The 55,916-nt window shown below is 53.7% G+C and carries 38 protein-coding genes (1 of these 38 only partly in view); 22 read left to right on the top strand and 16 right to left on the bottom strand.

Annotation, left to right across the window (positions count from 1 at the left end):
• From aceF to tdh, 4 genes are all read left to right on the top strand, one after another.
• A protein-coding gene (gene aceF / locus ACFFJP_RS03990) for a pyruvate dehydrogenase complex dihydrolipoyllysine-residue acetyltransferase (protein ID WP_377240751.1) crosses the window boundary here: on the top strand, positions 1-884 show its 3' portion. It extends 748 nt beyond the left edge of the window; only the last 884 of its 1,632 coding nucleotides appear in the window; the start codon falls outside the window, past its left edge; the stop codon is at positions 882-884.
• A gap of 219 nt (positions 885-1,103) precedes the next feature.
• On the top strand, positions 1,104-2,516 hold the full coding sequence (lpdA, locus tag ACFFJP_RS03995; protein ID WP_377240753.1) for a dihydrolipoyl dehydrogenase: 1,413 nt from the start codon (positions 1,104-1,106) through the stop codon (positions 2,514-2,516).
• A 389-nt stretch (positions 2,517-2,905) separates the two neighbouring features.
• Positions 2,906-4,102: a glycine C-acetyltransferase gene (locus tag ACFFJP_RS04000; protein WP_377240755.1), complete on the top strand. Its 1,197-nt coding sequence runs from the start codon at positions 2,906-2,908 to the stop codon at positions 4,100-4,102.
• 9 nt (positions 4,103-4,111) lie between these two features.
• Positions 4,112-5,137, top strand: coding sequence for an L-threonine 3-dehydrogenase (tdh, locus tag ACFFJP_RS04005; protein WP_377240757.1), 1,026 nt, complete (start codon positions 4,112-4,114; stop codon positions 5,135-5,137).
• A 60-nt stretch (positions 5,138-5,197) separates the two neighbouring features.
• On the opposite strand, the gene ACFFJP_RS04010 is transcribed toward tdh, so the two are convergent.
• Together ACFFJP_RS04010 and ACFFJP_RS04015 are read right to left on the bottom strand one after the other, a co-directional pair.
• Positions 5,198-5,920: an outer membrane protein OmpK gene (locus ACFFJP_RS04010; RefSeq protein ID WP_377240759.1), complete on the bottom strand. Its 723-nt coding sequence runs from the start codon at positions 5,918-5,920 to the stop codon at positions 5,198-5,200.
• 67 nt (positions 5,921-5,987) lie between these two features.
• Positions 5,988-8,030: a diguanylate cyclase gene (locus tag ACFFJP_RS04015; RefSeq protein WP_377240761.1), complete on the bottom strand. Its 2,043-nt coding sequence runs from the start codon at positions 8,028-8,030 to the stop codon at positions 5,988-5,990.
• A gap of 222 nt (positions 8,031-8,252) precedes the next feature.
• On the opposite strand from ACFFJP_RS04015, the gene ACFFJP_RS04020 reads away from it, so the two are divergent.
• Positions 8,253-9,572 (top strand): YfiM family lipoprotein, encoded by a 1,320-nt coding sequence (locus ACFFJP_RS04020; RefSeq protein WP_377240763.1) that lies wholly within the window; start codon positions 8,253-8,255, stop codon positions 9,570-9,572.
• Positions 9,573-9,580: 8 nt separating this feature from the next.
• Here ACFFJP_RS04020 and ACFFJP_RS04025 read toward each other — a convergent pair whose 3' ends face one another.
• The 5 genes from ACFFJP_RS04025 to ACFFJP_RS04045 all read right to left on the bottom strand — a co-directional run bounded on the left by ACFFJP_RS04025 (position 9,581) and on the right by ACFFJP_RS04045 (position 18,702).
• Entirely contained in the window at positions 9,581-9,808 is a 228-nt protein-coding gene (locus tag ACFFJP_RS04025) for a DUF2789 family protein (protein WP_377240765.1), read from the bottom strand.
• A gap of 75 nt (positions 9,809-9,883) precedes the next feature.
• Positions 9,884-10,615 (bottom strand): PepSY-associated transmembrane domain-containing protein, encoded by a 732-nt coding sequence (locus ACFFJP_RS04030; protein ID WP_377240767.1) that lies wholly within the window; start codon positions 10,613-10,615, stop codon positions 9,884-9,886.
• Positions 10,616-10,750: 135 nt separating this feature from the next.
• Positions 10,751-12,250: a leucyl aminopeptidase gene (locus ACFFJP_RS04035; protein ID WP_377240769.1), complete on the bottom strand. Its 1,500-nt coding sequence runs from the start codon at positions 12,248-12,250 to the stop codon at positions 10,751-10,753.
• 156 nt (positions 12,251-12,406) lie between these two features.
• Positions 12,407-15,769, bottom strand: a complete 3,363-nt coding sequence (locus ACFFJP_RS04040; RefSeq protein WP_377240771.1) for an NPCBM/NEW2 domain-containing protein — start codon at positions 15,767-15,769, stop codon at positions 12,407-12,409.
• Positions 15,770-15,885: 116 nt separating this feature from the next.
• Positions 15,886-18,702, bottom strand: a complete 2,817-nt coding sequence (locus tag ACFFJP_RS04045) for a TonB-dependent receptor (RefSeq protein ID WP_377240773.1) — start codon at positions 18,700-18,702, stop codon at positions 15,886-15,888.
• Between the two features lie 455 nt (positions 18,703-19,157).
• On the opposite strand from ACFFJP_RS04045, the gene agaR reads away from it, so the two are divergent.
• From agaR to ACFFJP_RS04065, 4 genes are read left to right on the top strand one after another with little or no spacing between them, the layout of a single operon-like run.
• Positions 19,158-19,934, top strand: a complete 777-nt coding sequence (gene agaR, locus ACFFJP_RS04050; RefSeq protein ID WP_377240775.1) for a transcriptional repressor AgaR — start codon at positions 19,158-19,160, stop codon at positions 19,932-19,934.
• Between the two features lie 8 nt (positions 19,935-19,942).
• On the top strand, positions 19,943-21,295 hold the full coding sequence (locus ACFFJP_RS04055) for a class II D-tagatose-bisphosphate aldolase non-catalytic subunit (protein ID WP_377240777.1): 1,353 nt from the start codon (positions 19,943-19,945) through the stop codon (positions 21,293-21,295).
• A gap of 22 nt (positions 21,296-21,317) precedes the next feature.
• Positions 21,318-22,490 carry an SIS domain-containing protein gene (locus ACFFJP_RS04060; RefSeq protein WP_377240779.1) on the top strand — a complete coding sequence of 391 codons (1,173 nt, stop codon included), beginning with the start codon at positions 21,318-21,320 and terminating at the stop codon, positions 22,488-22,490.
• Between the two features lie 5 nt (positions 22,491-22,495).
• Entirely contained in the window at positions 22,496-23,404 is a 909-nt protein-coding gene (locus ACFFJP_RS04065) for an ROK family protein (RefSeq protein WP_377240781.1), read from the top strand.
• 22 nt (positions 23,405-23,426) lie between these two features.
• Here the strand turns inward: ACFFJP_RS04065 and ACFFJP_RS04070 are convergent, their stop codons facing one another.
• Both ACFFJP_RS04070 and ACFFJP_RS04075 read right to left on the bottom strand, forming a co-directional pair.
• Positions 23,427-24,473 (bottom strand): alpha/beta fold hydrolase, encoded by a 1,047-nt coding sequence (locus tag ACFFJP_RS04070; RefSeq protein WP_377240783.1) that lies wholly within the window; start codon positions 24,471-24,473, stop codon positions 23,427-23,429.
• Positions 24,474-24,573: 100 nt separating this feature from the next.
• Positions 24,574-25,332 carry a hypothetical protein gene (locus ACFFJP_RS04075; protein WP_377240785.1) on the bottom strand — a complete coding sequence of 253 codons (759 nt, stop codon included), beginning with the start codon at positions 25,330-25,332 and terminating at the stop codon, positions 24,574-24,576.
• 336 nt (positions 25,333-25,668) lie between these two features.
• Here ACFFJP_RS04075 and ACFFJP_RS04080 point away from each other — a divergent pair, with 336 nt between their 5' ends.
• From ACFFJP_RS04080 to ACFFJP_RS04095, 4 genes are all read left to right on the top strand, one after another.
• On the top strand, positions 25,669-25,977 hold the full coding sequence (locus ACFFJP_RS04080) for a DUF6694 family lipoprotein (RefSeq protein ID WP_377240787.1): 309 nt from the start codon (positions 25,669-25,671) through the stop codon (positions 25,975-25,977).
• Between the two features lie 227 nt (positions 25,978-26,204).
• The gene (locus ACFFJP_RS04085; RefSeq protein WP_377240789.1) at positions 26,205-27,278 is read left to right on the top strand and encodes an HDOD domain-containing protein; all 1,074 of its coding nucleotides are present in this window, start codon (positions 26,205-26,207) and stop codon (positions 27,276-27,278) included.
• Entirely contained in the window at positions 27,268-27,975 is a 708-nt protein-coding gene (locus tag ACFFJP_RS04090) for a Crp/Fnr family transcriptional regulator (RefSeq protein WP_377240791.1), read from the top strand. The genes ACFFJP_RS04085 and ACFFJP_RS04090 overlap by 11 nt, the downstream gene beginning before the upstream one ends.
• A 367-nt stretch (positions 27,976-28,342) precedes the next feature.
• Positions 28,343-28,843 carry an Mpo1 family 2-hydroxy fatty acid dioxygenase gene (locus ACFFJP_RS04095; RefSeq protein WP_377240793.1) on the top strand — a complete coding sequence of 167 codons (501 nt, stop codon included), beginning with the start codon at positions 28,343-28,345 and terminating at the stop codon, positions 28,841-28,843.
• A 56-nt stretch (positions 28,844-28,899) separates the two neighbouring features.
• On the opposite strand, the gene ACFFJP_RS04100 is transcribed toward ACFFJP_RS04095, so the two are convergent.
• The gene (locus ACFFJP_RS04100; protein WP_377240796.1) at positions 28,900-30,378 is read right to left on the bottom strand and encodes a M20 family peptidase; all 1,479 of its coding nucleotides are present in this window, start codon (positions 30,376-30,378) and stop codon (positions 28,900-28,902) included.
• Positions 30,379-30,608: 230 nt separating this feature from the next.
• Between ACFFJP_RS04100 and ACFFJP_RS04105 the strand changes: the two genes are divergently transcribed.
• From ACFFJP_RS04105 to ACFFJP_RS04120, 4 genes are all read left to right on the top strand, one after another.
• Positions 30,609-35,462 (top strand): PAS domain S-box protein, encoded by a 4,854-nt coding sequence (locus tag ACFFJP_RS04105; protein ID WP_377240798.1) that lies wholly within the window; start codon positions 30,609-30,611, stop codon positions 35,460-35,462.
• Positions 35,462-36,403: a diguanylate cyclase domain-containing protein gene (locus ACFFJP_RS04110; RefSeq protein ID WP_377240800.1), complete on the top strand. Its 942-nt coding sequence runs from the start codon at positions 35,462-35,464 to the stop codon at positions 36,401-36,403. Before ACFFJP_RS04105 ends, ACFFJP_RS04110 begins: the two co-directional genes overlap by 1 nt.
• A gap of 68 nt (positions 36,404-36,471) precedes the next feature.
• Positions 36,472-38,919, top strand: a complete 2,448-nt coding sequence (locus tag ACFFJP_RS04115) for a bifunctional diguanylate cyclase/phosphodiesterase (RefSeq protein WP_377240802.1) — start codon at positions 36,472-36,474, stop codon at positions 38,917-38,919.
• Positions 38,920-39,288: 369 nt separating this feature from the next.
• On the top strand, positions 39,289-40,986 hold the full coding sequence (locus ACFFJP_RS04120) for an alkaline phosphatase D family protein (protein WP_377240804.1): 1,698 nt from the start codon (positions 39,289-39,291) through the stop codon (positions 40,984-40,986).
• 34 nt (positions 40,987-41,020) lie between these two features.
• Here the strand turns inward: ACFFJP_RS04120 and ACFFJP_RS04125 are convergent, their stop codons facing one another.
• Both ACFFJP_RS04125 and ACFFJP_RS04130 read right to left on the bottom strand, forming a co-directional pair.
• Positions 41,021-41,404, bottom strand: coding sequence for a potassium channel family protein (locus tag ACFFJP_RS04125; protein WP_377240807.1), 384 nt, complete (start codon positions 41,402-41,404; stop codon positions 41,021-41,023).
• Between the two features lie 72 nt (positions 41,405-41,476).
• Positions 41,477-42,415: a PfkB family carbohydrate kinase gene (locus ACFFJP_RS04130; protein ID WP_377240809.1), complete on the bottom strand. Its 939-nt coding sequence runs from the start codon at positions 42,413-42,415 to the stop codon at positions 41,477-41,479.
• A gap of 232 nt (positions 42,416-42,647) precedes the next feature.
• Here ACFFJP_RS04130 and ACFFJP_RS04135 point away from each other — a divergent pair, with 232 nt between their 5' ends.
• Together ACFFJP_RS04135 and ACFFJP_RS04140 are read left to right on the top strand one after the other, a co-directional pair.
• A complete protein-coding gene (locus tag ACFFJP_RS04135; RefSeq protein ID WP_377240811.1) occupies positions 42,648-42,989 on the top strand; it encodes a hypothetical protein in 342 nt (113 codons plus the stop codon).
• A 58-nt stretch (positions 42,990-43,047) separates the two neighbouring features.
• Positions 43,048-43,809, top strand: a complete 762-nt coding sequence (locus ACFFJP_RS04140; RefSeq protein ID WP_377240813.1) for a substrate-binding periplasmic protein — start codon at positions 43,048-43,050, stop codon at positions 43,807-43,809.
• Here ACFFJP_RS04140 and ACFFJP_RS04145 read toward each other — a convergent pair.
• Genes ACFFJP_RS04145 through ACFFJP_RS04155 form a run of 3 tightly spaced genes read right to left on the bottom strand, consistent with a single transcriptional unit; the run spans position 43,804 to position 49,621 of the window.
• A complete protein-coding gene (locus ACFFJP_RS04145; RefSeq protein ID WP_377240815.1) occupies positions 43,804-45,162 on the bottom strand; it encodes a TolC family protein in 1,359 nt (452 codons plus the stop codon). The genes ACFFJP_RS04140 and ACFFJP_RS04145 overlap by 6 nt on opposite strands.
• Positions 45,155-48,334, bottom strand: a complete 3,180-nt coding sequence (locus ACFFJP_RS04150; RefSeq protein WP_377240817.1) for an efflux RND transporter permease subunit — start codon at positions 48,332-48,334, stop codon at positions 45,155-45,157. Before ACFFJP_RS04150 ends, ACFFJP_RS04145 begins: the two co-directional genes overlap by 8 nt.
• Before the next feature lie 21 nt (positions 48,335-48,355).
• Complete coding sequence (locus ACFFJP_RS04155; RefSeq protein ID WP_377240820.1) at positions 48,356-49,621, bottom strand: efflux RND transporter periplasmic adaptor subunit; 1,266 nt, start codon at positions 49,619-49,621, stop codon at positions 48,356-48,358.
• Positions 49,622-50,003: 382 nt separating this feature from the next.
• On the opposite strand from ACFFJP_RS04155, the gene ACFFJP_RS04160 reads away from it, so the two are divergent.
• Both ACFFJP_RS04160 and ACFFJP_RS04165 read left to right on the top strand, forming a co-directional pair.
• Positions 50,004-50,642, top strand: coding sequence for a TetR/AcrR family transcriptional regulator (locus ACFFJP_RS04160; protein WP_377240822.1), 639 nt, complete (start codon positions 50,004-50,006; stop codon positions 50,640-50,642).
• Positions 50,643-51,023: 381 nt separating this feature from the next.
• Positions 51,024-52,826, top strand: a complete 1,803-nt coding sequence (locus tag ACFFJP_RS04165; protein WP_377240824.1) for a 7TM diverse intracellular signaling domain-containing protein — start codon at positions 51,024-51,026, stop codon at positions 52,824-52,826.
• A gap of 75 nt (positions 52,827-52,901) precedes the next feature.
• Here the strand turns inward: ACFFJP_RS04165 and ACFFJP_RS04170 are convergent, their stop codons facing one another.
• A complete protein-coding gene (locus ACFFJP_RS04170; RefSeq protein ID WP_377240826.1) occupies positions 52,902-53,612 on the bottom strand; it encodes a SapC family protein in 711 nt (236 codons plus the stop codon).
• Between the two features lie 256 nt (positions 53,613-53,868).
• On the opposite strand from ACFFJP_RS04170, the gene ACFFJP_RS04175 reads away from it, so the two are divergent.
• Entirely contained in the window at positions 53,869-55,635 is a 1,767-nt protein-coding gene (locus ACFFJP_RS04175; protein ID WP_377240828.1) for a phosphoethanolamine transferase, read from the top strand.
• The last annotated feature ends 281 nt before the right edge of the window (positions 55,636-55,916 follow it).

Consider the following 55,916-nt stretch of genomic DNA (forward strand, 5'->3'; position numbering starts at 1 on the left):
GTGTCGACTTGTCCAAAGTCACCGGCACTGCGCGTAAAGGTCGGGTGCAGCGTGAAGACGTGCAGAATTATGTGAAAAACATTATTGCGCAGGTCGCAGCAGGCAAGGGCAGTGTGGCCAGCAGTGGCAACAGTGTTGGTTTTGATTTAATTGCCTGGCCAAAAGTGGATTTCAGCAAGTTCGGCGCCGTGGAAGAAAAACCGCTGTCGCGTATTCAGAAGCTGTCCGGTGCCAATTTACACCGCAACTGGGTGCGCATTCCGCATGTGACCCAGTTTGACGAAGCTGATATCACTGATCTGGAAGAATTCCGTAAAGATCAGAACAGCCTGGCAGAGAAGAAAAAACTCGGCGTCAAATACACTCCGCTGGTGTTTGTGATGAAGGCTGTGGCTAAAGCGCTGGAAGAATTCCCAACCTTTAACAGCTCTTTATCGGAAGATGGCGCCAGCCTGATTCTGAAGAAATACGTACACTTGGGCATTGCGGTCGATACACCAAATGGCTTAGTGGTACCGGTGGTTCGTGATGTAAACAAAAAAGGCATTATCGAACTGTCACGCGAGCTGCAGGAAATTTCTGTCAAAGCCCGTGAAGGCAAACTGACGGCAGCGGATATGCAGGGTGGTTGTTTCACCATCTCCAGCCTCGGCGGTATCGGTGGCACGGCGTTTACGCCTATCGTCAATGCACCGGAAGTGGCGATCCTCGGCGTGTCGAAATCGGATATCAAGCCGAAATGGGATGGTAAAGCCTTCCAGCCACGCCTGATGGTGCCGTTGTCGGTGTCTTATGATCACCGGGTGATCGATGGTGCTTTAGCGGCGCGTTTCACCGCAACGCTGGCATCTTATCTGGCTGATATTCGTCAGATTATTATGTAATGCAGTAAGCGGCAGCCTTGGCTGCCGCTGTTGTTGCGGTGGCAACAGCCCCCGTCTGATGTTGATGTAGCTGATGTTGATGTGGCTGAAAAGTTACGGGACATCTTTCAGGCAGGGTGCTAAAATCCGCCAACTTTTACGCTGTGCCACCGGCGCTGCCGTGGCAACCTACGAGCCCGAAGCAAGTAAAATTGCAAGCTAAAATAGCAAGGTAAAACAATGAGCAACGAAATCAAAACTCAGGTAGTAGTGCTGGGCGCTGGCCCTGGTGGTTATTCAGCTGCATTCCGTGCAGCCGATTTAGGTCTGGAAGTGACCTTAGTTGAAGCCCGCAGCACCCTTGGCGGTGTCTGCTTAAACGTTGGCTGTATCCCGTCGAAAGCCTTATTACACGTTGCCAAAGTCATCGATGACGCAAAAGAGATGGCATCTCACGGTGTAACCTTCGGTGCACCACAAATCGATTTAGATAAAATCCGTGCCTGGAAAGACAAAGTGGTTGGCCAGCTGACCAACGGTCTGAACGGTATGGCTAAAATGCGTAAAGTCAAAGTCGTGAACGGCTACGGCAAATTCACTGGCCCGAATACGCTGGTGGTTGGTGATACCACTATCACTTTTGACAGCGCCATCATTGCTGCTGGCTCTGAGCCAGTTGCACTGCCATTTATTCCAAAAGATGACCCACGCGTCATCGATTCTACCGGCGCGCTGGAATTAAAAGACATTCCGGGCGAAATGCTGGTATTAGGCGGCGGTATCATCGGTCTGGAAATGGGCACTGTATACCGTGCTTTAGGTTCTAAAGTATCTGTGGTTGAATTCGCTGACCAGCTGGTGCCAGCGGCAGATGCTGATCTGGTCAAAGCCTACACCAAGTACAACAAAGACAATTACACGCTGATGCTGTCCACCAAAGTGACTGCAGTTGAAGCGAAAGCCGACGGTCTGTATGTGACCTTCGAAGGCAAAAACGCACCGGCTTCACCGGTTCGTTACGACAAAATCCTGGTTGCAGTTGGCCGTCGTCCAAACGGCAGCCTGCTGGATGCAGCGAAGGCAGGCGTGAACGTTGATGAGCGTGGTTTCATCAACGTCGACAAACAACTGCGCACCAACGTGCCACACATTTTCGCCATCGGCGACGTGATTGGTCAGCCAATGCTGGCGCACAAAGCCGTACACGAAGGCCACGTTGCCGCTGAAGTGATTTCTGGTATGAAGCACTTCTTCGACCCGCGTTGCATTCCATCTGTGGCATACACAGATCCAGAAATGGCTTGGGTCGGTATCACCGAGAAAGAAGCCAAAGAGAAAGGCGTTGCCATCGAAACCGCGACTTTCCCATGGGCAGCTTCAGGTCGTGCTATCGCTTCAGCCCGCACTGAAGGCTTCACTAAGCTGATTTTCGACAAAGAAACGCACCGTATTCTGGGTGGCGCTATTGTCGGTATCAATGCCGGTGAAATGCTCGGTGAGATTTGTTTAGCGGTCGAAATGGGCGCAGATGCTGAAGATATCGCACTGACTATCCACGCACACCCAACGCTGAACGAATCAATCGGTCTGGCGGCTGAGATGTACGAAGGTTCTATCACCGACTTGCCAAATCCAAAAGCGAAAAAGAAATAAGTTTGTTTTGACCTGATAAAGGCCGCTGCTGCGGCCTTTATTATTTCTGCCAGCGACAAATCCCCCCTGCAGTGACACTGATCCCGGCTGTGCACCGACCAGCCGCAATTTCACTGCGATCGGTCAATCTTTGCGGTACAATCGGCGCCAAATTCCAGAGAAGCAGCGATCCATGGTTTATCGAAAATAAATGATGATTTCGAATGCTTTCGATAATAATATATACCCAAGATCATTGAAGAACTGGCCTGACGGCAACTAAACGAATCTGCGGCGATTTTCAAACATCAGCATAGCCCCCTATGTGAACGCAGTGAGCGCAGGCAGCCAACAACGCCAGATCTGCAACGAAGAAGGGTATAAATACCAATGTCCCAACAGGAGGCTCCATGCGCAATTCCGCGTTCCTCGGCCATATCCAGCAACAAATCGACGATGTGAAAGCCGAAGGCCTGTATAAAGGCGAACGGATCATCACGTCTCAGCAATTTTCCGATGTCACCGTCAACGGCGAGCAGGTTTTAAACTTCTGCGCCAATAACTATCTGGGCCTCGCCAATTCGCCTGAATTGATTGCAGCGGCGCAGCAAGGCCTCGATAGCCATGGTTTTGGTGTGGCCTCTGTGCGTTTTATCTGTGGTACTCAGGATATTCACAAAACTTTAGAAGCGCGCATCAGCGCGTTTTTAGGTACTGAAGATACTATTTTGTATTCCAGCTGCTTTGACGCCAACGGCGGTTTGTTTGAAACCATTTTAGGCGCTGAAGATGCGGTCATTTCTGATGCACTGAACCATGCCTCGATCATCGATGGCGTGCGGCTGTGTAAAGCCAAACGTTACCGTTATGCCAACAATGATATGGCGGAATTGGAAGCACAGTTAAAGCAAGCCGATGCTGATGGCGCACGCTTTAAACTGATCGCCACCGACGGTGTGTTCTCGATGGACGGCGTCATTGCCGACCTGAAATCGATTTGTGATTTAGCGGATAAATACAATGCCCTGGTGATGGTCGATGACAGCCATGCTGTGGGTTTTGTAGGCAAAAATGGCCGCGGTACCCATGAATACTGCGACGTGTTAGAGCGCGTCGATATCATCACCGGTACGCTTGGCAAAGCTTTAGGCGGTGCCTCTGGTGGTTACACCTCAGGTAAAAAAGAAGTAATCGAATGGCTCAGACAGCGTTCACGGCCGTATTTATTCTCCAACAGTCTGGCGCCTTCCATTGTGACTGCGTCGATCAAAGTGCTCGATTTGCTGGCGCAAGGCGACGCGCTCAGAGCTAAACTCTGGGAGAACGCCGCCTATTTCCGTGAGCAGATGACTGCCGCCGGTTTCACGCTAGCCGGTAAAGACCACGCCATCATCCCGGTGATGCTGGGCGATGCGAAAGTCGCCGGTGAATTTGCCCGGCGGATGTTGGAACAAGGCGTTTATGTGGTTGGATTCTCCTTCCCGGTGGTGCCAAAAGGGCAGGCGCGGATCCGCACGCAGATTTCGGCCGCTCACAGCAAAGCGCAGCTGGATAAAGCCATTGCCGCTTTTATCCGTACCGGTAAAGACATGGGCGTGATCGCTTAAGGTAACAACATGAAAGCATTAGCGAAATTAAAAGCAGAACCGGGTATTTGGCAAACCGAAGTGCCGATGCCGGAAGTCGGGCCAAACGACGTTTTAATCAAAATTAAAAAGACCGCGATTTGTGGCACTGACGTCCATATCTACAAGTGGGACGACTGGGCGCAAAAAACCATTCCGCATGGCATGGTGGTTGGTCATGAATATGTTGGTGTTGTGGTGGGCATGGGCTCGGAAGTGCGCGGTTTTTCCGTGGGTGACCGCGTGTCCGGCGAAGGCCATTTAGTTTGTGGCCATTGCCGCAACTGCCGCGCCGGTCGCGTGCATTTGTGCCGGAACACTATTGGCGTGGGTGTGAACCGTCAGGGCTCTTTTGCTGAATATCTGGTGATCCCGGCCTTTAACGCTTTTAAAATTCCAGACAATATCCCAGATAACATCGCGGCGATTTTTGACCCGTTCGGCAATGCTGTGCACACCACTCTGTCATTTGATCTGGTCGGTGAAGATGTGCTGATCACCGGCGCCGGCCCGATTGGTATTATGGCGGTAGCTGTTGCACGCCATGTCGGCGCTCGTCATATCGTGATCACCGACGTCAATCCATTCCGGCTCGAACTGGCACTGAAAATGGGCGCGACCCGTGCAGTGGACGTCAGCAAACAAAATCTGACCGATGTAATGGCCGAATTGGGCATGACCGAAGGTTTTGATGTCGGTTTAGAAATGTCCGGTGTGCCATCGGCATTCCGCTCTATGCTCGACACCATCAACCATGGCGGCAAAATTGCGATGTTAGGCATTCCGCCGTCTGATATGGCGGTGGACTGGAACAAAGTGATTTTTAAAGGCCTGGTGATTAAAGGCATTTATGGCCGCGAAATGTTCGAGACCTGGTACAAGATGGCGAGCCTGATCCAATCCGGTCTGGATCTGACGCCGATTGTGACCCATGAAATGCCGGTTGCTGAGTTCCAGCAAGGCTTTGACATTATGTGTTCCGGTCAGAGCGGCAAAGTAGTGCTGAACTGGGAATAGTCGTTCTGACTACTGTCTTCACAACGCCGGCCTTGTGCCGGCGTTGTTATTAAACGCCCGCTAAAAATGCCATTTCAGCAGCAGATTCACATTATTCTCGTGGCTGCGCAGCAAGGGCTTGTCCAGCACCCCAAACTTATGTCGCCACCAGACGTACTCCACGCCGAGCCAGACCTGGCTCTTGCCTTGCCACAGATTGCTGGCCAGCCATTTCAGTTGTGACGTCCAGTTCAGGTTGGCATGCTGATCCACGCTGCCGCTGGCCCAGTCGACAAAACCGTCATACAAAAACGACTGACCGCCGAATTGAAAAGGCGCGCCCCAGACCAGCGTGGCCTGCCAGTTATCGGCGATTTGTTCGTTATTGCGCCGGTAAAAATTCAGTTGGGTAAACTTCAGACCAGGCATGGCTAAATCAAGCCCCACGCCATACAGCAGGTTGGTGCGCTGCGATGACATCTCGATATGGCTCGCCAGCAACACATCTTTGATCAGGCCGCCAGGTGCCTGCTGCCAGCCATTTTTACCCAGACTAAAGCGGGGCTGTAGCTCAGCATAATTGCTGTGCTGGCCATTAGCGGATTTCATATGGTCGAGGAAAAAAAAGCTGTCGCCCCAGGCTGTGGCGGCGGCATGTTCAATTGTCAGAACCTGACGTTGTGGGTCGCCCAGCCGGTAATGACTGCCGTTTAAATAGGTTAGGCGAAAGTCCTGCCAGAGAACTTCTGCATAGCCAGAGCAGGAGCAGCACAGCAGTGTCATTACTAGATAGCGAAAAGGCATAAAAAAGACCTGTGAGAACAAGTCTTTGCAGTATAGAACGCGGCGCCTGTAGGCGAATCTGGTCGGATCAGGCTTGTGGCGGACCTAGCACCAGCGTGATTTCCAGATGGCCTTGTTCGATGGGCATACTGAGATCAGTTTCCAGCTGCGCCCGCAGCTCTTCGTAAGGCCTGTGTAAGGCGACCAGGCCATAACCACGGTTGCGGCCATGCACTTTGCCCATATACAACGCCATATCGGCCAGTTTTAGTGCTTTTTCCCAGTTCAGCTGGTGTTCGTCGACGCCGGCGAATGGCAGCGTCAGGAAGCCAGCCGAGGCCGTCACCTGAATACTGACGTTCTGATAGATCACGGGTTCGCTGCCAATTACCTGCAGGGCGCGATTGGTGAAGTTAGTCAAGGCTGTCTGATTCAGATTACGCAGTACAATCAGAAACTCTTCGCCGCCCCAACGCAGCACCATATCACCCTGACGTGTCAGCTGCTTCAGTCTGCGGCCGACCTCAATCAGCACGACATCGCCGGCAGCATGACCGTGATGGTCATTAATATGTTTAAAATAATCGATATCAAGCAGGATAAAACCATCGGTGGTGGCAGTTGGTAACTGCCGGCGTTCGCCTTGTTCCGTGCGTTTTTGCATAAATTCGTGCAAAGAACGGCGATTCAGCAACCCCGTCAGCGGGTCGTGCAACGAGTTATATGCCAGCTGGTCATTGGCATGGCGTAACTGCTGATTGGCATTGCGAACCTTGCGATACAGTAGATACAACAAGGTGGTCGCCAGCAGAACGACCAGACCAAACAAAAACATGACCCGTTGCTGCAATTGCGTTTGGGCGATTTCTGCCGATTTCAGTTGGTTTTGTTGCTGCAGACTTTCAATCTGTTTGGCTTTTTCTTTGGCAGAAAAAGCTTCCTGTAACGCACTGATTTCCTGATCCCGGTCGGTTTTAAAAATGTTCTGACTGAGCGCATTGTACTCGCGCAATAAACGGGCTTCGTCAGCGTAGGCCTTCGCGGTGCCGTAGGCATCTGCCAACTCACCGACATAGCTCAGTAATTCTGTATCCGCCATTTGCAGTTCGCGAGCCTTGGCAACCATGGCGGCCATTTGTGTCAGGCCTTCGGCATAGTTGCCTTGCAACACTTTGATATAACCGAGATTAAATTCAGCGGTCAGCGTCATGGCTGTATATTTTTGTTGTTCGGCCAGCTGTTTCGCTTCAACAAACAACGGCACAGCCTCAGCATATTGCCCCTGTTTAAGGCGCAGGTCGCCGAGATTATTCAGCAGAGTTGCGACCGAATAGGGATTGTTCAGCTTTCGTGCCCACTTTAAGCCTTGTTGATTCGCTTGTTCGGCCTCTGCGTTCTTTGGCTGTGATGCGAAGTTCACCCCAAGCTGCAGGTACAGGTCAGGCAGCAGAAAGTTTAGCGCCGCTTGTTCCTCTGCCTGTGTAATTGCGGCTTGCAGCAATTCATCGGCTTTTTGGTACTGAGCCAGTACGGTGTTCAGGCCGGCAATAGCGCCCTGCAGGTAGATTTTACGCACGGCTGTACGTGGATCTTTAGAGTTTTCAACGGCATGAAATGCCTGATAATAAGCTTGCAGCGCTTGTTCGTATTGGTCTTCTGCCTGCAAAAAATTACCCAGCGTGTTGGCGGCGTAATAGCGGATCCGCTCCAGATTGGCGCTTGCCAGCGTTTCCTGCAGTTGGCTGACCAGCGCGCGGGCTTTGCCCGGTTGATCTTGCGCGCGATACAGCGACAGTTGATCGGTCAGCGCCTCGGCTCGGATATCTTCGCTTTGCACTTGTTCGGCCAGCTCCAGGCTGAGGTCGACATAATGCTGGGCTTTGGCAAAATCTTGTCTGTCACGATAGTCGCCACCCAGATAGGACCAGAGCCGGGCGCGGGTCAGCGCTGGAGTATCCGCAGTGAGCTGTGCTTCGAGACTCTGGATCAACGCAGATGCCTGTGCTGGCTGTTGGTTCGTCAATTGCAGGAACTGGTCCAGTTTCGCATCCAGCGGATCGGCATGCGCACTGCAGATCAGGACCCCAAAGGCGAGTAGAGCCCGGCCGATGACGGCTATAAATCGGTTCAATCGAACTCCTCAGCGAATTTATTGTCGTTGTAATAGCACCTGGCACGGGCGCTTCGCACTGCGATATTGTCGTTATCTTAGCCAGAAAAGCAGGCAAAGCGGTAGTAGCAAGTGCCTGTTTAGCAGAATATTTAGTTACAAATCACGCTGCGGCAGAAATCGTCGCGCCGCAGCAAATCCTTCTGTTAAGATAAAGGCCTTTGCGCCACTTGAGGTTGATTGATGCAGGCTGTCCAGCATCTTTTTCGTCAGATCCTAACTTTACTGCTGTTGCTTGCCACTGTGCTGGCATTGCTGGCGCTGTTATTGCTGCAACGCACACCATTGCTCAGTGAGACTGGCCAGTTAAATGCGGCTGCGGTGCGCAACAGCCAGCAGTTATTCAACAACCTGAATCAATCGATGCGTGACCCGGGCCAACAGCTGGTCATTCAAACCAACGCTGACGAACTGAATGCGGCCTTCGCGCTGGCGAGCCGCACCTTGCCAGGCTTTCAGGGAAAAACGCAGATTAATCCGGCCGGACTGACCATTTTGATGACGATGCCGCTGGACGTATTGTCTTACCAGCTTTATATCAACGCCGATATTCAAATTGAACCTTCCGCCGGGCCTTTGCAGGTTCGTCAGGTAAAACTGGGCCGGCTGACTTTACCTGGCGATATGGCGCTGGGTCTATTGGGCTGGGTCGCTGATCAGCTGTGGGGACCTGGCGAAGGCGCTGCGTTGTTGGCGAAAGTGCGCTCAGTGACAGTGCAGCAGGATGCGGTCAAGGTGGAACTCAGTAAGTCTGAGGGTTTTAGTCTCAGTCAGCTGAAATTATCTGGCGTCAGTCTGTACAAGCAATGGTTTGGCTCAGACGAACAAACCGCGCTGATTGAGCATTATTACGCGCTGGCTCTGGCGCACAGTCAACAACAGAGTGCTACTCAGTCGTCGCACAGTCTGATCACTTATCTGCAGGTGCTGCTACGTGAAGCCGACCGCCGCAGTAAAGATAAGCCGGAACAGGCGGTACGGGAAAATCAGGCGGTGATCCTGGCGCTGGCACAACTGCTGGGTGGGCGTAATCTGCAGTTGCTGGTCAATGAAATTAAGACGAATCCGCAAGGCAAGTTACCGCGGGTGACGCTGGCACGCCGGCCGGATTTACAACAACATTTTGTCTATTCTGCCAGCTTGCATGTGTTGGGGAATCAGCGGTTGTCGTCGGCAGTTGGTGAGGCAAAGGAGTTGTTGGATTCATTAAACGGCGGCAGTGGTTTTAGTTTTGTTGACCTGCTGGCTGACCGTGCCGGTATCCGTTTCGCCCGTATAGCGGCTGCTTCACCGCAATCGGCCCGCGCGGTGCAACAATTTTTCACGCAGCAGGACCGCACCGAGCAGGAATTGTTTCCGAATAAAAGCCGCTTGCCGGAAGGTTTACCGCAAGCCATGTTTGAGCAGCAGTATCAGTCGATCGATTCGGCGGTCTATCAGCAGATGGTCGCCGAAATCGATCGTCGGTTAAATGCATTACCGCTGTATCAGATTAAGCCCTGAACTCTGGGCTAACGCATCAAACCATTGAGTTGGTCCAGTGCGTCGGACCACTCTGCATCCTGGTGAAAGGCGTCGCGCAGAAAACTGGCTTGTGCTGGTGTCCAGAATTCCGCCTGATAGAGATTTTGGCCATCAGTGAGCCGGTAGTGCCGGGCAAAGCGTTCAATGCTGGCGTCATCGCTGGGCAAGCCCAGCTGGTCGAACAGGGTATACAGATTATGCTTACTGGTATCCATGTCACACCTCCACTGTCGTTGGTCAAATTTCAGACAGTATAGAGCTGTTTCGGTTTCATTGCCGTGACCGAAAGGCTAGCCGTTGACATTGCTGTGGTGACGGCTGCCCCGCGCGATACGAAATCCCAATAACACAAAACCACCGAGCGTAAAGCCTAGTGCGCTGCCGGCGCTGATGATCAGTAACGGATGATTAAAGTCACTGCGGTCTTCATAATCCATGATATGCAGCATCCAGAAGAAGTCGTACAGCCGCCAGGTGTCTGTGCGCACCCGCAGTAACTGCCCGGTGATCGGATGAAAATAAAAAGCGCTTTGTTCATTATCGGCAAATTGCACCAGCCACAGCGGCGGGGTTAATCCGCGCACTTCAGCAGGCGCCTGCGCTAACAGTTCGACACTTTGCACGGTGCCGGTACCTTGGTAGCGTTGTTGCACTATCTTGCGTACTGCATTTTCGCTGAGCGTTTGCAGTATCTGTCCAGATTGAGCACTGATAAACAGCTGTTTGTTGTCTTGTTGTAAATGATAAACCGGTTCAGCTCCGCGTTGGCTCAGACTCAGTTGTGCCTGGCGAAATTCAGCCGTCGCCCGCTGTAACGCGTCGGCCGGTGTGATCATGGCATCGCTCCAGCGCACCTCAGGCGCCGGCTGTTGCAAATGCTCGCCCCGGACTTGCTCAATAGGAAACCAGCTCATCACCACACCACTGGCAAACCAGGCGACCAGCTGCAATGACAAGATAAGGCCAAGATAAAAGTGCAGATTGCGCCAGAAACGCTCGCGGCGCAGGTTCGGAAAGACCATAGCTAAGACTCAGATTTTTATTAGAAAAATACTGTAGCAGTGGCGTAAAAATAAAAAAGCCCCCTGCGACAATAAGTCGCAGGGGGCTCTGTCCGTCACCCGGTGTTCGTCACCCGGTGTTCGTCACCCGCTGATTTATGGCTGTTGCAAGGTCCAGTGCGTTAACAAACGCACACCAAAACCGGTGGCGCCTACCGGATGAACGCCTTTATCGCTGCTGGCCAGCGCATTGCCGGCGATATCCACGTGTGCCCAAGGGGTGTCTCCGGCGAATTGTTTTAGGAACCAGGCTGCCGTGGAGGCGCCAGTTGTTTTGCCGGTATTACGTAAATCAGCGACATCGCTTTTCAGTTCGCTGGCAAATTCATCGCTGAGCGGCAAACGCCACAACGGTTCGCCGCTGCTTTTAGCTGCCTGTAACAATGCACTGTGCAAGGATTCATCTTCAGTGAATAGCCCGGCATAGTAACTGCCCAAAGCACCGACTTTGCTGCCGGTTAAAGTCGCGATATCGACCATGGCACGCGGTTTATATTCCTTGCGGGCATACCACATCGCATCCGCCATCACTAAACGGCCTTCCGCATCTGTTGAGGTGATTTGTACCGTCAAGCCCTGCGCGGTCTTTAACACATCGCCTGGTAAATAGGCGTTCGACGAAATCATGTTTTCTGCCATCGCCATCACGCCAACGACGTTCACTTTGGCTTTTTGCAGCGCCAGAGCTTTGACTGTACCAAGCACAGCCGCGGCGCCCGCCATGTCGCTGGTCATCCGCACAATAGATTCGCCATCGGTTTTCAGGTTGTAGCCGCCGGTATCAAAGGTGATGCCTTTACCGATTAATGCCAGTGGCGCTTTGTTGTCACCTTGCCAGTGAGCGATCACCAGCGTGGGTGGCCGATCACTACCACGGCCAACGGCTGCGAGTGCCCCCATCCCCAAGTCATTAATCGCTTTTTCGTCGAGAACAGTGACTTTCACGCCCAGCTTTTCCAGCGTTTGTGCCGCTGCGGCAAAGCTCTGTGGTGTTAAGTCAGCAGCCGGTAAATTGGTCAGATCACGCGCCAGATAGACGCCATCAGCGATTGCCTGTAGTTGTTGATGTTGCTGCTGGGCGCTTTTTACATCGGCAACCACCACGTCGACCGCTAATTTACGCGGGGTTGCGGCTTTTGATTTCAACTGGTCGAAGCGGTAGGCCCGCAGTTCCAGACCATGCACCAGCTGCGGTATGGCCGCCAGATAACGACCGTCGATGGTGACTTGCTGTGCGTTGTTTTTGTCCAGTGCAGCGGCGAGATCAGCACCGTAATTTGCCAACTTGTCATCACTGATGACAGGTTTATCACCAAGGCCCAATAACAGCACGCGCTGGTAACCCGCCACACCATAAAGCTGGCTGATACTGCCGGCTTTACCGGTAAAACCGGCCGCAGTTAATTGTTGTTTCAGCTGCGGGTCGGCCAATAAGCTGTGACTGCCACTTTTAAGGTCGCTGCTACGCAGCGGCAGCACCAGCGTGTCTTGTGCCACTGGCAGTGCATTCAGATACTGATACTGCGGATCAATGGCGGCCTGAGCCAGGCTGCTGATACCGATTGCCAGCGCGGCGAAAGAATAACGTAAACGCATAAAATTCCCTCTAAACAATCAAAATTGTCCTCTTGATACGTCAGAACGGTGGGTGGATACCACTGAATGCGGCTGAATGCCATTTTTGCCCGATGAAGTGTGATAGTGTCACAAAAAAGCCGGCACTATGGCCGGCTTGATCGAACGGGTCAGCATCTACAGTTTGCCGTTTTTGTCCGGGTAACCCAGTACCGAAGCATTGGCCCAGTTGGCACAGACGCCTGTCTTGCCGCCGGTGGTCCGCAAACTGAGCAGTCGGATGCCGCGGATATCCAGCTCCGGTTTGACCACGGCCGGTGCCTGCACCAAGCCTGAGTCATACAGCAGTTTATCATCGCCGAAGATCTGGAACTGCACACCGCCTTTGTCACGGCAGCTGTCGTCGATGCCAACATCGGCCCGCAGCAGGCGCCATTGACCGGTGAGCGGATAATCAATCCGGCTTTGCGCAGACACACCAAGGCCTTTACGGAATTTCAGCCCGTTCATCGACATCAGGCTGCCGTCTTTGGCTTTGTTGCTGCCATTGCTTTGATTCAGTTCTACCGGGCCAACGGCATTGTCGGCACGAAGCGGTTTTTGTTCGGCTAAAAACCACTGGACCGGCTCAGTCTCAGGTTCCGGTTGCTGCAAGACGCGGAACTCCGAAATGGCTATTGGGCTGACCACTTTGGGCAACAAGGCGTTATAGGCTTTGGCCGTGCCTTGTGCTGCCGCGGTCACCATCGGATCGGCTTCGGCCTGATCTTGTGTGCTTAAGATGCGAAAGCGGAACAAAGTACCTGGTTTGGCGGCAAACTCGACTTTTTGTTTTTGCTGCAGTTTTTGCAGGCGGCCACGTGCAACCGGCTGGCCCCATTCGCCATTGTTATCACCCAGATAAACCTCATAGTCGGCGACCTGGCCATATTGCCAGTGCTGGTCATTGCGCGGCGCAATTTCAAAGCCATTCACCATACGCCGTTCGCCCAGCGCCAGCGTGAACTCATGCGCACCGGTTTTCACCGATTGATCGCGTTTGGTGCGAAACCAGGTGCCCGGTTTGCCGTCAAAGGCGTTTTCCAGCACATGACCCGATTCTTCGGCCGGCCGGTTCAGTACCAGAATGCTGTCAGCGGCGATCTGATTACCAAGGTCCGGCGCTTTGTCGTAGCCGGCGGTCGTGGCAAGGCTCTGCGCGCCATTGATTTGTACCGTGAAACTAAGCGGCTGGCGGATATCGGTTTTAGCCGTTTTCACATGGACCACGCCATATTTTTCGCTGCTGAAATACCAGCCACTGCTCGCTTTGGCAAAGGCGGTTGCATCTGGCAGTGCTTTGAGCGTTTGACCATCCAGCTTGATTGCATCGGGCTTGACCCGGCTATGCAGCTGCAGCTGATACACCCGCGCAGTTTCCTGGCCCTGATATTGGCCATTTACCGGCGCGATATCCACCTGAATATCACCGGCTTTACCGGCGACAAAAGACGGCGCTTTGACGCTAAATTGCTGCGTACTGAAAGCACCTTGCTGATACTGCCGACTGGTGCCGTCATCTTCATACATGGTGTAGGCGCTGTCGCCAAATGGATAGATATCCAGCGTCAGCACATCTTTGGGTTTTTCACCGTCATACAACATGGCGTCATACATCGGAATAATGGCACCGGCGCGGACAAATAGCGGAATCGTTTTTAAATCCACCTTGTAGTCGAGTAAATGGCCCGCTTCAGGTGCGTCCACAACGCGGCCATCCCAATAATCAAGCCATTGGCCTTCTGGTAAAAACACGTTTTTGCGCCAGCCCTGACTGGCGGTTTGGGAGCGGTATACCGGTGCCACCAGCAAATCGCGGCCCAGTAAAAACTGATACTTATATGCTTCGGTCAAAGCTTTAGGCGTTTGCGGATAATCCCACATCAGGCCGCGCACAATAGGCGCGCCGGTCTGTTCGGTCTGCTGCGCCAGCGTGTACATGTAGGGCGTCAGGCGCATTTTCAGTTTCAAATAATCGCGGTTGATGCTGCGGTAGGGCTCGTCATACCACCAGGGGTGTTTGCGCGCCGCTTTCGACCAGCCGGACATGCCCATTAATACCGGCGTAAAGGCTTTCCACTGTAAATCGCGGGTATAAGTCTCGGGGCTACCGCCAAAAATAGCGTCGACATCGCCGGTGGCATAAGCCTGACCCGATAAACCAGAGCCAATCAACGTCGGAATATGCCAGCGGATATAATCCCAGCTGGCGGACTGGTCGCCGGTCCAGGTCACGGCGTAGCGCTGCATGCCGGCCCAGCCCATCACAGTCCATAAGAATGGCCGCGAGTCAGAATTATTCAGGATACCGTCGGCCGCAGCTTTGTTCGCATCTAAAGCAAACTGATAGCCCTGGCCGGTCCAGGCCACATCGAGTTTTTGCGCACGCGAGCCGGCAGTGCCGACTTCCCAGGCGATTTTATCGACGCCGTTTTCAGTCCAGAGGCCAGTTCTAAAGCCATATTTGGCCAGGCCTTTAACCACTTTGGGTAAATCAGTGTAACCACAGCCGTAGCCATCATTCGGTAAAATCCAGCCGCCCGGCATATCATGTTCGCGGTATTTTTTTGCAACAGTATCAATGACATCCGGCGTGGTGCCGGTGGGGCCGTCACTCCAGCCATCCGGCACAGTGCCGGGTTTTTTGCCATTATCGCCGTCGTTGTAACAATCGGCGTCGCCATATTCAAAGGCCCAGCGCGGAATGAGTTTGGCGCGGCCGGTCAGTTCGGTGTAATCGGCTAAGACGTCCTTAACTGAGCCGCCAACAAAATAATAAGCATCAAAACGGCCTTCCTGATGCGACAGGTTTAAGTACTCGGCAGAGCGGAAGTCGTAGCTGCCGTTGGCCCAGGTATTACGCAGTACGCCGTAGCCTTTGCTGGATAAATAAAACGGCGCCGGGCTTGGTCTGTCACCTTCTTCCCAGCCGCCTGAATAGGAAATTTCCATGCTTTTGCCTTTAAACTCAAAAGCACCATTTTGCTGGCCACCGCCGTAAAACCGCTCGTCCGGCGCGGTGCTCAGTGTCTGCACGCTTTGCGCGCTGCCTTTGCTGTCATTGAGCTCCAGCGGCTGCAGTTCCTGCACTATCAATGTCTGATTGTCGGCTTTATACAGCGCAAAAGTCAGTGGGTTTTTATAGATACGCAGCGCCATGGCTTCGGTGCTGACCAGCTGATAATCCCCCATATCTTTGAGCTGATAGGTTACCTGCGTATAGTCGGTTTTAATCACGATGGGCGCGGCTTTACTGCCTTCGTCCGTCAGCTTGCCGTTGAGGCCGGCCCGGATGCGCAATAAATCTGGCTTTAACAGCTGCAGTTCGATAGCCACATTGGTATCGGTCGACAGTTGCAGCAACCCCGTTTGTTGCTGCAGCGCTGTCAGATTGCCAACCGGCGCAGCGATTGCGGCATGATTGAGCGACGCTGCGCTCAGCAATGCGGTGACTAACACGGCTAGCGGGCGTTTTGGGAAAATAGCAGCCAACATCAGCATTTCTGGTAATTCCTCAGATAGAAAATTGCCGCCCCAAGGGCGGCGTAGGCATGATTGCATGCTGCCCGAAAGCCGGGCAGCCTACAACTTGTTTACAACTGGCCATGCCAGCGGCATCAGAAGTTGCCGCGCACACCAACCGCCACCTGGGTACCAAAGCGTTCCAGCCAGTTCACCTGATCCGGTTGTTTGACATAACCCCAATACCGCTCGTTAGTCAGGTTCGACACTTCACTGTACACCGTCAGATGCTCGTTGATGTCGTAGCTCGCGCTCGCATCAAGCTGTCCGTAAGCAGCTGTCCAGCTGTCGCCGCCCCAGTCGCCCGGATAGCTCAGGAACTTGCTGCGCCAGTTGTAGGCTAAACGCGCCTGCACACCATATTTTTCGTAATACACCACAGCGTTGTAGGAGTCTTTCGACATGCCGGTGTACGACAGATCTTTTAGTTTAGGGTCGTCGAATTTGCTATCGACATAGGTATAGTTCAACTGGATGCCAAAACCATCAAACGGCGACGGTAACCATTGTTCCAGTGATTGTTGCCAGGCCGCTTCTAAACCATTGATCTTGGCACCGTATTGACCGGATGAGGCGTAAGTACCCCAGTAGTCAATCCCACCGAAGTTGATTTTGCCTTTTTTCGTTTCGATAAAGGCGTCGATGTCTTTGACAAAATATCCAAGGGCCAGCTGTGAACTGTCGGCCAGGTACCATTCCAACGTCACGTCATATTGCTTGGCCAGCTCAGGCGCCAGCCCAGGAAACCGCACGTCCAGTTGTGGCAGGCCGTTGACCTTAGTACTGAAGTTAGGTGCTGCCCAGGGTTTGAGCTGGTCCAGACTTGGCCGGCTCATCACTTCTGCGGCCGACACGCGTAACTGTAAATCATCCTGCAGGCTCAGCTTAAAGTTCATGCTTGGTAGCAGCTTATTGTAGCTACCTTCGTAACTGATCCGTTTCACAGTGCGCCAGTCGTTGTTGGTTGGCAGACCGGCACTATCTAATTGTAACTTGCTGAAGTCATAGGAATAACCTTCACTGGTGACGTCGGTTTTGCTTTGACGCAGACCAAGGTTCAGCGAGTACGGCAGGCCAAACAGCGTGTCTTCAAAATTCGCCTGAATAAAAGCGGCGGTGACGGCTTCACTGACTTCAAAAGCGCCGGCCTGGTTTAAGCTGGCGACAATGCTCTTGTCAGCCGCTTCAGCGCTGATTGAGCGGTAGAAGGCTAACAGTTTGTCATAGTCGAAACTTGGCCACGGATTGGGTTGGATGCTGTTTTCGCCTTCGAGGAAGTTGTCGAAATTCGGCGCCACAAACACCGATTTTGGAATACGGAACAGCTCAAAATCGCCTTGTTTAAATACCGAACTGGCGTCAAAAGTGTATTTATCCCGCGCCAGGTAAAAACCACCGCGACTGAATTGGCTGGCATTTTTTGACGAATATTCGCTGCGACCTTTGCTTTGTTTGCCATAAGTCACCCCAAAATCGACTTGTGTCAGCACTGAATCGTCAATTTTGTACTGACCGATTAACTTGGCTTCATCAACTTGGTCGGTGACGCCGGTGCCACTGTTGTAGCTGTAGTGCGCGCCGTAGGTTTGGTCGGCATTCAGCGCCGGGGCAATGGTCACGTCTGGCAGTTTATTGTCTTTGCTGTAGTCGATTTTGATTGAGTCAACAAAACCACGGGCGACGATAAAGCGGTTGTCGCCGTTGTTCTGATCTTTGGCTTCTGAGCTTGAGACATCAGCCGTGACACTGAGCGCGTCGCTGATTTGGAATTTGGCATTGGCACCGACTTGCCAGGTGTCGGTTTTGCGTGGCGTGCTTAAGTTCAGCAGCTCAACCATCGGATTGGCAGTCTGAGTGACCGAAAGGACCCGGCCGTCACTGCCAAAAGTGGCGTTATTAAAAATCGGCGTGCCCGGCGTCCAGCTTTCGTCATAGTTCACAAAGCCAATCTGGTAGCGATTGCCGTTGGTGGTGTAGCGTGAATAAATAGTGTCGAGGCTCAGATCAATCCAGTCGTTTGGCTGATATTGCAGCGACAGCGTGCCGCCCATCCGTTCGCGCACGTCCTGCGCGTTAGCGTAATACATATAAGCCGGGATTTTGGACGGGAATAATTCGTTGGCCTGGTCAATTTTGCCGTCATTGTTTTTATCAATCGGCAGCGTGGCTTCTGTGACGCCTTCTTGTTCGTCATAAAAACCAGCGGCGGAATAAGTATCGTTACGGATGGTCCGTTCAGAATAGGCACCGGTGAAAATGACGCCGAGTTTGCCATCTTCAAATAAATCACCGACCAGGAAAGACGCATGCGGCTGGGTGTCGCCGGTGCGGCTTTCATAGACGCCTTTGGCGGAACCGGTCAGGGTAAAACCTTCTAAATCCAGCGGTTTGCGCGTTTGGATGTCGACCACTGCGCCAATGCCGCCTTCTTGCAGCCGTGCTTCCGGTGATTTATACACCGCGATGGAATTGACCAGTTCTGAGGCGATGGTGTCGTAGTTAAAATCGCGGCCGCTGTTTTCTGAGGCCACACGCCGGCCGTTGACGGTCGTCACGTTGTAACCATCGCCCATGCCACGCACGATAACTTTCTGACCTTCGCCACCGTTACGGGTAATGGTGATACCAGGTACGCGCTGTAAGGCTTCGGCCAGGTTTTCGTCTGGAAATTTACCGATATCTTCGGCGACGACGACATCAATCACCGCCACGGCGTTTTGCTTTAAAAACAATGCTTCTTTAATACTGCTGCGAATACCGGTGACCTGGATCTTTTCGACCTGCTCGGTGTCGGCTTTCTTCTGCTTTTGTTTGTCGCTGTCCGCATCGGCGGCGAAAGCCTGCTGCGGTGCCAGTACGGCCAGCATCACCAGCTGCGCCAGCTTGTGATAACGAAATTTACCCTGTGACATAGTCCCTCCACGCTGTGGTTATTTATTGTTTTGAAAATTCCGAAAGCAGATATCGTCAGGGCGTCAGTTGGCGTAAACTGCAGTGAAAGCACAGTTTGATGACAGTTTGGCGATTACGACAGCGATCAAAACCTTTCGAGGTTCTTTATAATGCTGAATCGAAAATGATCGCAAGGTTTATTTGGTTTTCATTTAGAAGATTTGACGCTAAAATTAGCTTCGAATAGATCTGAAAGTTATGCTGCTGTCTTTGTTAAATCGCATGATATTTATATAAATGCATGATTTTAAATTGATATTTGAATTTTCTTTATTGCCTTTTAGTAATATAAACTTTTAAATATCAGCAGAATTTACTGGAAATGCAGCAAAAGAAATAAAACGAAAGATATTGAAAGTTTTGTTTTTGCTGGTAAGGTACAACGCAACAGCCCGACAGCGGGCAGGGAGATGAGGTGGAAGCCTTAAATACCATTGAACGACAGCAGGAAATAGTCCGGCTGACCAACCTGCAGGGCAAAGTGTCAGTGGCGGAATTGTCACAACGCTTTGGTGTATCTGAAGTGACGATCCGCAGTGATTTGGCGGTACTGGATAGTAAAAGACTGCTGGTGCGCTCGCGTGGCGGTGCCATGGTCAACGATGACCTGAGTCGGGAGCTGTCGTTAAAAGAAAAGCGACAGAAACATTCGGAGTTAAAGCAGCGGCTTGGCCGTGCGGCGGCAGCGCTGATTAAAGATGATGAACGCATCATCCTCGATTCCGGGACCACGACCGAAGAAGTGGCGGCCAATTTACGCGAACATAAAAACCTGATTGTGATGACCAATGGTCTGAATATCGCGCTGGAGTTGTCGCAGGTCGACAAAGTCGAAGTGATGATGACCGGCGGCACACTGCGGAAAAAATCGATGTCGTTTTATGGTGCGCAGGCCGAGCAGGCGCTGAAGCACTATCAGTTCGACAAAGTAGTTTTGGGTGTCGACGGCTTTGACTTAAAAACCGGCTTGTCGACCCATTTTGAAGCGGAAGCCACGTTAAACCGGCTGATGTGTGAAGTGGCCCGCGAAGTCGTGGTGGTCACCGATTCATCCAAATTCGAACGCCGTGGTTTTCATCTGATTTGTAGTGCCATGCAAGTGCACACCCTGGTGACAGACGCCGGCATCCCGCCGCTGTATGTGGAAGAGTTGACCAGAATGGGGGTGCAGGTGCATATCATCAGTCCATAAGGAGAGATATGAACGCTTTGCTTGAATTGCTCAGGGCGAATAAACAAGGCCAGAGCAAAGGAATATATGCGGTTTGTTCGGCGCACCCCATGGTGCTTCAAGCGGCCATCCAACAGGCGAAAGCGGATAACTCCTTGCTGCTGATTGAGGCAACTGCCAATCAGGTCAATCAGGACGGTGGTTACACCAGTATGCAACCGTCTGATTTTATTAAATTCGTTAAAGAGATGGCGGCAAAGCAGGGCCTGCCAGAGCAGCAGCTATGTTTTGGCGGTGACCATTTAGGTCCGGTTTGCTGGACAGCACTGCCTGCAGCTGAGGCCATGGCTAAAGCGGAAACGTTGATTGAAGCTTATGTCCGTGCCGGTTTTGGCAAAATTCACCTCGACACCAGCATGCCCTGTGCTGATGATCTCAAGCCGCTGCCGGATGCGCTTATCGCCGAGCGCGCCGCCCGCTTGTGTCAGGTTGCCGAGCAAACGGCCGGCAGCATGGCTGAGCCAACAAGCCTATGCTATGTCATCGGCACTGAAGTACCGGCGCCTGGCGGTGTCGCGACACTGGAGCATCAACTGCAACCAACGCCGGTGGCCAATGTAGCGCATACTATTTCCTTGCACCAGCAGGCGTTTACCGCGCTAGGGCTTGGCCCTGATGTCTGGCAGAAAGTCATTGCCGTGGTGGTACAGCCCGGTGTTGAATTTGACAATACCCAGGTGCATGCCTTTGATGCGATCGCAAGTACACAACTGGCTGATTTTATTGCGAAAGACCCTCAACTGGTGTTTGAAGCCCATTCCACCGATTTCCAACCGCCCAGCCGCTATCAGCAACTGGTGCAGCAACATTTTGCCATTCTCAAAGTTGGGCCGCAGCTGACCTTTGCACTGCGCGAAGCCTTGTTTGCGCTCTGTTATATCGAACAGCAGCTGGTGCCGGTAGAGCAGCAGTCGCATCTGATCGCCGTATCTGAGCGGGTGATGCAACTGCAGCCGCAGCACTGGCAACGGTTTTATCCGGGCAATGCCGTCGAGCAGCAACTGCTGCGCCAATACAGCTTCAGTGACCGCATCCGCTACTACTGGCTGCAGCCTGAGCTGCAACAGGCGGTCAGCCGCCTGCTGCAAAACCTAAGTAGCGTGGCAATGCCGTTGCCGCTGCTCAGTCAGTTTATGCCGCTGCAATATCAGGCCATTCTGAACGGTACGCTGCAATATCAGGCCATTCTGAATGGTACGCAGCATAGCGCGCCAGCAGCTTTGTTGCAGCACCACATCGGTTTGGTACTGCAGATGTATGCCAGCGCCTGTGGTCTGGTTGGTGATTGTCGCGTCAATGCACAGCGTGCAGAAACCGCCTGAAAAGTAGTACAGGAGAGTGGCCGTGGGACTTTATAATTTATCGGATGATCGTTGGCTGGGTCTTGGCAGCAACGCACTGCGTGAGGCCGCTGCAGAGTGGACAGCACGTGAAATTGCGCAGCAGCCAGCAATGTGGCAGCAAATTATCACGCAAATTCAGGCAGATACTGCGCTGAATCATTATCTGCAAGTGCAGTTGGCGCAGCCGCGGCTGCGGATCATTCTGACCGGTGCTGGTACCTCGGCCTATATCGGTCAGGCGTTGTTACCACATTTGGCGTCGCAGCTGGCAGCACAATCGCCGTTAAACACGCAGCGACTGGAGGCGATCAGCACTACAGATCTGGTCAGCAATCCGGCGCAATATTTCCATGCCGACCAGCCTACTTTATTGGTTAGTTTTGGCCGATCCGGCAATAGCCCGGAAAGTCTGAAAGCGGTGCAGCTGGCAGACCAGCTACTGCCGGATTGCCGCCATCTGGTGATCACCTGTAATGCTGATGGCCAGCTGGCACAATATGGCCGGCAACACCGGCAAAGTGCGGTGTTGCAGCTGCCGGACGCTTGTCATGACCGCAGTTTTGCCATGACCAGCAGCTTTACCGGTATGTATCTGGCGACCTTGTGGCTGTTTTGCCCGGATGCCGTGCAGCTGCAAAGCACAGTCGCGGTGACCGAACAGCTGCTGGCACAAAGCTCTGCGATCCGCCATCAGGCCGAATTACCGGCCGAGCGCGTGGTGTTTGTTGGCTCCGGTGTGCTGGCCGGTATTGCCCGCGAAGCGGCGCTGAAATACCTGGAACTGACCGCAGGTCAAATCACCAGTTTTTATGAAAGTACACTGGGGTTTCGCCATGGGCCAAAATCGGTGGTGAATGCGCAGACGCAGGTATTTATCCTGCGCTCTAACGACGGTTACACCGCAAAATATGACATTGATTTGTTTGAAGAAGTCACCCGGGATCGCCGGGCGGCCTATACCACTTTATTGCATGCCGACAGCTTTACAGGCGGTGATGCACTGTTAGATGCCTGGCTGGCGTTGCCGCTGATTGTATATTGCCAGGCGCTGGCGTTTTTTAAGGCGCTGCAGCTCGGGATTTCGCCGGACAATCCGTGCCCGACCGGTGAAGTGAACCGGGTGGTGCAGGGGGTGACCTTATATCCATTTTCGCCCAGCGCAGACACGGAGTGAGCCAGATGATATATGGCCTGGATATTGGTGGCACTAAAATCGAAATCGCCGTATTTGATGAGCAGTTTGCGCTGGCAGAACGCTGGCGTGTAGCGACACCGACCACTGACTACGATGAGTTTCTCGACACTGTCCATGCGCAGGTCGCGTTGGCTGATGCCAAATTTGGCGCGAAAGCCCCGGTTGGTATTGCGCTGCCAGGTGTAGTGGCAGCACAGGGGCTGGTGATCTCGTCCAATGTAGCCTGTCTGAATCAACAGCAGGTTGGCGTCGATCTGACCGCCCAATTACAACGGCCGGTGGCGATCGGCAATGACTGTCGGCTGTTTGTGTTATCAGAAGCATTATTAGGTGCGGGTCGCGGCTTCAGCCGGGTGTTTGGAGTTATTCTCGGCACAGGAGCCGGTGGCGGTTTATGTGTTGACGGTGAGATTTATCAGGGCCGGCACCAGCTGGCCGGTGAACTTGGTCATCAGTCCATCGCAGCCCGTGTGCTGATGCAATATCAGTTACCGCTGTATCGCTGTGGCTGTGGTCTGGAAGGTTGCGCAGAGACCTATATTTCCGGTACTGGCCTCGCGCGGCTTTACAGCCATTTCAGTCAGCAGGATCACAGCACCTATGACTGGTTACAGGCGCTGCGACGCCACGAGCCAGTGGCACAACATTGTTTTGCCTGTTATCTCGATGCACTCGGCGCAGCCCTGGCAGCACAAGTACTGGCGTATGATCCGGATGTACTGGTGATTGGTGGCGGCTTGTCCGACATCGATGAAATTTTTCAGGCCTTGCCGGCAGCGATTGGCCGACATTTATTCAGCGGTGTCACAGTGCCGCCGGTGCGCCGAGCCGAATATGGTGCCGCCAGCGGCGAACGCGGTGCGGCTATACTGGGCGCCCGGCTGGCAGGTTGAAGTGGCTGGATTAGCTAGGGCGTTAACGGGCCGCTGTTTTTGTGGCAGCAGGGGTAGCCAGCAGTTGGCCAATGAATTCGGCCAGCGCAGGGGCGGCACTGAACATCAATAAATGTTCAGTGTCTGCCAATGCCAGATAACGGCCACCGCTGTTGTCGGCCAGTGATTTTCCCCAGTCCAGCCCCTCCTGGCGCCAGAGCTGCAGCAAGGCTTTATCGTCAGTCGCTGCGGCGATCAGCGGCGCTTCAAAATCTCCATCCACCACAGATACCGGCACACGACTGTGTAACCAGCGGCTTTGATTGTACAGCGCCAAATCAGCCTGATATTCCGCGATCTCAATAGCTCGGGCCTGCTGGCGCGAAATACGCTGACGCGTCACAAACACCTGTTGCAGATAATCCCAGTCAGTCTGTGGTTGCAGCTGTGCCGGTACAATCTGACGCAGATGCGTCAGTTCGGTACTGAGTTTTTGCGCCGTGCGCTCATTCCAGGCGCCTTTGGCCAGCTCAGGCAACAGCACCGCGAGATTGGCGCGATACCAGTCCGCCGGATATCCGTTATACAGCGCCTGCGCTGCGGTGGTGGGGACGTCCGGGTCAATCAGCACCAGACCCGCGAGCCGCGTGGCTATGGCCGGATCATCGACCAGCAAGCGCGCGGTGATACTGCTGCTGGCAAAGCTGACCAGCAAAAACTTTTGGGCCTGCAGCTGTGGCAAGACCTTGGCCAAATCGGTGGCAAACTTGCGGTATGACGGCCGTAGCGTGTCCGAGCTGAAACCGCTGCTTTGCCGGTCGATGGCATAAGTGCGGTACTGCTGTGCCAGCAACGGTTGTAGCAGGGCAAACCAGGCACTGTCGGCGTGAAAGTTTTGGTTAGGCCCGGCGATGAGTACGATGGCGGTATCGACGTGTTGGTCTCTGCGTGCATCTGGCTGCAGCAACCGTACATGTAAGGCGCCATCCGGCAACGGATAGAGCCGGGAGCCGGCAGGCAACGCAACCAGGGTCAGGCTGGTCAGCAGAGTAGACAGTAACAACAGGTATTTCAGTATCAGACCGACCATCAGGTGTTCTCACAGTACGACAATTGACGAATTGCCAACAGTGTCGTCGCGCGGGTACTCGCGATAACGGGCAAAGGGATAAACAGGGATATTTTATCGCTCAGCGGTGCTGGCCGATCTTCGACATCACCTGCTCAAAGTGGGCATCGATTTTATCCTGTTCGCTATTGCCACCGGCGCCACAACCAACCAGTTTCATGCTGTGAATATCTTTACGCAGATCCGCGCCGGGCGCGGCTAACACACATTGTTTTCCAACGCGCACCAGCTGCGTACCGTCTGCCAGCGTTTCCAGCACATCGCTGGCGGGGCCGCTACCTGGTTTTAATGTCGGTCGGCGGACTGCGTGGGATGGTGTGATTGTCTCAGTTTTTGGGGCTGATAATGCCGCCAGTTCTGCTGCAGACAATTCCCGGCGCGCCGACTGTTGCTGCACACTGCTAAATACGGCAGAAAGATCAAGCGGCCGGTCGGCTGGCGCGGCTGAAGTTGGAGCTGGCGCTGTGTTGCTATTGGCTGGATTGATGCTGGCTGGGCTGATTTTTACTGGATTGATGTTGGCTTGAGGTGTGGCCGCTTGGACAATTGGCCGCGTCGCTGCTCGTTTTGGCTTCGGCTGTTTTGGTGGCGCCGGCGCGAATGTCGGGGCTGGCGACTTTGCTGCAGGTTCTGCAGCAGGCAGCGTAACTGGCGGCGGCAACTGCGGAGCACGGGTTACCGCAAATACCTGTAATGGCGCCGGCAGAGTCTGCGGCGGCTGGTATACAAACTGCTGTTGCAGCACCAGCGCGACCAGCGCCAGATGCGCCAATAAAGAGCATAGCACTAAGGCAAAAAATGAATTTAACTTGTTCTGCAACAACAGTTTCCCTGACTTCACATCACCTGTAGCGCTGTCTGACCGACCTGAAGGCCAGAGGTTCCATCACAACAAACACATCTAGATAGTTATTGCGACGATCAAGACGGCCATCGCCAAAGGAGCCGAAGCGGTCGCTGCTACTGATCTACAAATTGTGTGGAAAATTTCCACGCACTTTGACTGGTTGACAACGAGATTTTTTGTTACAACAGAAAGAGCTGAAAAGCACACATTGTTAACATTAATCCGCGTGAGGTCGAAGGAATGCGAAAACACACATTAATCAGACGGAATGTCATCAGAGTTGGTCTTGCGATAAAAAGCGCTGTACTAGTGTTTATATTATTGGCTCTACAGGCCTGCAGCGCACCACAGACTTATCGCAGTCTGACCATTGATGGCAGCAGCGCAGCCTCCACAGAGCAGAGTGTGCAGCGGATTGTGCGTAGTATGCCGCAATCACAGCAAGCCGAATTTTTGTTGGCTCTGGTGAAGATTCAGGTACAATCCGGCCAGCAGCAGGCTGCAGCGTTATTGCATAGCGACAGTGCCATGAAGCATGTAAATTATCAGTTTCTCGGCCAGCAGACTCATGGTCTGACTTATCTGCAGGTCATTGAACAGGCAAAAAGGCTACAATAAAACCATACTGGTACCGGTGTTCCGGCTGTTAGAAAAAACGATACACTGGTAGCTGTGCGCTCCTCATTTCAGCGCGACGTTCATTAGGAAGGCCAGTGAGTTTTTCAGGGAGCACTGGATGTTGTCGCGACGTAAAGCGTTGCTTCAATCAGTTGCAACGACAACATTGCTGACTGTAAACAAGCGCCTGTAGTCAGCCCGCTTCAGCAGCACAGACGGAGGTGAGTGTGTCAGGTCAGATTTTTTGGATTTGCGAGCCGTGCCCGGCTGCTGATGAGCCAGGCGCTGCGGCTGATAGCCTGCCGCAATTGCCTGCCGGCTGGACTTTGTCGCGATTAGATACGGCACAGGCACTGCAATCCCAGCCAAGTCCGACCTTGCTGATCGTCGATCAGCTGCAACAGCAAGCCGTACCTGAACTTGCAGCGCTCGGCAGTCACAGTATCCGTGTGCTGACAGTGCCGGATTGTCAGGACGAACAACTGCTGCCGTATATTGCTGATTTTCATTTGTTTTACCCGCAACCTCTACAACCACAAGCACTAGAGCAGCTGATACAGATTGCGCAGGCTCTGGCAGTGTTAAGACTGCCGCTTGCCTGTCATCAGCAGCTGCTGGCCTGCACGCATTTACCGGTGATCCCACCAGTGATCCAACAACTCCAGCAGTTATTACTGGATCCGGATGTGCGGATTGACCGGTTAGCGGATGTGATAGAGCAGGATCTGGTGCTCAGCGCGCGATTGTTGCAACTGGCAAATTCCGCTTACATGGGATTTAACCACGACACGGCGTCGGTGCAGATGGCGATCAGCCGGCTCGGCCTCAGTCTGTTATACGGCTTGTTACTAGCGCTCAGTGTGGCGCCAGCGTTGGCCGGAGATCGCCGTACTACCGATAGTGAATTGGCTTCGATGCAATTAGCCAGCAGTTGTCGACAGGTCGGGCAATGGCTTGGCCTCGATAATGCAGCGCTGGAACAAATCGTCGTCGCGGCACTGTTTCATCAGCTTGGCATGGCGTTGTTGCAAGGCGCGACCGGCGATATCAGTGCCATCGATCCGGCTCAGGCTGGGGCATTCATGCTGACGTTATGGGGGTTTGCGCCCGGACTGGCCGCTATTCTGTTGCAACAGCAGGCCCTGGTCACTTGTGCTGATCGGCCACTGGCGCTGTGCCTGTATCTGGCGCGCCAACGCCAAACTGCAGCAGTACCAGATGCAGCGCTGGATGCTGTGCTGACTGCGCGTGGTCTGCGGGCTTATTGGCCGGCAGCACCTGTGACACCCATTGGAGGCTAAGCTGGACCTGTCTGCGCTGAACCATGCTGAACGGCTGGTGTTACAAACCGATCTTTGGTTTGGCAGTTTTTCCGACGCTCAACAGCAGCAATTGTTGCAACAAGGCCGGCGCCGCGTGCTCAGTGCGGGTCAGCCGCTGTTTTCCCGTGGCGCGCCGTTCTGTGGCATTTATGTGGTACTGCAGGGCCAGTTGCTGATCTCCGGCTTACATCAATCCGGCCAGCAAGCATTGCTGACGCTACTGACGCCGGGGCAATGGTTGGGTGAAATCGCCTGGTTTGATCAAATGCCGCGTACCCATGATGTGCAGGCACTGACCGACAGTCAGCTGCTGCAATTTCCCAAAACGGCTCTTCAGCAACTGGTGCAACAAGACCCGCTGTGGTGGCAGCGTTTTGGCCAGCTGTTAACAGTAAAACTTCGGCTGTTATTTGTGGAGCTGGAAGATCGGGCGCTGTTACCTGCGAAGCAACGGCTGGCGCGGCGATTGTGTCAGCTCAGTAATGATCAGCAGCTGCAGATCCCGCTGCAACAGGAGCAACTCGGTCAGTTGCTATCGTTATCGCGCCAGACCACCAATCAGCTGCTGCGCCAGCTGGCAGAGGCCGGACTGCTGCAAACGCGTTACGGCACCATAGAATTGCTGAACCGGCCGGCACTGGTGCAGCTGGCACAACACGGCACCTTGTTATCCTGAGTCGCTGCAACATCCCGGTGGCAAATTGTCGGGTACCTGACAGAATCCAGCCCGCTCCGATCGTACATTGCTAGGACGTGTTGACGTTTGGTGATTGATTTTTGTTCGAGTTGGTGGCGTTTTGGGCGCGAAACGAGGCGCGTGGCATAGTGATTCTATGTGAGCAACGAGTGACAAAGCCCAAAGCGCCACCAAACGAACCCACAGGGCAGCGTTTGGCAGCTCTTTCTGCGGCGTTAGTGCTCGCTTGTGTAGAATAACTACACGGCTCTCGCACTGCCTTGCATTAAAAGCTGCCAAACTGCTGCAAAAACAAATACCAAACGTCAACACGCCCTAGTCTCATCGATAAAAATAAGGAAAAACAATGCGGACCCTGACAGAAAAACTCAGTTTATATGCGCGTTACCATCGCGATCCCCGGAATATTCAGACGCACTTTGCCGGTATCCCACTGATTGTGATCAGTGTTTTTGGTATGTTGTCATTTCCAGTATTTAGCACAGCAATCAGTGCCGCCTTGCTATTGTTCGTGCTGAGTAACCTGTATTACCTGGTGCTGGATCTGAAATTCGGTGTACTGATGCTGGGCTTCAGCGGCTTGTGTTATGCACTGTCACAGCAACTGGTGTTATGGGCGGGGGCGCACTGGCTTTGGGCGTCGGTTGCCGTGTTTGTGGTCGGTTGGGTATTACAGTTTATTGGTCACTATTTTGAGGGCAAAAAGCCGGCATTTGTTGATGATTTGATGGGACTGCTGATTGGTCCACTGTTTATTGTGGCGGAATGGGCGTTTATGGCCGGTTTTGCCAAACCGTTACAACAACAAATTGAAGCTGATGCCGGCCCGGTGCAACGCCGGACTTAAAGTTGAATCAAGCCCTGCACAGGCAGGGCTTGATGCTCAATGATACGAAATGTAGCTTAGAGACTGCCGAGCAGTGTGTGGTAAAACAGCACTGCCTTGTGCAGATTGTCTTGGCTGATGCGCTCATTATTGCCATGAAAACCGCCGAGTTCGGCCGAAGTCAGTAACATCGGGTTAAAACGGTAACTGTCTTTAGCAACAGCTTCATACATCCGGCTGTCGGTGCCGCCGATGGTCAGGCCTGATACCACAATCAAGTCGGTTGCCGCAGTTCCAGCAGGGGCGGCGTAAGCGCGCTGTGCCGCTTCACTGATCCTGGCAAAACCCGCAGCCTGTTTATCGGACACTCTGGATGCTGCCATGCCCTGAACCACACTGAGTTCTACCCGCGGATCGGCAATCACCTGAGTGGCATGTGCCAGCACCGCATCAATGCTGTCACGCGGATGCAGACGGAAATTGACAATAGCGCTGGCCTGCTGCGGCAACACATTGGCTTTAATACTGCCGGTCAGCATGGTTGGAGCCGTCGTTGTCCTCAGCATGGCATTGGCGGTCGGAATTTTACTGAGCTCATGCTCCAGCAGTGGGCCAAACAACCAGCGATTGGCCAGCAGCATGCGTTGTAACCAGGCCATATGCGGCCCCAGCTGGTCATAAAAGTCAGCGGTCAGGCCGTCAATGCCACCAGCAACCGGCTGATCGGTCAGCCTTGTCAGCGCAAGAGCCAGAATACTGACGGCAGTTTGCGCCGGCGGCATCGAGCTGTGACCACCGGGACTTTGCACCGTTAACTGCAGATTCAAAAAGCCTTTTTCGGCGACATTAATGCTGGCCACATCGGCGGCGACACCCGGCACCATCTGACGCAGCACAAATGAGCCTTCGTCCAGCGACCAGGCCAGATTGACCTTGCGTTGCTGCAGCAAAGCGCTGACCGCCGCCGCACCTTCGCTGCTGCCGATCTCTTCGTCGTGCGTCAGCGCCAGATAGACATCATGTGGGGGCTGAAATCCCTGTTGCAACAATAAGGTGATCGCTTCGAGCATAGACACGGCGGCGCCTTTGTCGTCCATCGCACCACGTCCCCAGACAAATCCATCAGCAATGGCGCCGGAAAATGGCGCTTGCTGCCACAGTTTTTCTGTTCCCGGCGTGACCGGCACCACATCGTAATGCGCCGATAACAGTACGGCAGCTTTAGTGCTGTCCTGGCCTTTCCAGCGGTACAACAAGGTCAGTTCATTGACCGGTGTCAGCTCAAGCTGTTGTTGCAGCAGCGGGTAAGTTTGCTGTACCCACTGAATAAATTGCCGGAATTTTGCCACGTCGCGTTTGGCACTGTTGTCATAAGAAATGGTCTGAAAGCGGATCGCTTCCGATAAATGCTGGCTGACAGTTGCCACGTCAACGTTCAGCGTAACCGGGGTCACAGGCGTCGTCGCTACCGGACTGAAGCTCAGGGTCCGCACTGTCAGAACCGCCAGTAACAACAGCAGCCCGATCGCCGCTATCCAGATCATTTTTTTTAACATAAGACGTTCCCGGAATGTTTTTTATTACTTTTTGTTGTTAGTTCGCTGCAGATTGCCAGAAGTTATCGGCAACATTCACTTGATTGAATGTAAGGTTTTCGGACTGGCAACACCAGCTTTTTCCGCTTCTTTGTAGCGGAAAAGTGGACATCCACTATGGCTCTGCTAGCTTAAAAGGTTCGGGGTCAGTGATGACCGCCCCTCAGGGATCAGCGGGGATAACCAGCCACATGTTGCAGTTTCGCAGGAGTTCAGGCCGGGTCGGCAGCCCCCGGAGTATCATTGGCTGGCCATTCTGGCTGGCCAGCATTTTATGTTGCAGTGGCGTGCTGCTCAGCCTGCTGTACGCTGGTTGGTTGGAACAACAAAACCAACAACGCACACAGACGGCACTGACCGAAGTCGCCCGGCAAGTGGTCCAGCAAAGCCAGGATCGGCTGTTGCGTTATCAATACGGCCTGCGTGGTGTGCGTGGGCATGTGCTGACCGCAGGCCCGGCGCTTAGTCAACAGAGCTTTGCCCGCTATAGCCAAACCCGCGATCTGCCTGTCGAATTTCCTGGAGCTCATGGTTTTGGTTATATCCATCGGGTCGCGCCTGTTGAATTGCCAGCCTTTTTAGCACAAGCGCGCCAGACCGGTTCAGCCGATTTTAAATTGACAGAACTGGCCGCCCATCCGCATGAACATTTCATCATTCAGTACATTGAACCGCTGGCGCGTAATCGCGCCGCGATTGGCCTCGATATCAGCTCCGAGCCGCGCCGTTATGCTGCCGCAATGGATGCGATGCAAAGTGGTGAGCCGCGTCTGACGGGGCCGGTTACGCTGGTCCAGGCCAGCGGCAGACCGCTGCAGGCTTTTTTGATGTTATTGCCGGTTTATCGCGACTGGGTAACGCCGGATTCAGTGGCGCAGCGCCAGCTGATGCTGCAGGGCTGGAGTTATGCGCCGCTCATCTCCGGCGAAATGTTGCAGGACTTATTGCCGCAAAGCCGCGGAATCTATCTGCAGATGGCCGATATCACCGGCGATCAGACGGTATTTTTTCAATCAGCGGCGGAAATGGTGTCGGCGCAAGCGATGACAGGCGAGGTGATCCTGCAATCTTCGGTGTTTGGCCGCCAGTGGCAATGGACTTTGCGCTCAGATCCGACCTATGTCCAAAGCCTCGGTTTGCCGTCGCCACGCTTACATGTTTTGCTTGGTTTGCTGCTGACTTTACTGCTGACGCTCAGCGCCAGTATGGGGATGCGGATTTATCTGTCGCGGCAGCAATTCAATGATCAGCGCAGCAGATTGGCTGCGATTGTGCGCAGCTCAAATGATGCCATTATCGGGAAAGATTTACAGGGCATAGTCACCAGCTGGAATCAGGGCGCGGAGCAAATGTTTGGTTGGGATGCTTCAGAAGCTGTCGGTCAGCCGCTGACCGCCTTGATCATTCCGCCAGATCTTGGTTATCAGGAGTTGCAGATCCTGCAGCAGCTCAGAAACGGCGACAGTGTGAAGCAATTTGTCACCCAGCGCCGACACAAATCCGGTGCTCTGCTGGATGTGCTGGTCAATGTGTCGCCGGTGTTTGATGAAAAAGGCCGCATCATCGCAGCAGCAAAAACGATACGGGATATCGGTGAACTGGTTGCGAGCCGGCGTCAGCTTGACCAGGCACTGCGGCAACATAAAACTCTGCTTGAAACCATCAATACGCAGTTTTTGTATGTGGAAACCGATCCATCCGGCCGGATCCTCGATGTTAATCCGGTGTTTTGCCAAAGTCTCGGTTATAGCCGCCAGCAACTGATCGGCCAAACTCATCAGTTAGTCAATTCCGGAGTTCATCCGCCGCTGTTCTGGCAGGCGGTCTGGCAGCAAATCGGCCAACAGCAGGCCTGGCGTGGTGAGATCTGTAACCGGCATCAGAGCGGTCAGTTGCGCTGGTACGATACGGTGATCATGCCGCTGCGCAATGCGGCGGGACTGACCGAGCGATATATTGCCTTATCCAGTGATATCACGGCACGCAAGCAAGCCGAAGCACATCGCGCTGAGTTACATCAGCTGATCGACACTGTATTAAGTGCCGCTTCGGAAGTGGCCATCATCAGTCTGGATCGCAATGGCCAGGTGCAGTTGTTTAACCGCGGCGCCGAACTGATGTTAGGTTTTGAAGCGGCAGATGTGGCCGGTCGCTCGCAGTTAACGGCGTTGCTCAGCCCGGCTGACTTAGCGCTGAGGGCGCGCGAATTAGGACTTAGCGGCGAAGCACAAGCCGATATGTTGGCACATCTGGCACGCACCGGAACCCCTGAGACCTGGCGCAGTGCGCTGACTAGTCAGGATGGCAGTTCTGTCCCGGTATTACTGACGCTGACGGCGATCCGCGATACCAGTTGTGAATTGCTGGGTTTTTTGCTGATCGCACTGGATTTCAGTGAGCAGCTGCAATCAGAGCTGGATTTGACCATGTTGCGGGATCAGCTCAGTATCGCGGCGGATGTGGCGCGGCTCGGCGTGTGGACCTGGCATCCGGATAACAATGAGCTGTGGTGGAATGGCCGGATGTTTGACATTTATCAGCAGGATCCGCAGTTGGCACAGGGCAGTCTGAACTATCAGCACTGGCGGGAACGGGTACACCCGGATGATTTGGCCGCGACCGAAGCCCGCTTGCAGCAGGCACTGGATGGTGTCTTGCTGTACGATCCGGTATTTCGCATTGTGACGCCGGATCATGGCGTCAGGTACATTCTGGGCGGTGCCACCGTTGAGCGTAAAGCGGACGGCAGCCCGTGGCGGATGACCGGTATCAATCTGGATATTACTGCGCAGCACGAGCTGGAAATGGAATTGCGCCAAGCCAAAGAGCAGGCCGATGCCGCCAATCAGGCGAAAACGCAGTTCCTTGCCAACATGAGCCACGAGATCCGCACACCGCTCAATGCAGTGCTCGGCATGCTGCAGTTGTTGCAGCAAACTGCGCTCAGCGATTTACAGGCCGACTATGCCAGTAAATCACAAATTGCGGCGACGGCGCTGTTGAGTTTGTTGAACAATATTCTCGATTTTTCCAAAATCGATGCAGGCCGGCTTGAACTGGACCTGGCACCGTTGCCACTGGCGGCGTTTTTCCATGACGTAGCGGTGTTGCTCGGCGCGACGCATCAGAATCCGCATGTAGAACTATTACTGGACCTGGCGCCGGACCTGCCGGCCGTGGTGTTGGCAGACCGGTTACGGCTGCAACAGGTGCTGGTGAATCTGGGGGGCAATGCACTGAAGTTTACCCAGCAGGGTTATGTGCAGCTGCGTGTCCGGCGGCTAGACGGCAGCTCGGACCGTGTCAGGCTTGGTTTTAGCATTGAAGACAGCGGCATCGGCATCTCCAAACTACAACAACAACGCCTGTTCAGCGCCTTTAGCCAGGCAGAGGCTTCTATCAGCCGGCGTTTTGGTGGCACCGGGTTGGGTCTGGTCATTTGTCAGCGCTTGCTGGCGCTGATGTCGGCAGAGCTGAAGCTGCAAAGTGAACCTGGTCAGGGCAGTTGTTTCAGTTTTGACCTCGACTTGCCGCTGTTGGATGCTCAGCCGATGTTACAGTCATCTGCGCTGGCGGCCTTGCGTGTACTGGTCGTCGACGATCAACCACTGGTGCGCCAAAGTCTGGTGGCCAGTTTGCAGCAACTGGGCTGTCAGGCAACTGCCGTCAGCGATGGTGAGACGGCATTACAGGCAGTCCGGCAGGCACAAGAGGCAGACTCGCCGTATCAACTGGTGTTGCTGGACTGGCGCATGCCGGGTATGGATGGGATGCAAACTGCCCGCAATATTTTGCAGCAAAGCAGTCAACACAGGCCGCCGCTGCTGATGATGGTCACGGCATTTGAGAGCGAAGTGTTGCAACAGCTGGCGCGGCAAAGTGACCAACCCGTGCAGGATGTACTGATCAAACCTATTACTCCGCAACAATTACAACAGCGCTTACAAAAAGTGCTGCAGCCCGGACAACATCAGCTGGCGTCGCCGGCTGAAGCCACGTTAAAGCCGCTACAGGGCTTGTCACTGCTGGTGGTTGAAGACAATGCCCTGAATCGTCAGGTTGCTGAGCAACTGTTGCTGTCAGCCGGTGCCCGCGTCACGCTGGCTGTCGATGGTTTTATGGCGGTGGCGCTGGTGCAACAGCAACCTTTTGATTTAGTGCTGATGGATTTACAAATGCCGGGGATGGATGGGTTAGCCGCAACCCGGCAGATCCGCCAGCGCTTTACTGCGCAGCAGTTGCCGATTGTGGCGATGACCGCCAATGCCACCGCAGATGATCAGGTGGCCTGCCAAGCCGCCGGTATGAACGCACACATCGCCAAGCCGATTGATTTGAAAACCTTATGTCCGCAATTACTGGCGCTCTGTCAGCAGCGGCAGCCAATGGTTGCGGCCGCACCGCCACCGCTATCGACGCCGGATGTGGCTGTATCGCAACCTTTGTTGCAACCCCTGCTGCAGATGCTGCAGCGTTTTGGTCAAAATGCCGGATTGTTGCAGCAAGCCTGGGCACAATTCCCGCAGGAATGGCAGCAACAACGCAAGCAGTACGAGGCGTCTGCTAACAATGACGACCGTTTGGCCGTTTTACATACCTTACAAGGCGTCGCGGCTACGTTAGGTGCTGTGCAGCTGGCGGCGTTACTGCGCGCCGCAGGTCAGGCGTTACGGCAAGGGTTGTCGCCGGATATGACGGAGATCGCTGCGTTGGTGACACAGAGTCTGCAACAGTTTACTGCTGAAATTGAGCCGCAGCTGCAAGTGCAAGCCTCTGCGGCCTTGCAGCAGTCAGGGAACCTGCCAGAATCTTTGCAATCACAACAGCCAATGCTGGCTGAATTAGTGGCGCAATTGCAATTGGCACTGACCCAACAACATTTAACTGCGCTTGACTTAGCAGCCCGGCTGGCGGCGATGGATCCCGCCTTTGTCGAGCTGTCTGTGCAGGTCGAACAACTTAATTTCACGGCAGCCCTGCATATGTTGCAGCAACTGACATTGCCACAACAGGCGCCGCAATTACCAACAAGGAAGGTTCACTGATGTCTCATTACACTCAATGGTATGCATCACCGGGCGGGCAGCCCCGTTTGTTATTGGTGGACGACCATCAGCTGAATGTCCGCGTAATGTATGAAATGTTCCGTCATGAATTTGATGTGTTTATTGCACTGAATGGTGAACAAGCACTGGAAAAATGTTACGAGCTGCATCCGGATTTAATCCTGCTGGATGTGGTGATGCCGCGGATGGACGGTTATGAAGTGTGTCGACGATTAAAAGCTGATCCAGAACTGGCTGATATCCCTGTGATTTTCATCACCTCACATTTTGATGAAGCGGACGAAGTCCACGGATTTGAACTGGGCGCAGTGGATTTTATCCATAAACCGGTGAATCCAATTATTACCAAAGCCCGGGTGAAAACTCAGCTGCAACTGAAACAACAAGCTGATTTACTGCGCCGGATCTCACAGGTTGATGGTCTGACCGGGATCGCCAACCGCCGGCGTTTTGATCAACAACTGGAGCTGGACTGGCGAAACTGTTGCCGCGCCCAAGAGCCACTATCCCTGATGATGCTGGATATCGATTATTTCAAACAATATAACGATGAATTTGGTCATCTGGCTGGCGATGAATGTCTGCGTCAGGTTGCCAGCACGATGCAACAAGCGATAGGCCGGCCTTATGACTTACTGGCGCGGTTTGGCGGTGAAGAGTTCGCGGTGTTATTGCCGCGTACCGATCTGACCGGTGCGCAGTATCTGGCACAAAATATGTTACAAAAAATCACTCAGCTGGCGATACCTCATCCTTTGACGCCCGGCGGCATTGTCACGCTGAGTGCCGGCTTGTCCAGCACGGTACCGCAGGAACAGCATCAGCCGCGGCAGTTACTGCAGCAGGCTGACCAATTGTTATACAAAGCAAAACAACAGGGCAGGGCGCAACTGCAGGCTAGCCTCTGGACTGGGGTTTAACCCCGGCATCACCGACTTATTTTTGTCATATTGACGACATAGACTGCCCCGGTTTACCGGAGAAGTCTATGCAACGTCGCCCCGCTCTTGTCGCCAGTATCGCCACTGTTGTTATCATGCTGAGTATTCTGGCTGTTGCGTTTTATCTGGGCATCAGTAATCAGAAAACCAGTGAAATCAAAGCCCGCACTGTCGCGCAGCAAGTCAGTAATGCGCTCGAAATTATGGCGGCAGATCGGGTACGTGCGCTCGATGATTTGGTCGGACACTGGCCGGTGGCCAGCGCCAATGAAATTGACTGGTTTAATGTCCGGGCGGTGACGTTGGCAAAAATGCTGCCGGGCTTGCGCGATCTGGCGTTACTGGACCGCCAGGGCCACGTGTTGTGGTCGATTGATCCACATAACCGCAAACAGTTGCTGCGACAACATTTACCAACGCTGCTGGGAGTGCCGTCCGGTGCGACCACTGCCGTATTGTACCCGCCCGATCGGCCGCAAAGCCTGATTGTGATGCGCGCTATCAGTATGCAAGGCAAACCGCATGGTTATGTCGCGGCGTTTTTCGATATCAACACAATTTTGGGCGTCTATACCAGTGAACTGGACGCAGGCGGACTCAGTTTCCTGATGCAGGACGGCGATGCAGTGCTGCATCAATCCGGTACTTTATCAGGCAGCGCGCCTGTCGTCAGACAGCCGCTGGATTTTGCCGGCCGGCGCTGGCATTTCAGTGTGCAAAGCCAATCTGATAGCTGGCAGACCAGCTGGTGGCTGGCCGGGATTGGTAGTCTGATCGCTTTGTGTATCGGTTTATTGTTGTACCGCCAATTCGCTAAAGACGCGCAAGTGCGGCGTTTCCAGCAACTGTATCAGTCCGCAGCCGACGCGTCGCTCGATGCGATTTTGCTGCTGGCGCGTTGCCCTGGGCAGGACGGGCCAGATTTCCTGCTGCAACACAGCAATAAAGTCGCGGCCCAGCTCTGTGATGCATCGCTGCTGCTGGCCGGTCAGTCGCTGGCGCTGCTGTGTAAAGAATTGAGTGCCAACTGGTTTTTCCGCCGCTGTGTGGACGTGGATCAGACCGGCGAACCGTTTGAAGCGGTGCTGCCGCAGCCGTCTGGTCTCATTCATGCCAGCTGGCTGCGTTTGCAGGTGGTGAAATCGGCACAGGGTCTGGCGCTGACCTTTCGCGACGTCAGCCGTGAACATGCACTACAACAACAGATCCGCTATCAGGCTGAGCATGACCAGTTGACCGGCCTGTTAAATCGCTATGCATTTGAACAACGACTGGCCGCATTGCTGACCACTACGCAGGGCGGCGCATTGTGCTACATCGACATGGACCAGTTTAAACACATCAATGACAGCTGCGGCCATCTGGCGGGGGATGAGTTGCTGCGTAATGTGGCTAGTCTGCTTAGCATTGATTTGCACCACGCCGATATTCTGGCGCGCGTCGGCGGCGATGAATTTTGTCTGGTACTGGCCGGACGGAATATGTCAGCCGTCAGCACGCACCTGCAACAACTGCTCAGTCGCATTGCAGCGTTTCGGTTCAGCTGGGAACAACAGATTTTTACCATCGGTGCCAGTATTGGTGTAGTGGCGCTTGGCGGCGAACAGGGCAGTCTGACCGACTTGCTGAAGGCCGCTGACAGCGGCTGTTATCTGGCGAAAAATCAGGGCCGCAATCGTTATTTTATCGTCGACGCGGATGGGCCTGAATTAAACCATTTGCAGCAACAGCGGCAGTTATTGTCGTTGCTGCATACGGCGCTGGACGAGCATCGCTTTGAATTGTACGCCCAACCTATTGTGTCGTTGTCCGTGCCGCCGCAAGGTCTGCACCTCGAAGTTCTGCTCCGGCTACGCGATTCCGATGGTGCTATGGTCAGTCCGGCGTTGTTTATTCCGCTGGCAGAGCAGCAGGGGCTGATGGGCTTGATTGACCGTTGGGTGATCCGTCGGGTGTTGCAACAACTGGCGGCCACACCGGCGCAGCTGCCAATGCTGGATAAAATCGCCATCAACTTGTCTGGGCCGTCGCTGAGTGACCCGGATTTATTGCCATTTATTCAGCAGCAGTTACAGCTATTTGCCATTCCGGCAGCGAAGATTTGTTTTGAGATCACCGAAACGGCGGCGATCACCAACATGGCGGCAGCCAATCGCTTTATCGACAGCTTGCGTCAAATTGGCTGCAAGTTCGCGTTGGACGATTTTGGTGTTGGCATGTCGTCGTTTGCTTATCTGAAGCACTTACCAGTGGATTATCTGAAAATCGATGGCTCATTTGTCAAAGCGATGACACAAAATGCCACCGATGCGGTGATGGTGCGGGCGATGGCGGATATTGCCCGCAGTATGCAAATTCAGACTATTGCCGAGTTTGTACCGGACGAGGCCACTTGTGTGCTGCTGCGTAGTATCGGTGTGCATTATGGCCAAGGCTATGGCTTGGGGCATCCGGCGCCCTGGCAAACGTTTTTCCCGCAGACTGCCACTCTCTGAATCAATCGCTCTCTGAATCAGGTACTCCCTGAATAAGTCACGCGTGGCAGTACAACTGTAGTACGTGTCCGGAACTCGCAGACTCTGACCGCGCTGACCTTTGCAGCTGGTGGCAAATAAAAAAGGCAGCGTCAATCGACGCTGCCTGGATGGATCCCAAGAATTCGGTAGGGACCAAGGACAAGGATACACAACAAACTCAGCCTTTTCAGGCGGGCCACAGGAAGAAGCCGAGCGCATTCTGGCAAGCTTGTGCGGCAGAATTCTGACATTTCTGTGAAAGATTTATGGCCTGAGCTCTTTGTGCCAATCGTCATCTAGCCGTCATCTGTCGCTTGCAAACTCTGGGAAAATAATCAGGAGTTTGTTATGAAGCAGTGGAGTCGTCGCGAGTTTTTACGGGTATCTGCCATGTTGGCGGCGGCCGGTGGTTTTAGTACGGTCAGTGGATGCGTCAGCATGCCGGCAACAAATGCTGCCAGCGCTGAACCAGCATTTCCGCTGAGCTTTGACCATGGCGTGGCGAGCGGTGATCCGTTGCATGACCGTGTGGTGTTGTGGACCCGCGTCACCCCAGCAGGGCCGCTGGCAAGTGTGACGCTTCGGCTGGAAGTCGCAACAGATGCAGCCTTCAGCCAGTTAGTTGTGGCCGCCGATTGTGTCGCGCGCGCAGAGCAGGATTATTGCTGTAAGGTCGATGCTGCAGGCCTGGTAGCCGGCACCGCCTATTTTTATCGGTTCCGTGCCGGCTCTTTCAGTTCGCCGGTCGGCCGCACCCGCACCCTGCCGCAAGGTACATTAGCCGAGGCCCGTTTTGCCGTGGTCAGCTGCAGTAATTACCCGGCCGGTTATTTCCATGTCTATCAGCAACTGGCCGAACGCCAGGACCTGGATGCGGTGATCCACCTCGGTGACTATCTGTACGAATATGCCGCGGATGGTTATGCCACCGAGCGGGCAGCTGAATTTGGCCGTTTATATGCGCCGGATAATCGGTGTGAACTATTGAATCTGAACGATTATCGCCGTCGCTACGCCTGTTATCGCGCAGATCAGGCACTGCAGCAGCTGCACGGCCGTCATCCGTTTTTACTGGTGTGGGATGACCACGAAATTGCCAATGACACCTGGACCGGCGGTGCTGAAAACCACAGTGCCACTGAGGGCGATTTCCAGGCACGGAAACTGGCCGCATTGCAGGCGTACTATGAATGGCTGCCGATCCGGCCACAGGTCCACAGTGGCGAACCGTTATACCGCAGTCTTGCATACGGCGATTTAGTCCAATTCTATCTGCTGGATACCCGCGTTTGTGCCCGCAGCCAGTGGCTGGATTTCCCGCAGTTTCAGCGCGATGGCCAACTCGATGTCGCGGCCATGGTCAAAGCGGTGCGTGATCCTGCCCGCACCTTGCTCGGCAATGCGCAATTTGATTGGCTGGCGCAAGGAATAAAGCAATCCGGCTGCCATTGGCAGGTCCTGGCACAACAAGTCTTGATGGCGCGCATGGAGTTACCGGGTGAAGCACTGGCTGCGCTGGCAAAACCTGGCCCGGCACTGGCGGCGCAGTTGCGTGAACTGGCGGCTTTGAAACAACGGCCAGCCGGTAGCTTAAACAAAACGGAACAACAACGGCTGGCGGGTGCTCTGCCTTATAACCTCGATGCCTGGGATGGATTCCCGGCTGAGCGTGAACGGCTGTACCAAATGCTGCGGGCCAGCGGCCGGCAAGTGCTGGTACTGGCCGGTGATACGCATAATGCCTGGCACAGTGAACTGAAAACCAGCAGCGGTGAATTTGTCGCGACTGAGCTGGCGACTGCGTCTGTTTCATCGCCAGGCATCGAACAATATCTGCAACTGGATACGGCTCAGGCGGCAGAACTGTCGACCGTTCTGCCACAGCTGATTGATGAATTGCAGTGGTGCGAACTGGCACACCGCGGTTATCTGTTGTTACAGATTAATTCGCAGGCGTGTCTGGCACAGTGGCATCAGCTGGAATCGGTCCACGTGCAAGCTGCGCAGTGGCTGGCGCCTTATCAGCAGCAGATCGCTAAACGCTGACAGGCGCAAGAATAGGAACGTAAACAGGCTGATTTCAGGAACGGGTATTGTCCTGTTCCTGTTGAGTCAGTCTGGCTTCAATCCGTTTTAAGCGCTGCATCAGCTCGCGTTGTTCTTCGTCACTGAACAGATGTTTGTCTTCGACCAGATGCATAATGATGTTGGCGACAATCATCGGGATCACGATAAAAATCCAGAAGTGGCCAAATAAAATCCCGACAATGCGACCGGCCGGAGTGACCGGTGTCAGGTCGCCATAGCCAATCGTCAACGACGTCACTGTGGCCCACCACAGACCGTCGGCGAGGGACTTTTGTTCAAGGACAGCAAAACTCACAGCACCCAAAATCAGGCTGACAGCATACAAACCGATAATAAGCCACAGCCGGTTTGCGATATAAATCAATAACTTCTTCATCGACCACAGATCCAAATATTATGTATTAACCGCAGCATAACAAAGAGTTTGTGGCCGACCAAGTACCCAGGCTTATAGCTGAGCCAGTGCCTGATCCAGACTGACTTTATCCGGCGGTTCACAGCCAGCTTTGGCGATATTCAGACTGGCAGCCAGACAAGCACGTTGCAGCGCACTGCGGCAATGCGTCAGATCCAGCGTGCTCAGCGCCTCGCCAGCCGGGTGTAGCTGCAGCAGCTGCACGAGCAGATTGGCAAAAAAGGTATCGCCGGCACCGACGGTGTCGATGAAGATTTCAGGCTGGATCACGGCTTGTGCAATGGCCTGAGTTCCGAGGTATAGCGTCGCCCCTTCGGCACCACAGGTCAGCGCCAACAAAGCGGTTGGAGCCAGCGCGCGGACTTTGCCGACGGCACTTTGCAGGTCCATTGCTGGGTAGAGCGCAGCCAGATCTTCATCGCTGGCCTTGATATAATCAGCCAGCTGCAGCACCTGCTCAATATGCGCGCGATATGCCGTGACATCGGTAACAAACTGCAATCTGACATTGATATCTACGCTGAGACGGATACCGCGTTGTTTCGCGGCATTTAAGACGGGGAGTAATTTAGCGGCATCTTGCGGTTCTAATGCCAGCGACCCAGTATGCAGGATGCGACAGTCCGCCGGCAGTGCGGCAATCAGTTGGTCTGCCGTGTAGTCACGATCGGCAATACCTTGGCGGTATAAGCTGTAACTGGGCTGGCCATTGGCGTCGATGCGAACAAACGCCAGTGAGCTGGGTGCGGCTGAACGTTGTGGCCAACCGGCAGTGACGCCACGTTGCTGCAGCAACTGCAAAAACGCATCGCCAAAAGCGTCTGAAGACAAGGGCGACAAATAACTGACCGGCACTTGCTGCAGCGCGCAAGCAATTGCCAGATTGAGTGGAGAACCGCCGGTTTTGGCGATAAAACGGCCATCCGCCTCAGTGAAAATATCAATAACGTTTTCGCCAATCACCGCAATCATGCCGCTCTCCTCGTATAGATAAGGCCTACAGCTTAATTAATCACATGATGTTATTAAAGGGGCGGCCAGAAATATTTTTCCTGTGATCACACTATCTCTGCCATTTCAGAATTAACTCGCTGATCTGGCTCGGGTTAAATTCTATCCGCCGGATCGAGTGACGATTGTCGCTCAAGTTTGACCGGGCAGGTCCGATAAAGCTGTATCTGCAGTTTGATAAAGGACCCGCATCATGACCGAGCACATCCGCTTACAACGTATCCGCGACATTGGCTTCCGCTTACAGGAACTGCAATTAATCCGGGTGCAAACGGGGGCTTCTTACGCAGTGTCCGCCATCAATTTTCTGTTTCAACTTTATCGATTACCAAAACCAACCGGCCAGTCGCTGGAGCAAATCCTGACCCAATTGGGCGCTGCAGTGATTGCCCGGCATCAACTACCTTACGCCCGTTTAAGCGTGGATGCGGTGCTGCAGTTCTTTTGCCAGCGCTTCCAGGTTGGGCATAGCGCGGTGAAGCATCCTACTTATCGCCGGCGTGAACGTGCGGGTCTGACACAGCCACATTTCTGACTAGTCAGTCAGCGGTCCAGCGCGTAGACTGGTCAAAAAAACCACAGGGATTGATGTTGTGGGCAAAAAATCAAAATTTCTGACATTGATGGGCGCCTGCCTGATGACCAGTCCGGTGCTGGCGGCAGATGCGACGCTGGTCGCTGTCTATGGTGATTTTATTACGCCTCCGGCCTTTATCCGTGGTTCTGATACAACCCCACATTCTGGTTATCTGGTTGATATCTATCGCGAGCTGAGTCAACAGCTTGGCATGCAGTTACAACTGAAGGCATTTCGCCGGGCTGATATCGCCGGCGCATTGTTAAAAAGCGCCGCTGATGTGTATTGCCGGGCCAATCCGGCCTGGTACCCCGAACCACTGTTGCGCTGGAGTCCCCCTTTGTTTGCTTATGCCGATGTGTTGCTCAGTCATCAACCGATGGAAGATCTGCAGGGCTTGGCACAACGAAAAGCCCTGGTCGCAACGACCAGTGGCTACAAATATCCGGAACTGGAGCCTTTGTTTCGAGCCGGACGTTTAACCCGACAGGATTATTCGTCGCCGGAAGAAGCTGCGTCGGCTTTCCTTGCCGGTAAAACCGACACTGTAGTGATGTCAGAAATTGAGGCGCATTACCTGTTACCGGTGAACCGGCTGCAACAGCTTCCGCTGGCACACTATCAGTTGCATTGTGTGTATTCGCCGCGCTTAAAACCGCTGCAGCGCCAGCTGCTGGATAATTACATCAGCGCTCGCGCCAGCCAAGGCGATTTTAAAGCGCTGTTGCAAAAATACAGCTGGCAGCTTGAAGTGCAGCCAGCTGCTAAAGGCCTATAAAGCAAGCCCGGCGGAGAACTCCTGATACAACCCAACCATATGCTGATAATTGGCGAGGCTGAGCCTGGCGGCCTGATCGCGGGCACTCAGTAGCTCACGTTCAGCATCCAGCAGTTGCAGAAAATCTGCCATACCACTTTGATAACGCAATTGTGTCAGCCTTACCGCTTCAGCGCTGGCAGCTAACTGTTGCTGCTGCAATAACTGCGCACGCCGGCCCTGGTTGTAGGTATCCAGACTGCCTTTAAGGTCCCGCACCACAGCAAACACCTGAGCCCGATATTGTTGCAGCGCCACTTCAGTGCCGGCGGTGCTGGCGTCGATGCGATCGGCCACAGACATCGGATCCGCCGCCGGCAGGCTCAGGCTGGGCGCCAGGCTCCAGCTCTGCTGATCGCTGCCGGTTTTAACACGACCGAGCGAAACAAAACCGAGAAACCCCTGCAGCGACAACTGCGGATACCAAGCGGCTTTATCAATGGCCAGCTGAGTATGAGCTTTTGCGAGCTGCCGTTCAGCAATCGCCAGATCCGGGCGTTTGGCCAGCGCATCCTGCCACTGCGACAGCGCCAACGGTTGACTGAATTGCGGCAGGCTGCGCTTGGTCAGCTTGACCTCCGTTTGCGCAGTCAGTGCTGCCAGCGCCAATTCGGCCTGAGATTGCTGCAGATACAGTGCCGGTAATCCGGCTTCGACCTGATACACCTGCGCCTGTAACCGGGTCAGTTCCAGCGCAGAAGCGCTACCGGCATCGAGCTGCGCCTGCACGATGCTGCGGGTCTTGGCCAGATTCGCCAGATTAGCCTGCGCCACTTCAATTTGCAGTTGAGCGCCCAGCCAGTCGCCATAATGCCTTGCGACTTGCGTCAGCACGGCCAACTGTACTTCCTGTAACCGCAACAGCGCGATTTCGCGGTCTTGCTGTGCAGCTTGTTCGGCTAGGGCAACAGCGCCGGATAAATCCAACTGCCAGGCAAGACTGGCGCCTTGCTGATAGCGGCTGGAAATGACGCCATCTTTGCCTTGCTGCGAGCGCTCGATGCCTGCAGTTGCGGTGAGCTGGGGCAGATCATTATCTGCAGCATCGCTTTGCAGTGCGGCATAGCGTTTTATGTTGGCGCTGGCTGCCAGCAAGCTGGCGTTTTGCGTGCCGGCCTGCTGTAACAGCGTCATCAGTTGCGGGTCGTGCAGTTGTTGCCACCAGTCAGCCGGTGTTGCTACCAGCTGATATGTTGCCGGCAACGGCTGCTCAGCGGTCAGCTGCTTTGGTGCCTGATACTGGCTGCTGACGCAGCCACCGAGGCTCAGGCTGAGTAGCAGGGCAATAGCCGATGGTCGAAACAAGTTAGTCATGAGTCACCCCGATATGCACAGGCAGGTTGGTTTCTTCGGTATTTTTTGCCGGTTTTTTGCCGGCCAGCATGGTGTAGAATAATGGTGTCAGCAGCAGGCCAAACAAGGTCACGCCAATCATGCCAGCAAACACCGCCACGCCCATGGCCTGACGCATTTCGGCACCTGCACCGCTACTGAATACCAGTGGCACCACGCCCATCACAAAGGCAATCGACGTCATTAAAATTGGCCGTAACCGTAAACGCGCCGCTTCCTGCACCGCCTGGAGTGCAGTCATGCCATGCTGTTGTTTTTCCCGGGCGAACTCGACAATCAGGATGGCGTTTTTGGTTGCTAAACCCACCAATACAATCAAGCCAATTTGCGTGAAGATGTTGTTGTCACCACCAAAGATCCAGACGCCAATCATCGCGGACAACAGCGTCATCGGCACAATCAGCAGGATAGCAAGTGGTAAACGCAGGCTTTCATACAAGGCGGCGAGCACCATGAAGACCAACAACAACACCAGCGGGAACACCAGATATTCCGCATGACCGGCCAGAATTTGCTGATAAGTCAGCTCAGTCCACTCATAGCTGATGCCTGGTGGCAAAGTCTCGGCCAGAATTTTTTCAATAGCCGCCCGCGCTTCACCACTGCTGTAGCCCGGCGCTGGCCCACCGTTAATTTCTGCGGTCGTAAAGCCGTTGTAATGCATGACGCGGTCCGGGCCTGCGCTATGGTTGACGTTAACAAAACTGCCGATCGGTACCAGTTCACCATGCTGGTTATTCACCTTCAGATTGGCAATTTGCGCCGGATCCTGGCGGAAGGCTTCATCTGCCTGCACATTGACCTGATAAGTGCGGCCAAACTGGTTAAAGTCGTTGGCATAAGTACCGCCCAAATAACCCTGCAGTGTTGCAAACAGATCATCTAACGACACACCCTGCGCTTTGGCTTTGACCCGGTCGACATCCAAATCCAGCTGCGGCACATTAACCTGATAACCCGAGAATACGCCGGCCAGTTCCGGTGTTTGCCAGGCTTTCATCTGCACCGCCATCGTGACTTTAAACAGCTCTTCATACCCAAGGTTGGCTTTGTCTTCCAGCTGCAGACGGAAACCGCCGATAGTGCCAAGACCCTGCACCGGTGGTGGTGGGAATATCGCGATAAAGGCGTCCTGAATACCGGCAAACTGAGCGTTTAAGTCGGCAGCAATGGCGCCAGCGGATAACGATGGATCCTGCCGCTCACTGAAGTCTTTTAATGGCGTAAACACAATGCCGGCGTTCGGACTATTGGTAAATCCATTGATCGACAGGCCAGGGAAAGCGACAGAATGCGCCACACCCGGGTGTTTCAGGGCAATTTCTGACATCCGTTTAATCACGGCTTCAGTGCGTTCCAGCGAGGCTGCGTCCGGTAATTGGGCAAAAGCCACCAGGTATTGTTTATCCTGCTGCGGCACATAACCGGTTGGGGTATTGGCAAAAATTCCGCCGGTAAGACCCAACAAGCCCAGATACAACACGCCGGTCAGGCCACCAAACCGGATGATCTTACTGACAGCTTTACCATAACGCTCACTGCCACGGGCGAACAGGCGGTTAAAGGGCCGGAACACAAAACGGCCGAATAATTTGTCGAGTAAGACTGTCAGTTTATCCGGCGCCGCGCCATGTGGTTTTAACAGTAGTGCCGCTAAAGCAGGGCTTAACGTCAGCGAGTTCAGTGCTGAAATGACGGTCGAGATGGTAATCGTCAGCGCAAACTGTTTATAAAACTGGCCGGTCAGGCCGGTCATAAAAGCGGTCGGGACAAACACAGCAGCCAGTACCAGCGTGGTGGCAATGATGGGGCCTGTCACTTCTTTCATCGCCTGTTGTGTCGCCGCGAGTGGGCTCAAACCGGCTTCGATATTGCGCTCAACGTTTTCCACCACAACGATGGCGTCGTCGACGACAATACCAATTGCCAGCACCAGACCAAATAAACTCAGTGCGTTCAGCGAAAAACCAAACAGGTGCATAAAGGCAAAAGTACCAATTAACGATACTGGTACCGCGACCAGCGGGATAATCGAAGCGCGCCAGGTCTGCAGGAACAGCACCACCACCAGTACCACTAATAAAATGGCTTCAAACAGCGTTTTCACCACCGCTTCAATAGAGCCGCGCACAAACACTGTTGGGTCGTAGACGATGTCGTAGCTCAATCCTTCCGGGAAATTCTGTGAAAGTTCAGCCATCCGAGCCCGTACGTCGTCCGAAATTTGGATTGCATTGGAACCTGACGCTTGAAACACCGGCATTGCGATGGCGTCTTTGTTATCCAGCAAAGAACGCAGCGCATAAGAGCTGGCGCCCAGTTCCAGCCGGGCCACATCTTTGAGGTAGCTGAGTTCGCCGTTGGCGCCGGTTTTGATAATGATATCGCCGAATTCTTCGGTCGACGTCAGCCGGCCTTTGACGTTGATCAGCAGCTGAAATTCACTGCTACCGGACGGTTGCGCGCCCAGACTACCAGCTGCAGCCTGTTGGTTCTGCTCGCGAATCGCATTGACGATTTGTGGCGGGGTCAGGCCCAGCGCGGCGACTTTATTCGGGTCTAACCAGACGCGCATGCTGTATTCACTGGCACCAAACAAGCGCACAGCACCAACCCCTTCAATCCGGGCCAGTTCGTCTTTGATGTTTTGCGCGGCATAGTTTGACAGATACAGCATGTCATAACGGTCATCCGGCGACGTTAAATGCACCACCATGGTTAAATCCGGCGAGGATTTCTCCGTGACAATGCCAAGCCGTTGTACTTCCTGCGGTAAGCGCGGTTTGGCGCGGTCGACGCGGGCCTGCACCTGCGACTGCGCTTTGTCGACATCGCTGCCGATGGCAAAAGTGATGGTCAGCGTCATACGCCCGTCGCTGGTCGCCTGCGAGGACATATACAGCATGTTTTCCACGCCGTTGATTTCCTGCTCCAGCGGGCTTGCGACTGTGTCAGCGATGACTTTCGGGTTTGCACCCGGATAGCTGGCGGTGACCACCACTGTTGGCGGCACTACTTCCGGGTATTCAGTGATCGGCAGCTGCCAAACCGCGATGGCGCCGCTGATGACAAACAGCAGCGACAACACCGCGGCGAATATGGGCCGGCGTAAAAAATAATTCGATAACATCATGATGCTCCCAGGGGCTAGCCGTTACTGACCGGCGCCGCTTGCGTTCACGCTGTCGCTGCTGTTGCCGGTTCCTGCTGGGGAAGCCGGTTGCTGCGCGATGCGAAAGGATTGTTGTTCCGTTGTAAGGACGGCCAGCTGCTGTGGCGTCGCCATTTCGACCCGGTTCGGTTCAACCACGACACCGGGACGGACCCGTTGCAGGCCATTGACGACCACTTGCTCGGCCGGTTTCAGGCCGGTTTTGATAATGCGAAGACCACCAGCTTTTTCGCCGAGCGTGACCGGACGGTATTGCAGCGTGCCTTTGGCATCCACTACCAGTACAAAGCGGCTGGATAAATCAGTGCCAATGGCTTTGTCGTCGACCAACACGGCCTGATAAGGCGCACTACCGGTCAGTTTCAACCGGGCAAATAAACCGGGTAGCAGACTGCCATCGCTGTTATCGAAGCTGGCGCGGATGCGGATAGTGCCAGTGGCGGCATTGAGCTGGTTATCGATAAAGTCGATAGTGCCCTGCTGACGGAACTCATTACTGCCACTTAACGCCAGTAATACCGGGCGTTGTTGTTGCTGCAGCTGGCTGGCGGTACCGCTGTCGAGGCCGAGATAACGCAGCAGGCTTTGTTCGTCAGCGTCAAACCAGGCGTAAATGCGGCCGGTCGACACCAGACTGGTCAGCACCGATTGGCCGGCATGGACATAGTTGCCAGCGGTAATAAAAGCGTTGGACACCACGCCGGCGATCGGCGCGCGGATCTCGGTGTAAGACAAATCCAGCTCGGCTTTTTTCAGTGCTGCTGTGGTAGCGGCGAGCTGTGCTTTGGCTTGTTCAAACCGGCTGAAGCGGCTATCGAGCAATTCTGTGGCAATCGCATTTTGCTTTTTCAGGCTGAGCGCGCGCTGATACTCGCGTTCGGCCAGCGCCAGTGCGCTTTTGGCTTCGGTTTGACTGGCGCCCAGGCGCGCCACTTCAGCGGCAAAGGGAGCGTTATCGAGACTGAACAACAAATCACCGGCGGCAACTTTGGCACCTTCAGTGAAATGCACTTTGGCGAGATAACCGGACACTCTTGGCATCAGGCTCACCGATTCAGGTGCCTGTAAGCGACCGGTATATTCGTCGGTTTCGCTGATTTGCTGACTGAGGACTGTAGCGACATCGACTTTCACAGCGGTCGGGCCACTTGCAGTTGGGGCGCCAGGCTGACAGGCGGCAAGCACTAAGGCTGCCAGGCTGGTCAACAGCAGGCGACGGGGCAGTTTTAACTGGGGTCTGGCCATCATCGAAAATTCCTCTCTATCAGGTTCGGTATCATTAGGTTTTTGGCACCATACCGCTTGAAAGTCTGTATTGCTTGACTTCTGTACTGATTGGTATAATGTACTGACCGGTAAATATATAGAAAAAAAACCTAGCGTCAATTTATTTTGTACCGAACGGTAAAATAATTTGGAACTTTTTCGCAGGGCTGCGATTCTGTTGGTTTGGGCAGAAAAAAGCTGTCAGTGAATAAATGTCGTAGCTGTGACAGGGGCGCCGTTACTGTTGTTATGGTGCCGGACTGTTTACCAGGCTCAGCTGCTGCGTTATTCTCTGGCCCACGCAGATGAAGGGCGGCCGTGATCCCGACTTTATGTCGCCACAGAGGCCACCACAGAGGTAGTGATGAGTGCAAACCCACTAAATAGCACCACGTGTAACAACACGGCTCCCGTCGGCCGGCCGCGTGCATTTGATTTGGAAACAGCGCTGCAAAAAGCGCTCGAAGTGTTCTGGCAAAAGGGCTATGAAGGCGCATCTTTGCCGGACCTGACCGAAGCCATGGGTATCAATAAGCCCAGTTTATATGCGGCTTTTGGCAATAAAGAACAGTTGTTTCTCAAAGCCATCGAACGCTATGAAAACCGGCCCAGTGCGTTTTTCTATCCGTCGATGCAAGAACCGACCGCCTATCGGGTGGCTGAACGGATATTGCTCGGCGCTGCCGCTGAACACAGTAATCCGCTGCATCCGCCGGGCTGTTTGATGGTGCAGGGCGCGTTGGCCTGTAGCGATAGTGGTCAGTCGGTGAAAGATGCGTTGATTGCGCGGCGTAAAGCCGGTTTTGAACAGTTGGTACAGCGCTTTGAACAGGCCAAAATCAGCGGCGATTTGCCCGCCGATGCCGATCCCCAGGGCTTAGCCGGTTTTATTATTACTGTACTGCAAGGCTTGTCAGTACAGGCTACCAATGGTGCTTGTGCGGAGCAGTTAAATAACATCGCCCGCACCGCACTCAGAGCCTTTCCGGCCGAACAGAATTAATTCGCGAACGGCGGTTTTTGAAGTTTCCGACAACCAGCATCGAGATAAGGCCCGCTGTGACGCACCCAGCCGGGCCCTGGTTCCGTTTGTTTGCAGATGTAATGGCCGGTTTTAACGCTCTGCCATTTGAACCACGGCGCCGGCGCTGCCGCGAGTTCTGCCTGCAGGCTGATACTCAGCAACGCCAAGATGTAACCAAAATGGTTTCTCATTACCATGTCACTCGGTAGGGAAAGCTTCTGCGTATGCTGCCTGAATGTCATTGGTTAAACCAGTGTTGGCGCAACAATGTCGTGACAGCGGAGTCGTTGATTGACCGGTCTGGAGCAGGCAGGTACAGTGATTACCATGGTTGTTTAGCACCAAGTTACGGAGGCTGAATTGTTGCGCAGTAGATGGTTGAGTCTTTGTCTATTGTTGCTGACCTTCGGCGCTGTGGCAGATCCGTTGCTGCTGAAAGGGCCGAACTGTTGTGGCACGCAGCAGGATGTAAGAGTGCTGCTTGATCCACAAGGCCAACTGTCGTTTGAACAAGTGCGGGCATTGCAGGCCGATTTTCAGATGCCGCTGCGTGAAGATCTCAGTTATGGCTACCGGCAAGGCGCCATTTGGCTGCTGTTAAAGGTCACTCCCGAGCGCTCAGGCCGCTGGTGGTGGCTGTTTACCTATCCTTCGCTCGACCAGCTGACCTTGTATCTGGAAGACAGCCAAGGCGTCCGGCAAATGCGTAGCGGCGATATGGTGGCGCTGCAGCAGCGCGCACTGGTTCATCGTCAGGCGGTATTCCCCCTAGATTTAAGCCAAAACGAGATGACTACGCTGTGGTTGCGCGTTGAAAGTCAGGGCAGTATGACGTTACAAAATCAACTGCTCAGTGACGAAGACTTTGTGTTGAGTACTGCGCAGAATTACCTGACGCCCGCCTTGTATTTTGGCGCCCTGTTGGCATTGGCTGGTTACAACCTGCTGTTGTTTATGGTGCTGCGCGAAAAAGTCTTCCTGTGGTATGTCTTGTTTGTGCTGTGTTTTGGCGCAGGGTCTGCGTCGTTAAACGGACTTGGCGCGATTTATCTGTGGCCAGATCTAGCCGAGTTGTCAAACCGCATGTTGCCGCTGGGTTTTACCGGCGCCAGTCTGATGGCCGTATTGTTTACCCGTGCTTTTTTAGATACAGCGCAATTCAGTCCGATCTGGGATAAATTCCTGCGGCCGATGGCATGGCTGATGGCGGTGTCTTTACTGGCTGTGCTGATGATGTCGGTACAGCAGGCGCTGATTGTGATGTCGTTGATTGGTATCTTGGTTGTGCTGGTACTGACGCTGTGCGCGATCCAAAGTGTGTTAAACCGCGCACCGGGTGCCCGGTTGTTTGCTTTAGCCTGGTCGATGTTATTGCTCGGCACTATCGTGATGTCACTGCGCAACCTGGGGTTGTTACCGTCCAATTTTTTCACCATTCACGCGATGCAGCTGGGGTCGGCGTTGGAAATGTTACTGGTGTCTTTTGGTCTGGCGGCGCGTTTTAATCAGTTGAAATTACAACACAGCATGGCGCAACAACAAATGTTGGACGCGCAGCAACAACTGGTGCAGCAGCTGCGTGAGCATGAAAATCAACTGGCGCAGAAAGTGACAGAACGTACCGCCGAATTAGAAGCGATGAATGTGCGCTTGCAGTTGCTCGCCACCACGGATCCACTGACTGGCCTGGCGAATCGCAATGCAATGTATCAGCAGCTGCATCAGGCGATAGCCCGTGCCAGACGCCAGCGCAGCAGCCTGGCCTTGCTGTATCTGGACCTGGATGGTTTTAAAACAGTGAATGACCAGCTTGGCCATCTGGTCGGTGACAAAGTGTTGTATGAAGCCAGCGAGCGTTTACGTGACGCCGTACGGGAAACTGATGTTATTTGTCGGATCGGTGGTGATGAATTTTTGCTGATCTGCGAAGGGCTCAGTCGCGGTGCAATATTGGTACAGTTAACACAGCGTCTGCTGAAACAAATGCAGCTACCGTTTTATCATGGCACTGAACAAATCAGTATCGGCGTCAGCATCGGCGTAGCGATCAGTTCAGGCGGTGAAACACCGGCAGAAGCGCTGATCGATGCGGCGGACCGGGCAATGTACGACGCTAAAGCTGCCGGAAAAAATTGCGTTCAACTGGCCAGTGAATATGCCTGAATGGAATAAACCTTAAGGGTTGGCCAGATCAAAAAAAGCGACTGTGAAGTCGCTTTTTTATTGAAACACCCGAACTTAAACTGCAGCAGCAGCTGGTAAACGGGCGATCAGCACGCCAATCCGTTCCAGTGACGTGAAGTGGGCATAAATGGCTGGTAACACACCAAACTTGCGCAGTTGCAGGAATTGCTCATCGCTCAGCGCGTCGAATTTTTCACGGTCAATCACGTGGAAACCGTTCAGGCGGCGCTCGTTGCCGGCCAGGTCGCGGTACTGCAGACCATCTGCTTTAAACAGGCCCATTTCAGTGATTTGATTCAGGATGTTACGGCTGACGGTATTGGCATCGATATAGTCTTTGAAGAAGCTGTTGATACCATCGAAGAATTCAGTGGCTTTGCCTTCTGCGTCAAACAAGGCCTGACCTTCAGTGCGGCTGACATTGTCCGCTTGTTCATTCACGCACAGAACTAATTGCTCGTCAGACGCTTGTGCCAGAGTGAACGGGTAAGCACGAATGCCGGCAGGCACATATTCGCCTTTCCATTCGCCGTTTTCTAAGAACAGATTCTGCGCTTCCTGCAGACCAAACACAGCAACTGGATTGTAAACGTCGGCATCAGCGGCTTTTAAGAAGAAAATTGGATAAAACGGCGCAGCGGCGGTGAATTCCTGCAGCATCAGTGGCGCCACATGGCGGTTTTCCAGAATTTCAACGGAGAATTTTGGCAGGATACGCAGATCTTTGTGTTGGTCCTGGGTCAGAGCGACTGGTTGAGCGAGCATGTTACTACTTCCTTTGGATCTTGTCTGAGGCCAGCATTGACGGGCATCCGCATGGTGGCCGGTTTTTATAAAGTCGCGAGCACCATACTATAAAAATATGACAGAATGCCAGCGCCCTTCAGCAGAAAAATGTTACCTGCTTTGTATGGCCCGACAGCTGCTGTTGCTACTGGTTGAGTAACAGGCTGAATTTATGAATAATGCCGCCGATTTGCGCGAATTCTGCCGCTGAGCTGGAACGAGGATATTGCACCGGATGATCAAAAAACTGCCGCAAAGCCGCCCACTGGCCGTTGTATTGCTGCTGTGTTTGTTGCTGCTGTTGTTATCACCACAGTATCTGGTACTGCAACGTGGCCAAGACCTTGGGCCTTGGTTGCGGCTCGGTATGCTGCCGGCATTGCTATTATTGCTGGTGCTGTTGTCGCTGCAGCGTTCGTTCGGCCGTTCGGTATGGCTGTTGTTGCCTTTAGCACTGTTAGTGCCACAGGAATGGTTTTATCAACTGACCTACGGCAAAGCCACCGACGCACACGCGATGGCAATCATTGCCGAAACGGACTTGGCTGAGGCCGCCGGCTACTTGTCCGGCATAGGCTGGCTGTTGTTTGCCGCGTTGTTGGGCATTTTGTTGTTATTTGGCCTGACCAGCAGTGTGCTGTTAGCTGCACAATTGCATTGGCCCCGCTATCTGCGTCCACTGATCTGGGGTTGTGCAATGACAGGTGTTGGCTGGGTTGTCATGCAGGAACGCCAATACGCTATTGATTATCCGGTGGTGCAGCAGGCGGACGCAACCCAAACCGCGTTGAGCCGCCGCCCTCTGCCGCAAAGTCATAACCTGTTTTATCAGAGTTTTCCGCTGAATCTGGTGCTGGCCGGCAACGAATACCGGGTACAGCAACAAGCGTTAAGCCAGGTCGCGGCGCAAAGTCGCGACTTTCGCTTCGGCGCTGCCCAGCCGGAAGTATTAGGAGAGCGGCAAATCTATGTGCTGGTGATTGGCGAAACGTTAAGGCCGGACCGGTTGCAGCTCAATGGATATCCACGAGCCACCACGCCAGAGTTGGCCAGCATCCCGGGTGTGGTTAGCTTTAAGAATATGATCAGTCCATGGGCCTGGACGCGAATGTCGGTGCCGGTGATTATTTCGCGTAAAACGGCCGCAGACCACAGTTATTTTTTCAATGAAAAATCATTGGTAGCGGCTTTTGCTGAAGCAGGCTTTCGTACTTATTGGTTATCGACGCAAAGCCCACTCGGCGTGCACGACTCCTCGGTCGCTTTGCATGCCAGCGAGGCGGACGAAGTGCAGTACCTGAATCCGGTCGGCTATAAAAAAGAAGGATTTTACGATGCGGTGTTGCTGGATGCGTTTCGACGGGTACTGGCGCGCAACGAGCAAAAACAGCTGATTGTATTGCATACTCTCGGCAGTCATTTCAGTTACACCGATCGCTATCCGCCGGAGTTTGATCGGTTTTTGCCGTCGGGGAAAGGCCAGAAAATCGGCATGCATGATCGTGCCAACCGCGAACTATTGAACAACGCCTATGACAATACTGTGCTGTATACCGATTTTGTCGTGTCCGGTCTTATCAAACAATTGCAGTCACAGCAGGCCATTGCCAGTTTGTTGCTGGTTTCAGATCATGGTGAAAACATCTTTGACGGCAACTGCGATAAAAGTGGTCATGGCCATAACACTGAATTTGATTATCGCGTAGGGGCGCTGTGGTGGGGATCTGAACTATTCAGTAAACAGTTTCCACAGAAGACGCAACAGCTAAATAAAGCCGCACAGTTGCCGCTGATGACCGGACAGACTTTCCATACCATGTTGCAACTGGCTGACATTCACTATCCGTCTCAGCAAACAGCCATAAGCTTCGCCGACCCGGCTTTCAGGCCACAATCGCGCAAGCTCTGGACTGGTATTGATTTTGACCGGGCGGCTAAAAGCGGACAATGCCGGATATTGCCGCAGGGTCAGACCAGTACCAATCCGAGTGGCAATAAGTGATCTGTCATAATGCTGTCATAAATAAGCCATAAAATAGCCATCCAACCGACATGACAACGCCATGAAATATACGCAAAAGATTCATGAAACTGTCATTGCGTCATAAAAACACCTGTTTTTACACGTACTTTCCTTGCAAATTGCTGGCGCTGTTTATACTGAAGCCATTCTGTTGCAAAGAATGTCGTTCTTCATAAAAAAGAAGGATTTAACCATGTTCGCAAAAAAAGTTGTGGTCGCTGCCGTGTTGTTGGGTCTGTTTGGTGCCGCAGGCATTGTAC

Source organism: Rheinheimera tilapiae, assembly GCF_042432165.1.
In the GTDB taxonomy this organism is placed as follows: Bacteria; Pseudomonadota; Gammaproteobacteria; order Enterobacterales; family Alteromonadaceae; genus Pararheinheimera; species Pararheinheimera tilapiae.

Bases quoted from the DNA above. Each gene is read 5' to 3' on its own strand.
- lpdA (WP_377240753.1), top strand. From the start codon at position 1,104: ATGAGCAACGAAATCAAAACTCAGGTAGTAGTGCTGGGCGCTGGCCCT.
- ACFFJP_RS04000 (WP_377240755.1), top strand. From the start codon at position 2,906: ATGCGCAATTCCGCGTTCCTCGGCCATATCCAGCAACAAATCGACGAT.
- tdh (WP_377240757.1), top strand. From the start codon at position 4,112: ATGAAAGCATTAGCGAAATTAAAAGCAGAACCGGGTATTTGGCAAACC.
- ACFFJP_RS04010 (WP_377240759.1), bottom strand. From the start codon at position 5,920: ATGCCTTTTCGCTATCTAGTAATGACACTGCTGTGCTGCTCCTGCTCT.
- ACFFJP_RS04020 (WP_377240763.1), top strand. From the start codon at position 8,253: ATGCAGGCTGTCCAGCATCTTTTTCGTCAGATCCTAACTTTACTGCTG.
- ACFFJP_RS04025 (WP_377240765.1), bottom strand. From the start codon at position 9,808: ATGGATACCAGTAAGCATAATCTGTATACCCTGTTCGACCAGCTGGGC.
- ACFFJP_RS04030 (WP_377240767.1), bottom strand. From the start codon at position 10,615: ATGGTCTTTCCGAACCTGCGCCGCGAGCGTTTCTGGCGCAATCTGCAC.
- ACFFJP_RS04035 (WP_377240769.1), bottom strand. From the start codon at position 12,250: ATGCGTTTACGTTATTCTTTCGCCGCGCTGGCAATCGGTATCAGCAGC.
- ACFFJP_RS04040 (WP_377240771.1), bottom strand. From the start codon at position 15,769: ATGCTGATGTTGGCTGCTATTTTCCCAAAACGCCCGCTAGCCGTGTTA.
- ACFFJP_RS04045 (WP_377240773.1), bottom strand. From the start codon at position 18,702: ATGTCACAGGGTAAATTTCGTTATCACAAGCTGGCGCAGCTGGTGATG.
- ACFFJP_RS04055 (WP_377240777.1), top strand. From the start codon at position 19,943: ATGAACGCTTTGCTTGAATTGCTCAGGGCGAATAAACAAGGCCAGAGC.
- ACFFJP_RS04065 (WP_377240781.1), top strand. From the start codon at position 22,496: ATGATATATGGCCTGGATATTGGTGGCACTAAAATCGAAATCGCCGTA.
- ACFFJP_RS04070 (WP_377240783.1), bottom strand. From the start codon at position 24,473: ATGGTCGGTCTGATACTGAAATACCTGTTGTTACTGTCTACTCTGCTG.
- ACFFJP_RS04095 (WP_377240793.1), top strand. From the start codon at position 28,343: ATGCGGACCCTGACAGAAAAACTCAGTTTATATGCGCGTTACCATCGC.
- ACFFJP_RS04100 (WP_377240796.1), bottom strand. From the start codon at position 30,378: ATGTTAAAAAAAATGATCTGGATAGCGGCGATCGGGCTGCTGTTGTTA.
- ACFFJP_RS04105 (WP_377240798.1), top strand. From the start codon at position 30,609: ATGTTGCAGTTTCGCAGGAGTTCAGGCCGGGTCGGCAGCCCCCGGAGT.
- ACFFJP_RS04110 (WP_377240800.1), top strand. From the start codon at position 35,462: ATGTCTCATTACACTCAATGGTATGCATCACCGGGCGGGCAGCCCCGT.
- ACFFJP_RS04115 (WP_377240802.1), top strand. From the start codon at position 36,472: ATGCAACGTCGCCCCGCTCTTGTCGCCAGTATCGCCACTGTTGTTATC.
- ACFFJP_RS04120 (WP_377240804.1), top strand. From the start codon at position 39,289: ATGAAGCAGTGGAGTCGTCGCGAGTTTTTACGGGTATCTGCCATGTTG.
- ACFFJP_RS04125 (WP_377240807.1), bottom strand. From the start codon at position 41,404: ATGAAGAAGTTATTGATTTATATCGCAAACCGGCTGTGGCTTATTATC.
- ACFFJP_RS04130 (WP_377240809.1), bottom strand. From the start codon at position 42,415: ATGATTGCGGTGATTGGCGAAAACGTTATTGATATTTTCACTGAGGCG.
- ACFFJP_RS04135 (WP_377240811.1), top strand. From the start codon at position 42,648: ATGACCGAGCACATCCGCTTACAACGTATCCGCGACATTGGCTTCCGC.
- ACFFJP_RS04145 (WP_377240815.1), bottom strand. From the start codon at position 45,162: ATGACTAACTTGTTTCGACCATCGGCTATTGCCCTGCTACTCAGCCTG.
- ACFFJP_RS04150 (WP_377240817.1), bottom strand. From the start codon at position 48,334: ATGATGTTATCGAATTATTTTTTACGCCGGCCCATATTCGCCGCGGTG.
- ACFFJP_RS04155 (WP_377240820.1), bottom strand. From the start codon at position 49,621: ATGATGGCCAGACCCCAGTTAAAACTGCCCCGTCGCCTGCTGTTGACC.
- ACFFJP_RS04160 (WP_377240822.1), top strand. From the start codon at position 50,004: ATGAGTGCAAACCCACTAAATAGCACCACGTGTAACAACACGGCTCCC.
- ACFFJP_RS04170 (WP_377240826.1), bottom strand. From the start codon at position 53,612: ATGCTCGCTCAACCAGTCGCTCTGACCCAGGACCAACACAAAGATCTG.
- ACFFJP_RS04175 (WP_377240828.1), top strand. From the start codon at position 53,869: ATGATCAAAAAACTGCCGCAAAGCCGCCCACTGGCCGTTGTATTGCTG.